At 71.2% G+C, this 56,122-nt stretch carries 48 protein-coding genes and 2 tRNA genes (1 of these 50 only partly in view); 33 read left to right on the top strand and 17 right to left on the bottom strand.

Annotated elements, in window-relative coordinates:
• From DFH01_RS19775 to DFH01_RS19790, 4 genes are all read left to right on the top strand, one after another.
• A protein-coding gene (locus tag DFH01_RS19775) for a 1-deoxy-D-xylulose-5-phosphate synthase N-terminal domain-containing protein (protein ID WP_199231300.1) crosses the window boundary here: on the top strand, positions 1 to 288 show its 3' end. The gene continues 2,103 nt to the left of window position 1, outside the view; only the last 288 of its 2,391 coding nucleotides appear in the window; its start codon lies off the left edge, out of view; its stop codon occupies positions 286 to 288.
• On the top strand, positions 285 to 1,283 hold the full coding sequence (locus DFH01_RS19780) for a class I SAM-dependent methyltransferase (RefSeq protein ID WP_109872184.1): 999 nt from the start codon (positions 285 to 287) through the stop codon (positions 1,281 to 1,283). The genes DFH01_RS19775 and DFH01_RS19780 overlap by 4 nt, the downstream gene beginning before the upstream one ends.
• A 46-nt stretch (positions 1,284 to 1,329) precedes the next feature.
• Positions 1,330 to 2,421: a class I SAM-dependent methyltransferase gene (locus DFH01_RS19785; protein ID WP_109872185.1), complete on the top strand. Its 1,092-nt coding sequence runs from the start codon at positions 1,330 to 1,332 to the stop codon at positions 2,419 to 2,421.
• 38 nt (positions 2,422 to 2,459) lie between these two features.
• Positions 2,460 to 2,540 (top strand) — tRNA-Leu (locus DFH01_RS19790).
• 12 nt (positions 2,541 to 2,552) lie between these two features.
• Here the strand turns inward: DFH01_RS19790 and DFH01_RS19795 are convergent.
• Both DFH01_RS19795 and DFH01_RS19800 read right to left on the bottom strand, forming a co-directional pair.
• Positions 2,553 to 4,190 (bottom strand): hydantoinase B/oxoprolinase family protein, encoded by a 1,638-nt coding sequence (locus DFH01_RS19795; protein WP_109872186.1) that lies wholly within the window; start codon positions 4,188 to 4,190, stop codon positions 2,553 to 2,555.
• Entirely contained in the window at positions 4,187 to 6,223 is a 2,037-nt protein-coding gene (locus DFH01_RS19800) for a hydantoinase/oxoprolinase family protein (protein WP_109872187.1), read from the bottom strand. The genes DFH01_RS19795 and DFH01_RS19800 overlap by 4 nt, the downstream gene beginning before the upstream one ends.
• A 106-nt stretch (positions 6,224 to 6,329) precedes the next feature.
• Between DFH01_RS19800 and DFH01_RS19805 the strand changes: the two genes are divergently transcribed.
• From DFH01_RS19805 to DFH01_RS19820, 4 genes are all read left to right on the top strand, one after another.
• Positions 6,330 to 7,823, top strand: a complete 1,494-nt coding sequence (locus tag DFH01_RS19805; RefSeq protein WP_109872188.1) for a M81 family metallopeptidase — start codon at positions 6,330 to 6,332, stop codon at positions 7,821 to 7,823.
• Between the two features lie 104 nt (positions 7,824 to 7,927).
• A complete protein-coding gene (locus tag DFH01_RS19810) occupies positions 7,928 to 8,905 on the top strand; it encodes a Bug family tripartite tricarboxylate transporter substrate binding protein (RefSeq protein ID WP_109872189.1) in 978 nt (325 codons plus the stop codon).
• A gap of 67 nt (positions 8,906 to 8,972) precedes the next feature.
• Positions 8,973 to 11,303, top strand: coding sequence for a DUF3604 domain-containing protein (locus DFH01_RS19815; protein WP_199231301.1), 2,331 nt, complete (start codon positions 8,973 to 8,975; stop codon positions 11,301 to 11,303).
• Between the two features lie 2 nt (positions 11,304 to 11,305).
• Positions 11,306 to 12,280 carry a Bug family tripartite tricarboxylate transporter substrate binding protein gene (locus DFH01_RS19820; protein WP_158287833.1) on the top strand — a complete coding sequence of 325 codons (975 nt, stop codon included), beginning with the start codon at positions 11,306 to 11,308 and terminating at the stop codon, positions 12,278 to 12,280.
• 45 nt (positions 12,281 to 12,325) lie between these two features.
• Here the strand turns inward: DFH01_RS19820 and DFH01_RS19825 are convergent.
• Positions 12,326 to 12,399: transfer RNA gene (locus tag DFH01_RS19825), tRNA-Gln, on the bottom strand.
• 280 nt (positions 12,400 to 12,679) lie between these two features.
• Between DFH01_RS19825 and DFH01_RS19830 the strand changes: the two genes are divergently transcribed.
• The 7 genes from DFH01_RS19830 to guaA all read left to right on the top strand — a co-directional run bounded on the left by DFH01_RS19830 (position 12,680) and on the right by guaA (position 20,370).
• Positions 12,680 to 13,690 (top strand): Ppx/GppA phosphatase family protein, encoded by a 1,011-nt coding sequence (locus DFH01_RS19830; protein ID WP_233256192.1) that lies wholly within the window; start codon positions 12,680 to 12,682, stop codon positions 13,688 to 13,690.
• Positions 13,691 to 13,707: 17 nt separating this feature from the next.
• Positions 13,708 to 14,388, top strand: a complete 681-nt coding sequence (locus tag DFH01_RS19835) for an RlmE family RNA methyltransferase (RefSeq protein WP_109872192.1) — start codon at positions 13,708 to 13,710, stop codon at positions 14,386 to 14,388.
• Between the two features lie 105 nt (positions 14,389 to 14,493).
• Complete coding sequence (guaB, locus tag DFH01_RS19840; protein WP_109872193.1) at positions 14,494 to 15,996, top strand: IMP dehydrogenase; 1,503 nt, start codon at positions 14,494 to 14,496, stop codon at positions 15,994 to 15,996.
• Between the two features lie 167 nt (positions 15,997 to 16,163).
• Complete coding sequence (locus DFH01_RS19845; RefSeq protein WP_199231302.1) at positions 16,164 to 16,850, top strand: haloacid dehalogenase type II; 687 nt, start codon at positions 16,164 to 16,166, stop codon at positions 16,848 to 16,850.
• Positions 16,847 to 18,154 carry an RsmB/NOP family class I SAM-dependent RNA methyltransferase gene (locus DFH01_RS19850; RefSeq protein ID WP_109872194.1) on the top strand — a complete coding sequence of 436 codons (1,308 nt, stop codon included), beginning with the start codon at positions 16,847 to 16,849 and terminating at the stop codon, positions 18,152 to 18,154. Before DFH01_RS19845 ends, DFH01_RS19850 begins: the two co-directional genes overlap by 4 nt.
• On the top strand, positions 18,151 to 18,729 hold the full coding sequence (locus tag DFH01_RS19855) for a GNAT family N-acetyltransferase (RefSeq protein ID WP_109872195.1): 579 nt from the start codon (positions 18,151 to 18,153) through the stop codon (positions 18,727 to 18,729). The genes DFH01_RS19850 and DFH01_RS19855 overlap by 4 nt, the downstream gene beginning before the upstream one ends.
• Positions 18,730 to 18,780: 51 nt before the next feature.
• Positions 18,781 to 20,370, top strand: coding sequence for a glutamine-hydrolyzing GMP synthase (guaA, locus tag DFH01_RS19860; RefSeq protein WP_109872196.1), 1,590 nt, complete (start codon positions 18,781 to 18,783; stop codon positions 20,368 to 20,370).
• Positions 20,371 to 20,380: 10 nt separating this feature from the next.
• On the opposite strand, the gene DFH01_RS19865 is transcribed toward guaA, so the two are convergent.
• Positions 20,381 to 21,373, bottom strand: coding sequence for a calcium/sodium antiporter (locus DFH01_RS19865; protein ID WP_109872197.1), 993 nt, complete (start codon positions 21,371 to 21,373; stop codon positions 20,381 to 20,383).
• Between the two features lie 255 nt (positions 21,374 to 21,628).
• Between DFH01_RS19865 and DFH01_RS19870 the strand changes: the two genes are divergently transcribed.
• Positions 21,629 to 21,985 (top strand): ArsC family reductase, encoded by a 357-nt coding sequence (locus tag DFH01_RS19870; protein ID WP_109872198.1) that lies wholly within the window; start codon positions 21,629 to 21,631, stop codon positions 21,983 to 21,985.
• Positions 21,986 to 22,167: 182 nt separating this feature from the next.
• Entirely contained in the window at positions 22,168 to 23,196 is a 1,029-nt protein-coding gene (locus DFH01_RS19875; RefSeq protein ID WP_109872412.1) for an amino acid ABC transporter substrate-binding protein, read from the top strand.
• A gap of 91 nt (positions 23,197 to 23,287) precedes the next feature.
• Here the strand turns inward: DFH01_RS19875 and DFH01_RS19880 are convergent, their stop codons facing one another.
• Positions 23,288 to 23,677 carry a hypothetical protein gene (locus DFH01_RS19880; RefSeq protein ID WP_109872199.1) on the bottom strand — a complete coding sequence of 130 codons (390 nt, stop codon included), beginning with the start codon at positions 23,675 to 23,677 and terminating at the stop codon, positions 23,288 to 23,290.
• Between the two features lie 450 nt (positions 23,678 to 24,127).
• Between DFH01_RS19880 and DFH01_RS19885 the strand changes: the two genes are divergently transcribed.
• The 7 genes from DFH01_RS19885 (at position 24,128) to DFH01_RS19915 (ending at position 31,296) form a co-directional block, all read left to right on the top strand.
• Positions 24,128 to 25,999, top strand: coding sequence for a ribonucleoside-diphosphate reductase subunit alpha (locus DFH01_RS19885; protein ID WP_109872200.1), 1,872 nt, complete (start codon positions 24,128 to 24,130; stop codon positions 25,997 to 25,999).
• Positions 25,990 to 26,190 (top strand): hypothetical protein, encoded by a 201-nt coding sequence (locus tag DFH01_RS19890; protein ID WP_146217099.1) that lies wholly within the window; start codon positions 25,990 to 25,992, stop codon positions 26,188 to 26,190. The genes DFH01_RS19885 and DFH01_RS19890 overlap by 10 nt, the downstream gene beginning before the upstream one ends.
• Before the next feature lie 54 nt (positions 26,191 to 26,244).
• On the top strand, positions 26,245 to 27,240 hold the full coding sequence (locus tag DFH01_RS19895; protein WP_146217100.1) for a BstA C-terminal domain-containing protein: 996 nt from the start codon (positions 26,245 to 26,247) through the stop codon (positions 27,238 to 27,240).
• Between the two features lie 283 nt (positions 27,241 to 27,523).
• Positions 27,524 to 28,591 carry a ribonucleotide-diphosphate reductase subunit beta gene (locus tag DFH01_RS19900; protein WP_109872203.1) on the top strand — a complete coding sequence of 356 codons (1,068 nt, stop codon included), beginning with the start codon at positions 27,524 to 27,526 and terminating at the stop codon, positions 28,589 to 28,591.
• A gap of 116 nt (positions 28,592 to 28,707) precedes the next feature.
• Positions 28,708 to 30,138 carry a cardiolipin synthase gene (gene cls / locus DFH01_RS19905; protein WP_109872204.1) on the top strand — a complete coding sequence of 477 codons (1,431 nt, stop codon included), beginning with the start codon at positions 28,708 to 28,710 and terminating at the stop codon, positions 30,136 to 30,138.
• 72 nt (positions 30,139 to 30,210) lie between these two features.
• Positions 30,211 to 30,885 (top strand): SCO family protein, encoded by a 675-nt coding sequence (locus tag DFH01_RS19910; protein WP_109872413.1) that lies wholly within the window; start codon positions 30,211 to 30,213, stop codon positions 30,883 to 30,885.
• 126 nt (positions 30,886 to 31,011) lie between these two features.
• Positions 31,012 to 31,296, top strand: coding sequence for a hypothetical protein (locus DFH01_RS19915; RefSeq protein ID WP_109872205.1), 285 nt, complete (start codon positions 31,012 to 31,014; stop codon positions 31,294 to 31,296).
• Position 31,297: 1 nt separating this feature from the next.
• Here DFH01_RS19915 and DFH01_RS19920 read toward each other — a convergent pair whose 3' ends face one another.
• Together DFH01_RS19920 and DFH01_RS28505 are read right to left on the bottom strand one after the other, a co-directional pair.
• The gene (locus DFH01_RS19920; protein WP_109872206.1) at positions 31,298 to 32,029 is read right to left on the bottom strand and encodes a tRNA1(Val) (adenine(37)-N6)-methyltransferase; all 732 of its coding nucleotides are present in this window, start codon (positions 32,027 to 32,029) and stop codon (positions 31,298 to 31,300) included.
• On the bottom strand, positions 32,026 to 32,244 hold the full coding sequence (locus DFH01_RS28505) for a putative signal transducing protein (RefSeq protein ID WP_109872207.1): 219 nt from the start codon (positions 32,242 to 32,244) through the stop codon (positions 32,026 to 32,028). Before DFH01_RS28505 ends, DFH01_RS19920 begins: the two co-directional genes overlap by 4 nt.
• A 112-nt stretch (positions 32,245 to 32,356) precedes the next feature.
• On the opposite strand from DFH01_RS28505, the gene DFH01_RS19930 reads away from it, so the two are divergent.
• Positions 32,357 to 33,373 carry a polyprenyl synthetase family protein gene (locus tag DFH01_RS19930; protein ID WP_109872414.1) on the top strand — a complete coding sequence of 339 codons (1,017 nt, stop codon included), beginning with the start codon at positions 32,357 to 32,359 and terminating at the stop codon, positions 33,371 to 33,373.
• Between the two features lie 47 nt (positions 33,374 to 33,420).
• Here the strand turns inward: DFH01_RS19930 and DFH01_RS19935 are convergent, their stop codons facing one another.
• Positions 33,421 to 34,818 carry an aspartate aminotransferase family protein gene (locus DFH01_RS19935; protein ID WP_109872208.1) on the bottom strand — a complete coding sequence of 466 codons (1,398 nt, stop codon included), beginning with the start codon at positions 34,816 to 34,818 and terminating at the stop codon, positions 33,421 to 33,423.
• A gap of 122 nt (positions 34,819 to 34,940) precedes the next feature.
• Between DFH01_RS19935 and DFH01_RS19940 the strand changes: the two genes are divergently transcribed.
• Positions 34,941 to 37,247: a molybdopterin-dependent oxidoreductase gene (locus DFH01_RS19940; RefSeq protein WP_109872209.1), complete on the top strand. Its 2,307-nt coding sequence runs from the start codon at positions 34,941 to 34,943 to the stop codon at positions 37,245 to 37,247.
• A complete protein-coding gene (locus DFH01_RS19945) occupies positions 37,244 to 38,812 on the top strand; it encodes a PhoX family protein (RefSeq protein WP_109872210.1) in 1,569 nt (522 codons plus the stop codon). Before DFH01_RS19940 ends, DFH01_RS19945 begins: the two co-directional genes overlap by 4 nt.
• A gap of 63 nt (positions 38,813 to 38,875) precedes the next feature.
• On the opposite strand, the gene DFH01_RS19950 is transcribed toward DFH01_RS19945, so the two are convergent.
• On the bottom strand, positions 38,876 to 40,933 hold the full coding sequence (locus tag DFH01_RS19950; protein WP_109872211.1) for a PhoX family protein: 2,058 nt from the start codon (positions 40,931 to 40,933) through the stop codon (positions 38,876 to 38,878).
• Positions 40,934 to 41,113: 180 nt separating this feature from the next.
• Between DFH01_RS19950 and DFH01_RS19955 the strand changes: the two genes are divergently transcribed.
• Positions 41,114 to 43,087, top strand: coding sequence for a PhoX family protein (locus tag DFH01_RS19955; RefSeq protein ID WP_109872212.1), 1,974 nt, complete (start codon positions 41,114 to 41,116; stop codon positions 43,085 to 43,087).
• A 57-nt stretch (positions 43,088 to 43,144) separates the two neighbouring features.
• On the opposite strand, the gene DFH01_RS19960 is transcribed toward DFH01_RS19955, so the two are convergent.
• The 7 genes from DFH01_RS19960 to DFH01_RS19990 are packed head-to-tail and all read right to left on the bottom strand — an operon-like array spanning position 43,145 to position 48,530.
• Positions 43,145 to 43,960, bottom strand: a complete 816-nt coding sequence (locus DFH01_RS19960; protein WP_332903290.1) for an ABC transporter permease — start codon at positions 43,958 to 43,960, stop codon at positions 43,145 to 43,147.
• On the bottom strand, positions 43,960 to 44,898 hold the full coding sequence (locus DFH01_RS19965) for an ABC transporter permease (RefSeq protein WP_233256193.1): 939 nt from the start codon (positions 44,896 to 44,898) through the stop codon (positions 43,960 to 43,962). Before DFH01_RS19965 ends, DFH01_RS19960 begins: the two co-directional genes overlap by 1 nt.
• Positions 44,895 to 46,553, bottom strand: a complete 1,659-nt coding sequence (locus DFH01_RS19970) for a peptide ABC transporter substrate-binding protein (RefSeq protein WP_109872214.1) — start codon at positions 46,551 to 46,553, stop codon at positions 44,895 to 44,897. The genes DFH01_RS19965 and DFH01_RS19970 overlap by 4 nt, the downstream gene beginning before the upstream one ends.
• Positions 46,550 to 47,194, bottom strand: a complete 645-nt coding sequence (locus tag DFH01_RS19975) for a hypothetical protein (RefSeq protein ID WP_146217101.1) — start codon at positions 47,192 to 47,194, stop codon at positions 46,550 to 46,552. The genes DFH01_RS19970 and DFH01_RS19975 overlap by 4 nt, the downstream gene beginning before the upstream one ends.
• A gap of 32 nt (positions 47,195 to 47,226) precedes the next feature.
• The gene (locus DFH01_RS19980) at positions 47,227 to 47,517 is read right to left on the bottom strand and encodes a type II toxin-antitoxin system RelE/ParE family toxin (RefSeq protein ID WP_109872216.1); all 291 of its coding nucleotides are present in this window, start codon (positions 47,515 to 47,517) and stop codon (positions 47,227 to 47,229) included.
• Positions 47,514 to 47,798, bottom strand: coding sequence for a ribbon-helix-helix protein, CopG family (locus DFH01_RS19985; protein WP_109872217.1), 285 nt, complete (start codon positions 47,796 to 47,798; stop codon positions 47,514 to 47,516). Before DFH01_RS19985 ends, DFH01_RS19980 begins: the two co-directional genes overlap by 4 nt.
• Positions 47,799 to 47,807: 9 nt before the next feature.
• Positions 47,808 to 48,530: an orotate phosphoribosyltransferase gene (locus DFH01_RS19990; RefSeq protein ID WP_109872218.1), complete on the bottom strand. Its 723-nt coding sequence runs from the start codon at positions 48,528 to 48,530 to the stop codon at positions 47,808 to 47,810.
• A 70-nt stretch (positions 48,531 to 48,600) separates the two neighbouring features.
• Between DFH01_RS19990 and DFH01_RS19995 the strand changes: the two genes are divergently transcribed.
• The 5 genes from DFH01_RS19995 (at position 48,601) to DFH01_RS20015 (ending at position 52,449) form a co-directional block, all read left to right on the top strand.
• Positions 48,601 to 49,539 carry a mitochondrial fission ELM1 family protein gene (locus DFH01_RS19995; protein ID WP_109872219.1) on the top strand — a complete coding sequence of 313 codons (939 nt, stop codon included), beginning with the start codon at positions 48,601 to 48,603 and terminating at the stop codon, positions 49,537 to 49,539.
• The gene (locus tag DFH01_RS20000) at positions 49,536 to 50,408 is read left to right on the top strand and encodes a ferric reductase-like transmembrane domain-containing protein (protein ID WP_109872220.1); all 873 of its coding nucleotides are present in this window, start codon (positions 49,536 to 49,538) and stop codon (positions 50,406 to 50,408) included. Before DFH01_RS19995 ends, DFH01_RS20000 begins: the two co-directional genes overlap by 4 nt.
• Positions 50,405 to 50,917, top strand: coding sequence for a thermonuclease family protein (locus tag DFH01_RS20005; protein ID WP_109872221.1), 513 nt, complete (start codon positions 50,405 to 50,407; stop codon positions 50,915 to 50,917). Before DFH01_RS20000 ends, DFH01_RS20005 begins: the two co-directional genes overlap by 4 nt.
• Positions 50,918 to 50,977: 60 nt before the next feature.
• Positions 50,978 to 52,048, top strand: coding sequence for a tartrate dehydrogenase (locus DFH01_RS20010; protein WP_109872222.1), 1,071 nt, complete (start codon positions 50,978 to 50,980; stop codon positions 52,046 to 52,048).
• Positions 52,049 to 52,209: 161 nt separating this feature from the next.
• The gene (locus DFH01_RS20015; RefSeq protein WP_109872223.1) at positions 52,210 to 52,449 is read left to right on the top strand and encodes a hypothetical protein; all 240 of its coding nucleotides are present in this window, start codon (positions 52,210 to 52,212) and stop codon (positions 52,447 to 52,449) included.
• Between the two features lie 23 nt (positions 52,450 to 52,472).
• Here DFH01_RS20015 and DFH01_RS20020 read toward each other — a convergent pair whose 3' ends face one another.
• Positions 52,473 to 56,012 carry a PAS domain-containing hybrid sensor histidine kinase/response regulator gene (locus DFH01_RS20020; protein ID WP_158287834.1) on the bottom strand — a complete coding sequence of 1,180 codons (3,540 nt, stop codon included), beginning with the start codon at positions 56,010 to 56,012 and terminating at the stop codon, positions 52,473 to 52,475.
• Positions 56,013 to 56,122: the final 110 nt, after the last annotated feature.

The raw sequence follows: 56,122 nt of genomic DNA on the forward strand, positions 1-56,122 counted from the left end.
GCCGACTGGATCGCGGCGCGCCGCGCGCGGCGCAACGGCCAGGCGCGGCGCCCGTCGCACATCGAGACGCTGCTCGCGCCGCTCGCGGCGGAAGCTGCGATCGTCGGCGTGCTGGACGGCCACCCGGCCGCCCATGCCTGGCTCGGCGCGGTGCGCGGGCAGCGCGTGGTCCCCCTCGGCGTGGACCGCTTCGGCCAGGCGGGCGACATCCCCGACCTCTATCGCGAGTACGGGCTCGATGCCGCCGCGATCCTGGATGCCTGCGCCGAGGCGCTGCTGCCGGCATGAGCGACCGGCCGCGCCGCCCGCGCTGGCTGGATCGCAAGCCGGAACCGCAGAATGTCATCGCCGCCTACCGCTGGCTGCTCGGGCGCGATGTCGAGAGCCCGCAGACGGCGGAACGCATGGCCGCCGCCTCGCTCACCATCGCGGAGCTGCGCCAGCGCGTGATGGACTCGGCCGAGTGCCGCGCGCAATTCGACCCGATGCGCTGGCGCCCGATGCCGCTCGACATCCCGCCGCTGGAGATCGAGAGCGCGGCGGAACCGGCGCAGCTCGCCGCGCTGCTCGATCGCATCGGCCGCGCCTGGAGCACGCTGGGCGAGACCGAGCCGCACTGGTCGGTGCTCACCGACGACCGCTTCCGCGGCGAGCGCCTGGCGGACAACCTGGCGAGCTTCATGGCCTCGGGCGAGGGGAGCGCGAAGGGCGTCGCCGCCATGCTCGCGCGGCACGGGGTGACGCCCGGCAGCCATCCGCGCCTGGTGGAATTCGGCTGCGGCGTGGGGCGCGTGACGCTGCCTCTGGCGCAGCGCTTCGCGCAGGTGACCGGCTGCGACGTCTCGCCCGGCCATCTGGCCGCCGCAAAGGACGCGGCGGCGCGCGCCGGGGTGGAAGGCATTGCCTGGTGGCAGGTGCGGACCGAGGCGCTGCTGCCACCCGGGCCGTGGGACATCTGGTACAGCCACCTCGTCCTGCAGCACAATCCGCCGCCGCTGGTGCGCCACATCCTGCGCCAGGCCTTCGCCGGCCTCGCGCCGGGGGGCGTCGCGCTGTTCCAGGTGCCGACCTACATCCGCGGCTACCGCTTCGTGCTGGCCGAGTACCTGGCGCGGCCGGCGGAGGGCGGGATGGAGATGCACGCCCTGCCGCAGCCCGAGATCTTCGCGCTGGCCGCCGAGGCCGGCCTGCAGGTGCTGGAAGTGCGCGACGACAGCCACCTGACCACGCGCGAGGCAGGACGCTTCCTCTCCCACAGCTACCTGTTCCGCCGGTCGGGGTGACCGCACCGGGCTTCTTCGCACCGGCCGGCCCGCCTATACCGTCCGCATGAGCGAGGACGCCGCCCCGCCCGCGATCGAGACCGCGACGCAACGGCGCCAGGCCCGCATGGCGCAGCGCCTGGCGGCGCGGCTGGCCGCACGGCCGATGGGCGAGGCGGCCGAAGCCGATCCCTTGCAGGCCGCACCGACATCGGCCGACGTGCTCGAAGCCTATCTCTGGCTCCTCGGCCGCGCGCCGGAGGATGCGGGCGTCGTCACGCGGCTGCTCGCCCGGATGGACAGCCGCGCCGCGCTGCGCACCGAGTTGTTGCGGTCGAGCGAGTTCCGCCTGCGCGTCGGCGCAGAGGCGCTGCCCGGGCTGCCCGCGGACGCCCCGGCCCTGCGCGTGGAGACGAAAGCCGCGCCGGCCGAGCTGGAGGCGATCCTGCTGGCGCTGCGTCGGGACTGGGGGCGCCTCGGGGAGACGGCGCCGCATTGGTCCTGCTGCCCGGAGGCAGCCTTCCGGCCGGATCGCATGGCGACCCACAAGCGGGCCTTCTTCGCCTCGGGCATGGCGGACCGGCGGCTGGTCGAGGGCGTGCTGGCGCGTCACGAGGTCGCGCCGGAGCGGCTCGGCCGGCTTGTGGATTTCGGCTGCGGCCTTGGCCGCGCCACGCTGCACCTTGCGGCGATCTGCCCGGAGGTGACGGGGATCGACATCTCCGCGCCGCATCTGGCGCTGGCGCGGGCCGAGGCGCGCGCGCGGGGCCTCGATCACATCGCCTGGCTGCGCGCCCGGCCGGACCGGCCGATGCCGGCGGAGGGCTACGATCTGTGGTACAGCCGCTTCGTGCTGCAGCACATCCCGCCGCCGCTGGCTCGCCACCTGCTGGACCTGGCCTTCGCGGGCCTCGCGCCGGGGGGGCTCGCGGTGTTCCAGGCGCTGACCTACGGCGCCGGCTATGCCTATACGGCCGGCACGCCGCCGCCGGCGGTCGGCAGCGCGCCCGAGGAGCTCCATGTGCTGCCGCAGGCGGTGATATTCGCCACGGCGGCCGCGGCGGGGCTTCGAGTGCTGGAGGTTCAGGAAGATCCGGCGCCGGGACTCGACCGCGGGCGCTGGCTGTCGCATCTCTTCGTGCTGCAGCGTCCCGCGTGACCGCCGCGCCGATTACGGGCGCGGTGCGAGGGGCCTGAGCGGGCGTGGTGGAACGGTAGACACGCTGGATTTAGGTTCCAGTGGCGCAAGCCATGGGGGTTCAAGTCCCTCCGCCCGCATTCCCATGCCCATCACCGCATCGGGACATAGCCCCGCAGCCGGTCCTGCTCCTGCGCATCGGCGCTGCGCGCGGCCGGCGACCCGAAGCCGCCGCCGCCGGAGGTCTCCAGCCGAACGATGTCGCCGCGCTGCAGGGGCAGGTTGTCGGTCTTGGGGGGGATCGGCGTCTCCCTGCCGTCGCGGGTCAGCGCCAGCACGCCCTTCGCCGCCGGCCCGCCGCCCGCAAGGCCATAGGGTGCGTGATCGAAGCGGTCCATGTTGGCCGTGAAGAAGCAGCGCGGGCTGTCCACGCGCCATTCCCGCACGAGGCCGAGGCCGCCGCGACGTTCGCCGGCACCGCCGCTGCCGTTCCGCAAGGCGTAGCGCAGCACGGTCAGCGGCAACTGCGCCTCGATCATCTCGACGGGGATATTGGCGTTGTTGTGCATGCCAGAGGCGAAGGCGTTGACGCCGTCCTTCGCGGGATGCGCGCCGGAACCGCCGATCTCGATCTCCACCAGCACCTCGCGTGCGCCGGATTCCGCGACGGTCTGGAAGGTGGTGACGTAGCTGTTGCCGTAATAGGCGGCCGGGATCATGGCCGGCACGGCCTGGTGCAGCGCGCCCATCATGGCGTTGAGCAGCCGGTGCGTCGCCGCGATGCGGTGCGCGACGGGGGCGGGGTGGCGGGCGTTCACCACCAGGCCTTCCGGCGCGATCACGCGGATCGGGCGGTAGCAGCCGGCGGACATGTGCAGCGAGGGATCGGCGCAGCACATCAGCGCGAACATCACCGCGGCGTTGGTGCTGGCCAGCGTCGCGTTCACCGGCCCCGCCACCTGCGGCGAGCAGCCGGAGACGTCCACCACCGCTTCCTCGCCCGCGATGGTCAGCTTCACATGCAGCCGGATCGGCTTTCCCAGCTCGATGCCGTCGTCGTCCAGAAAGTCCTCGAACTCGTAGGTGCCGTCGGGCATGCGGGCGATGGCGGCGCGCATGCCGGCCTCGCTCATCGCGAGGATTCGCTGTCCTGCCTCGATCACTGCCTCGGCGCCGAAGCGCCGCGCCAGGCGCGCGATGGCCGCCGCGCCGACTTCCAGGCTGGCAAGCTGCGATGCCAGGTCGCCCATCAGCAGGTCCGGCTTCCGCACGTTCTGGCGGATCATCGCGAAGACCGCCTCGTTGCGGACGCCGCGCGCGATCAGCTTCACCGGCGGGATGCGCAGCCCTTCCTGGAAGATTTCCAGCGCCTTCGCGGCATAGCTGCCGGCGGCGAGGCCGCCGACGTCGATGTGGTGGCAGAGCGTGCCGACGAAGGCGATGCGGCGGCCTTCATGAAAGACGGGGCGGAAGGCCAGGATGTCCGGCAGGTGCTGGCCGCCGCAATAAGGGTCGTTGAAGATGACGACGTCGCCTTCCTCCCACGCATCCGGCCGCACGTACTCCGCCAGCAGCGTGCGCAGCGCATGCGTCATGGAGTTCAGGTGGCTCGGGATGCGCGCGGATTGCGCGAGATTGTCGCCATCCGCATCGAAGACGGCGGTGGAGTAGTCCAGCAACTCGCGCACGATGGTGCTGCGGCTGGTGCGCCAGATGGTGACGTCCATCTCGGCCGCGGCGGCGGTCAGCGCGTTGCGGATGACTTCGATCTCGATGGGGCCGAGCGTCATGCGATCCTCCGCGCGATCAGGGCACCTTCGGGATGCGCCTCGGCCCGCCAGCCGGCGGGCAGGACATGGGTGGCGAAGGCTTCCTCGATGATGGCGGGGCCGGAGACCGGCGCACCGGGGCGCATCGCCTCCCGCCGCCACACGGGCCAGGCCGCGACGGCGCCCGCGCTCCAGACCTGCCGCGTGCTGGCGGGTGCAGTTGCATCGGGCCAGGGCGGCGCCGCTTCCTCGGGCTTGTCCAGGCGGCCGATGGCGATGGCGCGCAGCGTCACGATCTCCACCTTCTCGCCTTCCGCTGCGTACGAGAAACGCGCGCGGTGCTGCGCGTGGAAGCGCGCGAGCAGGGCAGGGAGGTCGGGAGCTTCCGGCCAGGGCACCAGCAGCTCGAAGGCCTGACCGCGATAGCGCAGGTCGGCGGCGATCTCGACCACGCGCTGTGCTTCCGGCACGCCATCCTCCTCCAGCCGTTGCAGCGCCTCGGTACGCAGCCCGTCCAGCGTGGCCGTGATCTCCGGCAGCGCCGCATCGCCCGCGAGGAACAGGCGCGACCGCGCGAGGTCCTGCGCCAGGTCGGAGAACAGGATGCCGTAGGCGGAGAGCGTGCCGGGTTCGCGCGGGAAGACAACCTCCGTCATGCCGAGTTCCTCCGCGACCTCGATGGCGTGCAGCCCGCCCGCACCGCCGAAGGACAGCAGCGCGAACTCGCGGGGATCGAGGCCCTTCTCGAACAACGAAAGCCGCACGGCGGCCGCGAGCTGCACATTCGTCACGCGCAGGATGCCATCCGCCGCGTCCGGCTGCGTCAGGCCGAGCGGCGCGCCGATGCGGTTCGCGATCGCTTCGCGCGCGCCCTTGGCATCCAGTTGCATCGCGCCGCCGAGGAAGAAATCCGGGTCGATGCGGCCGAGCGCGACATGCGCGTCCGTCACCGTCGGCTCCGTGCCGCCGCGACGGTAGCACACCGGGCCGGGCCGCGCGCCGGCGCTGCGCGGGCCTGCCGTCAGCCGACCCGACGGATCCACGCTGGCGATGGAGCCGCCGCCGGCGCCGATGGTGCGCATCTCCACCATCGGCAGGCGCACCGGCAGCCGGTCCACCTCGCCCTGCGTCACCAAGCCGATGCGGTTCTCCTGCACGACGGAGACGTCGAAGCTGGTGCCCCCCATGTCCACCGCGACCAGGTTCGGCCGCTCCAGCCGGCGGGAGATGCGCTCGGCGGCCAGCGCGCCGCCGGAGGGGCCGGAGAGCAGCAGCCGCGCCGGCTGTTCCGCCGCGCGGCGCAGGCTGCACATGCCGCCATTGGACTGCACGAGGAAGATGCGCGGCGCGAAGCCGCCCTCGCCGAGGCGCGATTCCAGCCGGTCGAGGTAGCGCTTCACCACCGGCATCAGCAGTGCGTTCAGCACGGTGGTGGAGAGGCGTTCGTATTCGCGGATCTCGGGGCTGACCTCGGAGGACAGGGAGACCGGCACGCCGGGCAGGGCACGCACGACGGCATGCCGCAGCGCCCGCTCATGCGCGGGGTTCGCATAGGCATGCAGCAGGCCGATGGCGACCGCTTCCGGCTGCGCCGCGCGCAGGCGGTCCAGCACGGGGGTGAGATCGCCGAGCGCCTGTTCCACGCTGCCATCGGCGCGCAGCCGTTCCGGCACGCCGAAGCGCAGCTCGCGCGGGATCAGGCAGGGGAAAGGATCGGGTGCGAGCGCGTAGATCTCGCGCCGCGCGTGACGCGTGATTTCCAGCACATCCTCGAAGCCCGCCGTGGTCAGCAGCGCGCCGCGCGCCAGCTTCCGCTCCAGCACGGCATTCGTCGCGATGGTCGTCCCATGCAGCAGCAGGCCGACATCGGACAGCGCGAAGCCGAAGCGCTCCGCCGCTTCGCGCACGCCGGTCAGCAGCCCTTCCGAGGGATCGGCCGGCGTGGTCGGCGTCTTCCAGGCGAAGACGCGGCCTTGCCGTGCGTCCAGGATCTGCAGGTCCGTGAAGGTGCCGCCGATATCCACGGCGATGCGCACCGGGCGCGCCTCGCTCATCCCGTCATCCCGCCTCGTGCCATGCATCGCACTTGCCAGCATCGGCCCGGCTTGGCCAGGGGGGCGCCGCCTGGGCTAGGCTGCGCCGTCACGCCAGAGGAAAGCCATGCGCATCGCGGTCCTGCAGTTCACCCATGAGACGGTGACCTTCCTGCCCAACGACACGACGGAGGCCGATTTCCGCTACCCCGGCTCGCCGGCCGCGGGCGAGGCGCTTCTGGCGACCGACCCCAAGGGCTACATGGGCGGCTTCGTGCAGGTCGCGCGCGAATGGCAGGATGTGGAGCTGGTGGGCATAGAATCCCCGCTCTGGCCCAAGACCGGCACGGGGTCTGGCTGGATCACCAACGAGGCCTTCGAGGTCTTCGTCGGCAGGCAGATCGCGGAGCTCCAGCGCCTCGGTCCGTTCGACGGCGCCTTCCTGGCGCTGCATGGCGCCGCGGGCGTGCGCGGCGTGCCGCGGCCGGAGGCCGAGGTGGCGCGGCGCGTGCGTGCGGTGCTCGGGCCCAAGGCGCGCATCGCCGCCACCTTCGACCCGCATGGCAACGAGGATGCGGAGTTCCTGCGCCATGCCGACATGGCATTCTGCGTGAAGTATTTTCCGCACTACGACATGCATCTGCAGGGCGAGCGCGCCGCGCGCATGCTGGTGCGCGCGATCCGCGGCGACTACCGGCCGGAGACGGTGACCGTGAAGGTGCCGATCATCGCGCCAACGGTGGTGATGTGGACCGGCGCCTCGCCCTGGTCCGACCTGGTGCAGCGCGCCCTGGTGTGGGAGGCGCGCGAGCCCGACACCTACGTCAACGTCTTCTTCGGCTTCCCGTGGTGCGACGTGCCGGATGCCGGCATGTGCATCCAGGTCACGACGAACGGCAATCCCGCGCTGGCGCGCAAGGTCGCGCAGGACATGGCCGACTGGACCTGGCGCCGCCGCGCGGACCTGATCCGCGGCACGAAGCTCTACCGCATGGAGGAGGGCGTGGCGCTGGCGAAGCAGGCGGTGGCGGAGAAGCGCGCGCCGGTGGTGCTGGCCGACTACAGCGACCGTTCCGGCGCCGCCACCTGGCTGCTGCAAGCGATCATCGCCGGCGGTCTCTCGCGCACGCTGGTCGCGACCATCGCGGACGCCGCGGCGGTTCAGGCGCTGGCGCAGGCGAAGCCCGGCGCTCCGGTGGACCTGCAAGTCGGCGGCCGCCTGGCGGAATCCGACGGTGATCCCGTCCGCATCACCGGCACGGTCCTCGGCATCGGCACGCCGACCACGCCGCGCGCGATGGGCGGCGGCGACCATTGGGTGATGGTCGGCTTCGGCGAGGGCAATGTGCTGATCCTCAGCCCCTTCCTGGTGCAGATCACGGAGCCGCACGAGCTGTGGAATCTCGGGCTGAAGCCCACGGATTTCGACGTGATCGCGATCAAGTCCCGCGCGCATTTCCGCCGCGGCTTCGACGACAGCGGCTTCGCGCCGACCATCCTGCTGGTGGAGCCGGACCAGCCCTTCCTCGGCACCGCCCGGCTGGAGGCGCTGCCCTTCAAGCACTTGCGGCTGGAGGAGTTCTACCCCTACGGCGACCCGCCCGCGCCCGTCATCGGATGACACTGCGGGTCTGACCGCTGGCGGCACCCGTGAATGGCCGGCCGGCTTGCCGCGGGGCGTCATTGCAATGCTAGGCTCCCTCTCGGAAACGGGAGGAGGCGGGCATGCAGGGCAGGGCGTTCGGGCGGCGCATCGTGCTGGCGGGGCTGGCCGCGCCGCTGTTGCCAGGTGTCGCGGCGGCGCAGGAGTTTCCCTCGCGCCCCGTCCGCGCCGTTGTCGGCTTCGCGCCGGGCGGCGGCGTGGATCTCGCCGCGCGCGTCGTCACGCGCCGCATGGGCGAGGCGCTGCGCCAGTCCGTAGTGGTGGAGAACCGCCCCGGCGCCGGCAGCACCCTCGCCGCCGCAGCGGTCGCGCGCGCCGATGCCGATGGCTACACGCTGATGGTTGGCGAGACCGGGATGCTCATTGCGCCCGCGCTGTATCGCGAGGTCCGCTACGACCCCGTCGCCTCCTTCGCGCCGGTCGGGCGGATCGCCATCGCCCCGCTCGGCCTCGCCGTGCCGGCCGGGCTCGGCGTGACGGATCTGCGCGCCGCCATCGCGCGGGCGCAGGCCGCGCCACGGCCCTGGCGCTACGCCACGCCAGGCGTCGGCACGGTGCAGCATCTGGTCGGCGAGATGCTGCGCGGCACCGCGCCAATGCCGCTGGAGCACGTGCCCTATCGCGGCGGCGCGCCCGCCGTCACGGCCGCGATCGCCGGCGAGATCGAGCTGGTCATCGCGAGCCTTCCCTCTCTGCTTCCCGCGGTAGCCGCCGGCGCGCTGCGCCTGCTCGCGGTCACCACCGCGACGCGGCTGGAGAGCGTGCCCGAGGTGCCCGCGGTGGCCGAGGTGCTGCCCGGCTTCGACGCCGCGCCGGGCATCTTCCTTGTCGCGCCCGCCGGCACGCCGGCGCCTGTGCTCGGCACGCTGAACGCGGCGCTCGGCGCGGCGACCACCGATGCCGAGGTGAAGCGCGCGCTGCTGGCAGCGGGGCTGATCGCGGCCACGCCGGTGGATGCCGCGGCGATGGCACGCGAGATCGCCGCGGAGACGGCGAAGTGGACCGCGGTCGCGCGCGCTTCCGGGGCGCGTCTGGAATGAGCACGCCGATGGTTTGCGGCAGCGCGCGAACCATGCCCAGAATGCGAGCGCATTCGTGAGTGGACCCATGCCCGACGACAGCGCCCCGCTTCCCTGCGCGCAACTCGCCATCCCCGGCGCCGCGCCGGGCCACACCGCGCATCACACCGATTACATGGCGAGAGAGATCGGGCATGTGACGCTCTCGCCCGCCGCGCCGGTCGTCGCGGGCAGCTTCGCCAGCCTCGAGATCGTCTTCACCGCCGGGCGCTTCGGCGTGGACGACACAGGCTCGCTACGCATCTGCACGCGCCAGGTCTCCGACCTCGCGCGCCCGCAATTCAATGACCCGAAGGCGCCGAACTACGTCACGGCGGAGGCCTCGAACGGCGCGGCGCTGCGGCTGAGCTTCGATCCCAAGCTCGCCATGCGCCCCTGGAGCCGAACCATCACCATCAGCGTGGAGCGCGGATTCCTCTCGCCGGGCGACACCATCACGGTGCGCCTGGGCGACCGGCGCGGCGGCTCGCCGGGGCTGCGCATGCAGACCTATTGCGAGGACGAGTTCCGCTTCCTCGTCCTTGCGGACGTGTTCGCCACCTGCAACTGGGCGCTGCTGCCGGACCAGCCGAAGATTGCGGTCGTTGCCGGCGATCCCGCCACCTTCCGTGCCGTGCTGCCCACGCGGCGCCGCGCCGGCGAGGCTTTCGCGCTTGGCCTGCGCGCCGACGATGCCTGGGGCAACCCGTCCGACCGCCTGCGCGGACGATTCTCGCTGCGTGCGCTCGGCGCCGGCATCGAGGGCCTGCCGGCCAGCTTCGACTGGCCTGAAGGCGCGCGCGCGCATCGCATCGAGGGGCTGCGCATCGCGCGCCCCGGCGAGGTGCGCGTGGAATGGCTGGACGAGACGGGCAAAGTGCTCGCCGTTTCCAACCCGCTCGACGTGGTGGCCGAGGCGGCGCTGGTGCCGTTCTGGGCGGATCTGCACGGGCAGTCCGGCGAGACGGTCGGCACCAACAGCGCGCGGCGCCTCGCGGAATACGCGCGCGACTGCGCCTTCGTGGACGCGATGTGCCACCAGGGCAACGACTTCCAGATAACGAAGGATTTCTGGCGCGACCTGAACCGGCTGACGGCCGAGTTCGACCGCCCCGGCTGCTTCGTCTTCTTCCCCGGCTATGAGTGGAGCGGCAACACCGCGCTCGGCGGCGACCGCAACGTGATCCTGCTGAATGAAGGCGCGACGATCCACCGCTCCTGCCACGCGCTGGTCGAGGATCTGTCGGACGCCGCGAACGACGCACTGGACGTGAAGGCGCTGCACGCAATGCTGCGCCGGGAAGGTGCGGTGCTGAGCCAACCGCATGTCGGCGGCCGCTACGCCAACCTGTTCTATGCGCATGACAAGGCGCTGGAGCGCACGGTGGAGGTGCATTCCGACTGGGGCACCTTCGACTGGCTGCTGGAGGACGCCTTCGCCGTCGGCGCGCGCGTGGGTGTCAGCGCCAATTCGGATGGGCACAAGGGACGGCAGGGCGCCTCGCATCCCGGCGCGTCGCAATTCGGCTCCTATGGCGGGCTCACCTGCATCCTGGCGGAGGAATTGTCCCGCCCCGCGCTGTTCCGCGCGCTGAAGCGCCGCCACCACTACGCCACCACCGCCGCGACGCGCGCGCTTGTGGATGTGACGGTCACGCTCGCCGCGCCGGCCGACCTGCATGAGGACGACCCCGCACTCGGCGGTTCACCGGTCGGCCGCGCGGCGACCGCGTTGATGGGCGACATCCTGACCGGCGTCATGGATGCGGAGGCGCTGTTCGAAGCCGAGCTCGCCGCCGCCGCGCCGATCGAGCGGGTGGAGTTGCGCAACCGCACGGAGCTGGTCCAGATCTGGCGCCCTTACGGCTCTGCCGATCTCGGCCGGCGCATCCGCGTGATCTGGGAAGGATCGGAGTATCGCGGCCGCGGGCGGGAGACGATCTGGAAGGGGCGCGTCGGCATCGAGGGCAACCGCTTCGGCGGAACGCGCCCCATCAACCGCTGGAACCTCGACAAGCCCTTGGTCGCCGGCACCGACGGCGTCGCCTTCGAGGCCGTCACCACCGGCGGCTTCGCCGGCATGGAGACGGTGCTTGAGGATGCAAGCGCCGGCACGCTGATCATCGACACCAACCTGGTCCAGGCGCGCATCCCCGTCGCGGAGATCGGGCTGGAGGACAAGGTCTTCGAGGCCGGCGGCCTCGGCCGGCGCATCCGCGTCTTCCGCCTGCCCGACGCCAACCCGCATCGCCGCGTGCGCCTCTCGCGCCGTATCGCGCTGCGCGGCGGCCAGGACAATGCGCTCTATCTGCGCGCCACCTTCGAGGATGGCGCGGTCGCCTGGTCGAGCCCGGTCTATCTGATCCGCGAAGGAGGCTGATGATGCGTCGCCGTTCCCTGCTGCTTGCCGCCGCCGGCACCGCCGCGCTGCCGGCTTCGCTGCGCGCGCAGCCCGCCTGGCCGACGCGCCCCATCACCATGGTCGCGCCGCTCGCGGCCGGCAGCTCCGTGGACATCGTCGCGCGCACCGTCGCGGATGGCTGGAGCAGCCGGCTCGGCCAGCCGGTGGTGACGGAGAACCGGCCGGCGGCGAATGGCACGGTGGCACTCGGACAGGTCGCGCGATCGGCGCCGGATGGCTACACGGTGACCATCACCGGGCAGACCTCCATCGCCTTCAACCCGGTATTGTACCCGCAATTGCCGTATGATCCGCTGCGCGACTTCCAGCCCATCACGCGCATCGTTGCGGTCAGCAACGCGCTGGTCGTGAAGCGGGGCTCGCCCTTCAACAGCGTCGCCGACATCGTCGCGGCGGGGAAGGCGAACCCCGGCAAGCTCACCTATTCCTCGGGCGGCGTCGGCACCACGCACCACGTCTCCTCGGCGATGATGGCGCAGATGACCGGCTTCGAGGCAACGCATGTGCCCTATCGCGGCGCGCCGCAGGGCATCCTGGCGGCGCAGACCGGCGAGGTGGATTTCGCCTTCTTCAACATCTCGACATTGCTGGGGCTGATCCGCTCGGGCGAGTTGCGGGCGCTGGCCGTCACCTCACGCGAGCGGTCTCCCTTCCTGCCGGAGGTGCCGACGATGCAGGAGGCCGGCGTGGCCGGCTATGAGATGAGCACCTGGATCGGCGTCTCCACCGTCGCACGCACGCCGGCCCCGATCGTGCAGCGCATGTACGACGTGACCAAGGCGATGATGGCCGAGGACGCGGTGCGCAAGCGCCTGACGGAGATCGGCTTCGACCTCATCCCGCAGCCGACGCCGGAGGAGATGGTGGCGATCCACCGCGCCGAGTTCGAGAAATGGGGCCCGATCCTGCGCGCGGCCGGCGTCAAGCGGGACTGACGGCGAGCGGCAAGGCGGGCCTGATGCGCTCGGATGCGGAGGCGCTGGCTGGGGGACCTGGATTCGAACCAAGGCTGCCGGAGTCAGAATCCGGAGTTCTACCGCTAAACTATCCCCCATCGCCGGCGGGCTCGCCCATCTAACGCGGCGAGGGCGCGGGGGTTACCACAGCGATCCGGGGCAGGCAACAGCATGCCGTTTCACTTGGCGGAAATGCCTTGCCCCGAACGCAGCGCCGCCGGATCATGGCGAAGGAAAGCCGCTGCGGGCCGATGCGAGATCATCGGGACGGGGCGGCATCCGGCAACCGCCATGCCTGACGACATCCCCTCCGCCCCCGCACCGGCACCTTCCCACGCACCAGCCGCCGCCCAGTTCGGGCCGCGGCGGGAGCCGGCGATGCCGACGGCCTATGCCGCGCTCGACCTCGGTACCAACAATTGCCGGCTGCTCGTCGCCTCGCCCGCCTCCGGCGGCTTCCGGGTCGTGGACAGCTTCAGCCGGATCGTCCGCCTGGGTGAGGGCCTGGTCAGTTCCGGCCGGCTTTCGGAGGCCGCGATGGATCGCGCCATGGCGGCGCTCGCCGCCTGCGCCGAGAAGCTGCGCCGCCGCCCGGTGCGGGCGCTGCAGGCCGTCGCGACCGAGGCCTGCCGGCGCGCCGTCAACGGCCCGGCCTTCCTTGCCCGGGTCGAGCGGGAAACCGGGCTCCGCCTGCGCACCATCTCGGCGCGGGAGGAGGCGGAACTCGCCATGGAATCCTGCGCCCCGCTGATCGAGCCGGGCGACCGCCGCGCGCTGCTGTTCGACATCGGCGGCGGCTCCACCGAGATCGCCTGGATCCGCATCCAGCCCCACCGCCCCACGCCGGAACTGATCGGCTATCTCTCCGTGCCGGTCGGCGTGGTCACGCTGTCGGAGCGCTGCGGACCGTCCTGCTTCACCGAGGCCGGGTTTCACGCCGTGGTGAACGAGGTGGCCGAGCGGCTCGCCGGCTTCGATTCGGTCCATCGCATCGCGCAGGAGATCCGCGCCGGCGGGGTTCGGCTGATGGGAACCTCCGGCACGGTCACGACGCTCGCCGGCGTCGCCATGGCGCTGCCGCGCTACCGCCGGCCGCTGGTGGATGGGCAGACGCTGGATGCCGACCTGGCCGACCAGGCGCTCGGCGACCTGTTCGCGCTCGGCCGGGAGGGGCTGGCCGCGCATCCCTGCGTCGGGCCGGACCGGGTGGAGTTCGTGCTGCCCGGCTGCGCGGTCTATGCGGCGATCCGCCGGGTCTGGCCGGTGCCGCGCCTGACGGTGGCCGACCGCGGCCTGCGGGAGGGGATGCTGCTGCGGCTGATGCGGGCGGACCGCATGGCCATGCGCGGCTACCCGCCGCGCCGCCAGGGCTGGCACGCGCAGGCCTGATCGCCGATATCGCGGCGATGACACGCAAGACGCCCGGCGGGCGATCGCTCTCGGCCAGGCTGCGCACCGCCAAGGGCCGCAGCCCGCAGAGCCAGCGCTGGCTCGAGCGCCAGCTCAACGACCCCTATGTGCAGGCCGCCAGGGCGCAGGGCTGGCGCTCCCGCGCGGCCTTCAAGCTGGTCGAGCTGGACGAGAAGTTCCATCTGCTGAAGCCCGGCGCCCGCGTGGTGGACCTCGGCTGCGCGCCCGGAGGCTGGACACAGGTGGCGATGCGCAAGGCCGGCGAGCAGGGACGGGTGGTCGGGCTCGACCTGCTGCCGGTCGACCCGGTGCCGGGGGCGACGATCCTGCAGGGCGATTTCCAGGACGCCGAGGCGGAACGCCAGGTGGAGGCGGCGCTGGGCGGCCAAGCGGACCTGGTGCTGTCCGACATGGCGCCGAACACCACCGGCCATGCCGCGACGGACCATCTGCGCATCATGGCCCTGGCCGAACTCGCGCTCGACTTTGCGCTGCGCGTGCTGGCGCCGGGCGGCGCCTTCGTCGCCAAGGTCTTCCAGGGCGGATCGGAGAAGGCTTTCCTCGACACGCTGAAGCAGCGCTTCGCCCAGGTCCGCCACGCCAAGCCGCCGGCCAGCCGGAAGGACAGCGCGGAGCTCTATGTCGTCGCCACGGGGTTCAAGGGCACGCAACCCTGACCCGACGAAGCGTCAGGCAAGCGTCACGCCGCATCCGCTGGACGCGGGGTCGCCAACGGGTGTAGGGCGGGGCGCCAAGGTCGCGTTCCCCGAGAGGTTTCCACCATGGCGCCCCCCGACAGCCCTGCCGACGTCGCTCCCCGCGGGCGGTTCGAGGAGGCCTATGCCTTCGACGACGTGCTGCTGGTGCCGGCCTACTCCACCGTGCTGCCGGCGGACACCGACACCCGTACCCGGCTGACGCGCGAGATCGCGCTGAACATCCCCCTCGTCGCCGCGGCGATGGACACGGTGACGGAAGCGCCGATGGCCATCGCGATGGCGCAGGCCGGCGGCATCGGCGTGGTGCACAAGAACCTCTCGCCCGAGGACCAGGCGGCGCAGGTGCGCCGGGTGAAGAAGTTCGAGAGCGGGATGGTCGTGAACCCGCTGACCATCCATCCCGACCAGACGCTGGCCGATGTGCGCGCCCTGCAGGATGCGCACCGCATCAGCGGCATCCCGGTGGTGGAGCGGGATTCGGGGCGCCTGGTCGGCATCATCACCAACCGCGACGTCCGCTTCGCCTCCGACCCCAACACCCGCGTCTACGAGTTGATGACGCGGGAGAACCTGGTGACCGCCAACACCGATGTCACGCCGGCGCAGGCGCGCGCCCTGCTGCACAAGCATCGCATCGAGAAGCTGCTGGTGGTGGACGACGCCTATCGCTGCGTCGGGCTGATCACCGTGAAGGACATGGAGAAGGCGCAGGCCAACCCGAACGCCGTGAAGGACGCGATGGGCCGGCTGCGCGTCGCCGCGGCCACCGGCGTCGGCGAGGACGGCTTCCGCCGCGCAAGCCTGCTGGTGGAGGCGGAGGTGGACGTGGTCGTGGTGGACACGGCGCATGGCCATTCCGCCGGCGTGCTGAAGGCGATCGAGCGGATCAAGCACCTGTCGAACTCGGTGCAGGTGGTCGCCGGCAATGTCGCGACGCCGGAAGCCGCCCTGGCGCTGATCGAGGCGGGCGCCGATGCGGTGAAGGTCGGCATCGGCCCAGGCAGCATCTGCACCACCCGCATCGTTGCCGGCGTCGGCGTGCCGCAGCTCACCGCGGTGATGGAAAGCGCGGCGGCCTGCCGCGAGAAGGGCGTGCCCTGCATCGCCGATGGCGGCATCCGCTCCTCCGGCGACATCGCCAAGGCGGTCGCGGCCGGCGCTGATTGCGTGATGATGGGCAGCGTCTTCGCCGGCACCGACGAAGCTCCCGGCGAGGTCTTTCTCTACCAGGGGCGTTCCTACAAGAGCTATCGCGGCATGGGGTCGCTCGGCGCGATGGCGCGGGGCAGCGCGGATCGCTACTTCCAGGCCGAGGTCGCGGACAAGCTCAAGCTGGTGCCGGAAGGCGTCGAGGGGCGCGTCGGCTACAAGGGCCCGGTCGGCGCGGTGATCCACCAGATGGTCGGCGGCCTGCGAGCCGCGATGGGCTACACGGGCAGCGCCACCATCGCCGACATGCAGCGCAGCGCCCGCTTCCGTCGCATCACCAATGCCGGCCTGCGCGAGAGCCACGTCCACGACGTCGCCGTGACGCGGGAGGCGCCGAACTACCGCATGGAAGGGTGATCCGTCCCGCCCGCGCCGCCGAGGCGCCTGCGCGGCAGAACCTGCCGGCGGCCGGGCCCGAGGCCGCCTTCGCCTGAGCACGCGTCCCGCGCCGGTCGGCTGCGGGGCTTGCCCTCCGCCGCCGGCGGGGCGCAGCATGGCCGGCGAAGGAAGGACGCCAAAGCCGCATGACCGCCCCGGTCGGCCGGATGGCCGCCGTCGTCTTCGACGCCTACGGAACCCTGCTCGACGTCCATGCCGCCGTGGCGCGCCATGCCGGCCGCCTCGGGCCGCAGGCCGCCGCCGTCTCGGCGCTGTGGCGGGCGAAGCAGCTGGAATATTCCTGGATCCTCTCGGCCTGCGGCGACTACGAGGATTTTTCCTCCGTCACCGCGCGCGCCCTGAACGTCGCCCTGGCGGCGCATGGCGTGGCCGACGGCGCGCTGCGCGAGGATCTTCTCGGCGCCTATCGCCGGCTCGACGCCTTTCCCGATGCGGCCCCCGCGCTTACCGCGCTGCGCCGGGCCGGCATGGCGACCGCCATCCTCTCCAACGGCGAGCCCGGCATGCTGCAGGAGGCGGTGGAGGCCGCCGGCCTCGCGCCGCTGCTCGATGCGGTGCTCTCGGTTCATCCGCTCCGCCGCTACAAGCCGGCGCGCGCGGTCTATGCGCTGGCGACCGAGCGCTTCGCCTGCCAGCCGCATGAGATCGCCTTCGTCTCGGGCAATGCCTGGGACGCCTATGGCGCGGCGCGCTTCGGCTTCCGGGTCCATTGGCTGAACCGGGCCGCGGTGCCGTCCGAATACTGGCTCGAGGACCTCGCCGCCGCGCGCATCGGCACGCTTGCCGAGCTGCCGGGCCTGCTCGCGCCGTGACCCCCGCCGGCCGCCTGCAGGCGGCGATCGACCTGCTCGCCGCGCTCGATGCCGCGCCGCGCCGCCCGGCCGACGCCATCGCGACCGACTTCTTCCGCGGCCGCCGCTACATCGGCAGCGGCGACCGGCGCGCCGTGTCGGAACTCGCCTGGGGCGCGATCCGCCAGAGGCTGCGGCTCGACTGGCACCTGGCGCGGATCGGCACGCCGCCCACGCCCCGGCTGGTGCTGGCCGCCCATCTGCTGCTGGCCGAGGGCTGGACCCTGCAGAAGCTCGGCGGCCACTTCACCGGCGACCGCTTCGCCCCGTCGCCGCTCTCGCCCGAGGAGGTTTCGGCGCTGCGCCGCCTGTCCGGCGCGAAGCTGGTCGATCCCGAGATGCCGGAGGGGCCGCGCCTGAACCTGCCGGACTGGGCGCTGCCCGGCTTGCGCGCCCGCTTCGGCGAAAAGCTTGCCGCCGAGGCCGCGGCGATGGAGGCGGAGGCGCCGCTCGACCTGCGCGCCAACCTGCTCCGCACCAGCCGGGAATCGGCCCGGCTCGCCCTGTCGGGGGAGGACATCGCCGCGACGCCGACCCCGCTCTCGCCCTGGGGCCTTCGCATCCCGGAGCGCAAGCCGGTCACCGGCACGGCCGCCTTCAAGGAGGGCCTCATCGAGGTGCAGGACGAGGGCAGCCAGCTCATCGCGCTGCTCACCGATGCGCGACCCGGCATGCGGGTGGCGGATTATTGCGCCGGCGCGGCCGGCAAGACCCTGGCGCTGGCCGCGGCGATGGACAATCGCGGTCACATCGTCGCCTGCGACGTCTCCGCCGCGCGGCTGGAGGGGGCCGGGCGCCGGCTGCGCCGGGCCGGCGTCAGCAATGCCGAGCGGCACCTGCTCGAGCCCGGCGACAAGTGGCGCAAGCGACGGGGCCGCAGCTTCGATCGCGTGCTGGTGGATGCGCCCTGCACCGGCAGCGGCACCTGGCGGCGCAATCCCGATGCGCGGCTGCGCACCAACGCGACCGATCTGGCCGAGCTTTCCGCCAAACAGGCCGTGATCCTCGAGGAGGCCTCAGAGTTGGTGCGTCCGGGCGGAAGACTGGTCTACGCTACCTGCTCGCTCCTTCCGGAGGAGGACGAAATGCAGATAGAGCGCTTCCTTGGGCGCCATCCTGATTTCGTCATGCGCCCCGTCCCGGCGCTGTGGGCGGAGCTTTGCCCGGCCGTCGTCTGTCCCGTGGAGGGCGAGGCGCTCGCCCTTTCGCCCGCGCGCCACGGCACAGACGGCTTCTTCGCCGCCGTGCTGGAGAGGCGGCCATGATCTGTGTCCGCCGCGCCCGCGCCGAGGACGCGCCCGGCATCGCCGCGGTGCATGTGGCGGCCTGGCGCAGCGCCTATGCCGGCATCCTCGACGACGCCTATCTGGCCGGGCTTTCGGAGACGCGGCTCGCGGCGTTCTACCAGCGCGCCATCCTCGACCGCCGGCAGGGCCATGCGGTGTTCGTGGCAACCGCCGGCGGCAACGACCAGCCGGGCGACCAGCCCGGGCCCGGCGCCGCCATCATCGGGTTCGCCTCCGGCGGCCGGGCGCGGCGCCAGGGCCTGGCGGAGGGCGAGGTCGAGACGCTCTACGTGCTGGACGACTTCCGGGAGCGCGGCGTGGGAAGGCGGCTGATGCGGGCGATGGCCGCGCATCTGCGCGCGATCGGCTGCAATTCGGCGCTGGTCTGGGTGCTGGCCGAGAACCAGGCACGCTGGTTCTACCGCCGCCTCGGCGGGCGGCCCGTGATGACCGAGACAATCGGCGTGGCTGGCCATCCGGTTCAGCAGACGGCGCTGACCTGGGACCCGATCGACGCGCTGCTGAGCGCCACCGCGCCGGTGAAGGAGAGTTAGGGCGCCGCCTTCCGGCTTGCCGCCGGCCCCCTGTTGTGGTCATAGCCCGCCATGACGCTCCCCCCCGACTCCACCGCGCCCGCCGCCGCCAGGCACGAGCGCATCCTGATCCTCGACTTCGGCAGCCAGGTGACGCAGCTCATCGCGCGGCGCCTGCGGGAGAGCGGGGTCTATTGCGAGATCTGGCCCTTCAACGCCGCGCCCGAGGCGCGCATCCGCGCCTTCAACCCCAAGGGGATCATCTTCTCCGGCGGGCCGGCCAGCGTGACGGAAGGCGAAAGCCCCCGCGCGCCGGACTACGCCTTCGCCTCCGGGCTGCCCATCCTCGGCATCTGCTACGGGCAGCAGACGCTGGCGCATCAGCTCGGCGGCACGGTGGAGGGCGGGCATGCGCGGGAATTCGGCCGCGCGCATGTGGACGTCACCGGCGACTGCGCCATCACCCAGGGGATCTGGGCGAAGGGCGCGCGCGAGCAGGTGTGGATGAGCCATGGCGACCGCATCACGGAACTGCCCCCCGGCTTCCGCGTGGTGGCAAGCTCCGAGGGCGCGCCCTTCGCACTGATCGCCGACGACAAGCGCCACTACTACGGCACCATGTTCCATCCGGAGGTGGTGCACACCCCGCATGGCGCGCAGCTCCTGAAGAACTTCACCCACCTGGTCTGCGGCTGCACCGGCGACTGGACGATGGGCGCCTTCCGCGCGGAGATGATCGAGAAGATTCGCGCGCAGGTCGGTTCGGGCCGCGTGGTCTGCGGCCTGTCGGGCGGCGTCGATTCCTCCGTCGCCGCCGTGCTGATCCATGAGGCCATCGGCGACCAGCTCACCTGCATCTATGTGGACCATGGCCTGATGCGCGCGGGGGAGAGTGAGCAGGTCGTCTCCACCTTCCGCGACCGCTTCAACATCAAGCTGATCCATCGCGACGCGAGCGACCTGTTCCTCGGCCAGCTCTCGGGCGTCACCGATCCCGAGCAGAAGCGCAAGATCATCGGGCGGCTGTTCATCGAGGTGTTCGAGGAGGAGCAGAACAAGCTCGGCGGCGCCGATTTCCTGGCGCAGGGCACGCTCTATCCCGACGTGATCGAGAGCGTGAGCGCGACCGGCGGCCCCTCCGTCACGATCAAGTCGCACCACAATGTCGGCGGCCTGCCCGAGGGGATGCGCATGAAGCTCGTGGAGCCGCTGCGCGAGCTGTTCAAGGACGAGGTCCGCGCGCTCGGCCGCGAACTGGCGATCCCGGAGGCGATCGTCGGCCGCCATCCCTTCCCGGGACCGGGCCTCGCGATCCGCATCCCCGGCGAGGTGACTCGGGAGAAGGCGGACCTGCTGCGCAAGGTGGACAGCATCTACCTGGAGGAAATCCGCACCGCCGGGCTGTACGACGCGATCTGGCAGGCCTTCGCCGTGCTGCTGCCGGTGCGCACCGTGGGCGTGATGGGCGACGGCCGCACCTATGACCAGGCCTGCGCGCTGCGCGCCGTGACGAGCACGGACGGCATGACGGCGGATGTGTATCCGTTCAGCATGGAATTCCTGAGCCGCGTCGCGAACCGCATCGTCAACGAGGTGCGCGGCATCAACCGCGTCACCTACGACATCACGAGCAAGCCGCCCGGCACGATCGAGTGGGAATGAGGTCGGCGCGTCAGGCCGGCCAGATCCACCACACATAGAGAAGGTAGCCGGCCAGCAGCGCGCCGCCCTCGCGGCGGCCGACGCGCAGACCCGTCCAGGCGAAGAGGAGCAGCGCGGCCGAGACGGCCACCATCACCAGGCTGTCGAACGAGGCGATCTGCGCCGGCACCTCGGTCGGTGCGATCAGCGCGGTCAGGCCCAGGATGCCCAGGATATTGTAGATGTTCGAGCCGAGGATGTTGCCCAGCGCGACATCCGACTGCCGCCGCGCGGCGGCGACCAGGGAGGTGACGAGCTCCGGCATCGAGGTGCCGACCGCGACGATGGTGAGCCCGATCACCGTCTCCTCGATGCCGAAGTCGCGGGCGATCGCGACCGCGCCATCCACCAGCAGCCTTCCGCCGAACACGACCAGCGCGAGCCCGCCGAGCGCCATGCCGAGGGCGAGCAGCAGCGCGCCGGCGCCCGCTCCGGGCGCGGCCGCGCCGGACGCGTGCAGCGTCGGGTGCGTCCCCTCATAGGCCTGCGCCTTCTCATAGGCGGCCGGATGGCCCACCGCGCCGCTGCGCTCGGTCCGCCATGCATAGACCAGATAGGCGACGAGCCCGGCGAAGAAGGCGAGGCCGACCAGGCGGTCGAGCGACAGCGTCCAGCCGACGAGAGTGAACGCCACGGCGGTCGCCAGCACCAGCACGCCGTCGCGCCTGAGCGCGGTGGAGCCGACACGCACGGGCGAGATCAGCGCGGCGAGGCCCAGGATCAGCAGGATGTTGGCGATGTTGCTGCCGACCACGTTGCCCACCGCGATGCCGGGCGAATCGATCAGCGCGGCCTGGATGCTGGTGACCAGTTCCGGGGTCGAGGTGCCGAAGCCGACCAGCGTCAGCCCGATGAGCAGGGGCGAGACGCCCATGCGCTCGGCCAGTTGCACCGCGCCGCGCACCAGCGCCTCGCCGCCCAGCGCGAGCAGCAGGAGGCCGCCGAGGAGAAGAAGGAAATCCATGTCGGCGCCCTCAGGTAAGCGCCGGGACGGCGCGTCGCGCCAAGCCCCGCTGCATCGGCGATGTCTCCGTCCGGCCCGCGCGCCGGGATGGCGCGAAGCGGAGTCCGACATCGCGCCGCATCGCGCCAGAGGGGCCCGGACCCGCGGCGCGAGGTGGTCCGTGCCAGCGGCGCCTTCAAGATGCGCCGTCGCCGTTTGGTGGATGCAGGCGCCCCGTCCTATCCTCCGGCCGGATCAATCCCTGGGGGCGCGCGCATGGCGGTCACCATCCATGGCATCCGCAACTGCGACACCATGAAGAAGGCGCGCGCCTGGCTGGAGGCGCATGGCGTGGCGCACCGCTTCCACGACTACAAGGTGGACGGGCTGGACCGCGCGACGCTGGAGGCCTGGGCGCGCGAACTCGGCTGGGAGGCGCTGCTGAACCGCGCGGGCACGACCTTCCGCAAGCTGCCCGACGCCGAGAAGGCCGGCCTCGACGAGGCCAAGGCCCTGCGCCTGATGCTGGCGCAGCCCTCCCTGGTGAAGCGGCCCGTACTGGAGGCGGATGGCAGGCTTTCCGTCGGATTCTCGCCGGAGGGCTATGCGCGGCTGTTCGGCAGGGCGCGCTAGCGTATACGCGTGACTTGCCGCAACATCCGTCTCGTCCCCTGCGTGGATTGCATTGCACCCTTGCGCTGCTGCGGGGGAAGCATTACGCGCCGGGGATGAGCCATCGCGGAAGGCGCCCCCGCCGCAAGGCAGGCGCCACGTCCCGCTGCGCTCGAACCGGTATGGAGGGAGAGCTTCTGAAGATGCGTCTGGCCAAGATCGGCGCCCTGTTCGGCGCAGCCCTGTTCGGTGCGGGCATCGCCGCGCCGGTCCTCGCGCAGCCCGCGGCTGACACCGTCGCGGCGATCCGCCAGCGCGGGCAGCTGACCTGCACCGTCTCGCCCTCCACCGTCGGCTTCTCGCTGCCGGACAGCCAGGGCGTCTGGCGCGGCATCGACGTGGATTACTGCCGCGCCGTGGCCGCCGCGCTGCTCGGCGACCCCAACAAGATCCGCATCGTCCCCTCCTCCACGCAGCAGCGCTTCACCATGCTGCAGTCGGGCGAGGTGGACATGATCGTGCGGACCACCACCTGGACGCTGGCGCGGGAGGCCTCGCTCGGCCTACTCTTCGCCGGCATCAATGTCTATGACGGCCAGGGCTTCATGGTGCACCGCGACAGCGGCGTGACCTCCGCCCGCCAGCTCGACGGCGCGACGGTGTGCGTGCAGCCCGGCACCACGACCGAGCTGAACCTGGCCGACTACTTCCGCGCCAACAACCTGCGCTACACGCCGGTGGTGATCGAGAATGTCGAGGAGGTGCGGAGCGCCTTCATCAACCGCCGCTGCGACGTCTACACCAACGACAGCTCCTCGCTCGCCTCCTTCGCCGCGAGCCAGGGTGCCAACGCCAACCGCTACCTGCTGCTGCCCGAGATCATCTCGAAGGAGCCGCTTGGCCCGGCGGTGCGCAAGGGCGATGCGCGCTTCTTCGACATCGTGCGCTGGACGCATTTCGCGCTGCTCACCGCCGAGGAGTTCGGCATCACCCAGGCGAACATCGACAGCTTCGCCACCAGCACCAACCCCGACATCCAGCGCTTCATGGGCCGCACCGGCGACCTCGGTCGCATGCTCGGGCTGGAGAACGACTGGGCCGTGCGCGTGATCAAGGCCGTCGGCAACTACGGCGAGGTCTGGGAGCGCAACATGACCCCGATCGGCTTCCCCCGCGGTGTGAACAACCTCTGGACCCGGGGCGGGCTGCAGTACGCGCCGCCGATCCGCTGAGCATCGCCTGAACGCGCCGCGGGGCCCGGCCCCGCCGCGCCGGCCGGGGGCGTGTGCGTCCCCGGCCTTTTTTTGTGCCCGCCGGCTGGCCCTATTCGGCGGGAGGAGGCGCGACCGGCAGGGCGGCGCGATAGGGCTCCACCACCAGCGAGTCCTGGCGCATCACCGCGACGCGCTCGCGCGCCGCGAGCCGCGTGCTGCCATCCGGCGCCCGCGTCACGACATATCGCCAGGCGGTGAGCTGGCCCTGCTCGGCGATGCGCCGGGCGATGCGCGAGACCTCCGGGCCGGTGCCGAGGCCGGTGAGCTCGGCGGGCGTCAGGCCGATCGTCACCTCCCCGCGGGCGAGCTGGATGCGGAAAAGCTGGACCGGGGCCTCCGCCTGCGCCGCGGCCGGGGCGGCGGCAAGCGCGCCGAGTGCGAGGCTGGGCAGCAGGGCGAGGACGGCGCGCCGGGCAGCGGCGTGGCGGGTGAGGGACATGGGAGGGTCTCCGCGTGGGATGTCCCGGCAGGGTGCCGCACCCGCATTGCACGCGCATGTCGCGGCCCCGCCATCTTGTTTCCGCCCGGCTTCTCCGGTGCCGGGGCGGCGAGGGAGAGGCGGGGCCTGTGGATCGCGAGGACATCGGGGATGGGTCGCAACGCGCTCTTTCGCGGGATGCGCGAAGCATGGTCCAAGGGCGGCGCGGGCGCGCGGGTATCGCGCCTGTCCCGGCCGTCTCGTCGCGTGAGGCAAGAGAGGGCTTGCGATTAACGAACGAAACGGGAACATAGACCCGTTAGGTCGGGCTCGCGGGAAAATGCAACGGGGAACCTTCGGGATAGCGGTAGTGTTCAGCGGACTGTGGCAACACTACATCTTGTTGCGGTGGGCCTGCCGGGGGCAATCTCCGCGGCATGGGGGAGTCGCCCCGGGGGACCGGGGCTGATCATGGGGGTAGTCGTGTTCGACGCAGTCCAGCTTGAAGGCCACGGCCAGGTCCGGATCGACCGCTCGCGCGACGCGCTGCTGACCGATTTCGGCAAGGCGACGCTCGACGACCGCTACCTGCTGCCCGGCGAATCCTATCAGGACCTCTTCGCGCGGGTGGCCAGCGCCTATGGCGACGACGCGGCGCATGCGCAGCGGATCTACGACTACATCTCGCGGCTCTGGTTCATGCCGGCGACGCCCGTGCTGTCCAACGGCGGGACGACGCGCGGGCTGCCGATCTCCTGCTTCCTGAACGAGGCGTCCGACAGCCTGGAGGGCATCGTCGGCCTCTGGAACGAGAATGTCTGGCTGGCGGCCAAGGGCGGCGGCATCGGCAGCTACTGGGGCAATCTGCGCGGCATCGGCGAGAAGGTCGGGCGCAACGGCAAGACCTCCGGCGTCATTCCCTTCATCCGCGTGATGGACAGCCTCACGCTGGCGATCAGCCAGGGGTCGCTCCGCCGCGGCTCGGCCGCCTGCTACCTGCCGGTGAACCACCCGGAGATCGAGGAATTTTTGGAGATGCGCCGCCCGACCGGCGGCGACCCGAACCGTAAGGCGCTGAACCTGCACCACGGCATCCTCATCCCCGATGCCTTTATGCGCGCGGTCGAGAACGACGAGGAATGGGCGCTGGTCTCGCCGAAGGACGGCGCGCTGGTCAGGAAGGTCTCCGCCCGTAGCATCTGGATCCGCATCCTGACCGCGCGGATCGAGACCGGCGAGCCGTACATCATCTATTCCGACCATGTGAGCCGCGCGCAGCCCGCGCATCACAAGCTGGCCGGGCTGGCGGTGAAGACCTCCAACCTCTGCTCCGAGATCACGCTGCCGACGGGCATCGACCAGCACGGGATGGAGCGCACCGCGGTGTGCTGCCTGTCCTCGCTCAACTGCGAGACCTGGTTCGAGTGGCACAAGGACCCGCAGTTCATCCCGGACGTGATGCGCTTCCTGGACAACGTGCTGCAGAGCTTCATCGACACCGCGCCGGATTCGATGGCACGCGCCCGCTACAGCGCGATGCGCGAGCGTAGCGTCGGGCTCGGCGTGATGGGCTTCCACAGCTTCCTGCAGTCGCTGAACGTGCCCTTCGAGAGCGTGGTCGCGAAGAGCTGGAACAAGCGGATGTTCAAGCACATCCGCGAAGCCGCCGACCGCGCCTCCCGCGAGCTGGCGCTGGAGCGCGGGCCGTGCCCCGACGCCGCCGAATACGACATCATGGAGCGCTTCTCCCACAAGATCGCGATCGCGCCGACGGCGTCCATCTCGATCATCTGCGGCGGCGCGAGCCCGGGCATCGAGCCGATCGCGGCCAATGTCTACAATCACAAGACGCTGTCCGGCAGCTACATCGTGCGCAACCCGTACCTGAAGAAGGTGCTGGCGAAGCACGGGCGCGACGACGAGGAGACCTGGACGACGATCACGGTGCGCAAGGGCAGCGTGCAGCACCTCGACTTCCTGGACGAGCAGGAGAAGGCCACCTTCAAGACCGCCTTCGAGCTCGACCAGCGCTGGGTGGTGGAGCACGCGGCGGACCGCACGCCCTTCATCTGCCAGTCGCAGTCGGTGAACCTCTTCCTGCCGGCCAATGTCCACAAGCGGGACCTGCACCAGATCCATGTCATGGCGTGGAAGAAGGGCGTGAAGTCGCTCTACTACTGCCGCTCGCTCTCGATCCAGCGCGCGGACGCGATCAGCGAGAAGGTGGTCGGCCAGTCCGACGTGATGGCGGCGCACAAGGAGGATGGCGGGCAGCCCTCGCTCAACCTCGTCACGCCGGCGACGAACACCACGAACTACGAGGAGTGCCTCGCGTGCCAGTGACCCAGACCGCGGCGCATCCCGATGCGATGCGCCTGGCCGTGCGGCGCGCGCATGTCTCGCGCCAGCTCGACCTGATGATCGACGAGCGCGGGCCGGTGGAGCAGGTGAAGCGCCTGATCGCCGACCTCGACTCCATCTCCGCCGATTTGTCCCGAGTGCTGCGCGAGGGCGATATCGAAAGCTCACGTTAAGGGCCTTCTAGTTTCTCGGACAAGTCACCTAGCAGGCGTAAGGAGTGCCAAGCCGTGGCGACGACGACGCCCAAGGGCGGTCCAGTTTCCGCAAAGACGATCAAGGCGCTGCCGCCGAAGCTCTCGGTGAGGGGAAGCCAGCCGACTGCCCAGCAGGGAATGCTCATTCCGCTGGCCGAAGTGGAATTCCAGGGCATCGGAATGGGCGTCCTCTCTGACGGGACGCCCTATTTGAACCAGCGTGGCTTGGCAGCCCTTTGCGGCGTGCAGAACGCCCATATCGGCACGATCAGCAGCCAGTGGGATGAACCTGAGCAGAAGCCCCGCATCAAGGCCATCAGGGACATCTTCACTAACGGGGGACACGTGCTCCCGCAGTCGCCGCACGTTGAGATAACGCATGCGGGTCGAACTCACTACTGTTATCCAGCCGAAGTTTGCTTGGCGATTTTGGAGTACTACGCATTCGACGCTGGCTCGAACACTCAGAAGGAGGCGCTGGACAATTTCCGGCGGCTGGCCGGTTCCAAGCTCCGCGAACTGATCTATCGGGAGGTTGGGTACAATCCGAGTGGCGGGGCGTCCGAGCGCTTCAAAAGGTGGCACGATCGAATCGCGCTCAACTATCAATCCGCGCCAAAGGGATATTTCCACGTATTCAATGAGGCGCACACGATTATCTACGAGTTGATACTCGCTGGGGCTCAGATCGGCGAGAAGATCGTAGTTGATATCTCGATTGGCCAGCACTGGTCAAAATATTGGTGCGACCACGACCTCGATGCCGAGTACGGCGAGCGGCGCACTTACCCTCACCGCTACCCGGATGATCACCCGCAGGCTAAATCCAACCCGCAAGAGAGTTGGTGCTATCCCCTCGCAGCGCTTGGACGATTCCGGGAGTGGTTGAGCGATACTTACATCGATGGCGGCAAGTTCACTGGGTACCTCAAGCGCAAGGTTGCACAGGGCGAGATGCCGGCCGCCGTCGCGCAGTTGGCGATCAACACGCTCGTTCCGCCGCAGATTAGAGGACCAACGCCAAGCTGAATTCAAACGGGGCGAATTACCCAGCTGGGTTGTAGGACCGCCCGCTTGGGGGATTAGCAAGGGGCAAGTCGTCGGAAATTGTATCTAGGTCCGCAATCGCGGTATCTAGCGATTACGTTTGTCTTGATCCACGTTTGCCCGGGTCTTCGCATCGCAAGCTTTTTTTCGCTTGATGCTGCATTCGATGGTTCACGTTCTGCGTTGAATCGCTACTTTCCCCGCGTCGCGAGCCTAGGTCAGACTCGGCCCGCAAAGCGATGCGAAGCGAAAGGGAGCGCACTCAATGCCGGATGATCATATCGCGTTGCAGGGGACTGCGGACGAGCTGCCCGTGAAGTTCGACTTGCTGACCGCAAACCCGGTGTACAAGCCCTTCCGCTATCCCTGGGCCTATGAGGCGTGGCTGCAGCAACAGCGCATCCACTGGCTGCCGGAGGAAGTGCCGCTGGCGGACGACGTGAAGGACTGGCAGAAGAACCTGACGCCGGCCGAGAAGAACCTGCTGACGCAGATCTTCCGCTTCTTCACCCAGGCCGATGTCGAGGTGAACAACTGCTACATGAAGCACTACAGCCAGGTCTTCAAGCCGACTGAAGTGCTGATGATGATGTCGTCCTTCTCCAACACCGAGACGATCCACGTCGCGGCCTATTCGCATCTCCTCGACACCATCGGAATGCCGGAAATCGAGTACACGGCCTTCCTGAAGTACAAGGAGATGAAGGACAAGTACGACTACATGCAGTCCTTCTCGGTCGAGAACAAGACCGAGATCGCCAAGACGCTGGCCGCCTTCGGCGCCTTCACGGAAGGCCTCCAGCTCTTCGCCTCCTTCGCGATCCTCATGAACTTCCCGCGGTTCAACAAGATGAAGGGCATGGGGCAGATCGTGTCCTGGAGCGTGCGCGACGAGACGCTGCACTGCCTCAGCGTGATCCGCCTGTTCCGCACCTTCGTGCAGGAAAACCCGGAGATCTGGACCGAGGAGCTGAAGCGCGACCTCTATCTCATCTGCTCCACCATCGTGGATCACGAGGACGCCTTCATCGACCTCGCCTTCGAGCTCGGCGGCGTGCAGGGCCTCGATGGCGCGCAGACCAAGCAGTACATCCGCTTCATCGCCGATCGCCGCCTGCAGCAGCTCGGGCTCGAGCCGCTCTACAAGATCGAGAAGAACCCGCTGCCCTGGCTCGACGAGATGCTGAACGCGGTGGAGCACACCAACTTCTTCGAGAACCGCGCCACCGAATACTCCCGCGCCTCCACGGCGGGGTCTTGGGAAGACGCCTTCGCCGACGCCACCTTCACCAGCGCGCAGCCCGAAGGCGACATCACCCTGGCGCGTCACTAGCCGCCTTTACCCTCCCCCGCCGCGCGGGGGAGGGTTTTTGGGGGCGCGCCGCCTAGGCGGCGCCGATCCCGCGGCGCGACGTGCGCCCGCCCAGAATTCCTGCCACGCTGCCGCCCATGTCGCTCTGGCTGAACATCGGGCTTCACCTGGCGCTGCAGGGTGCGCTGATCACGCGCGTGCTGCTGCGCCCGCATCGCGATCCTGCCTCGCGCATCGCCTGGATCGTGGTGATCCTGGCCCTGCCGGTGCTCGGCATGGTCGCCTATCTGCTGCTCGGCGAGACCAATATCGGCCGCGCCCGCACGACGCGGCTGCGCGCCGTGCTCGCCGCCCTGCCGGATCCCGCCCGCCCGCCGGGCGAGGTGCCGGCGCCCGCGATCCCGCCGGCGCATGAGCCGCTGTTCCGGGTCGGCCAGTCCATCAGCGGCTACGCGGCCTGCGGCGGCAACCGTGCCGTCGTGCTGCCGGATTCGGCGGCCGCGGTCGCCGCCCTCGTCGCGGATATCGAGGCCGCGCAGGACCATGTCCACCTGCTGTTCTACATCTGGCTGCCGGACGAGAGCGGCACGGCCGTCGCCGAGGCGCTGTGCCGCGCGGCGCGGCGCGGCGTCACCTGCCGCGCCATGGTGGACGACCTCGGCAGCCGGCTGCTGATCGCGAGCCCGCTCTGGCCGCGCATGCGGGAGGCCGGGGTGCGGCTCGGCCGGGCGCTGCCGGTGGGGAACCCGCTGCTCCGCCCCTTCCATGGCCGCATCGACCTGCGCAACCACCGCAAGATCGCGGTGCTCGACGGGCGCGTCACCTATTGCGGCAGCCAGAACTGCGCCGACGCCGCCTTCCGCATCAAGGCCGCCTTCGCGCCCTGGGTCGATGTGATGCTGCGCTTCGAGGGGCCGGTCGCCTGGCAGAACCAGCACCTCTTCGCCAGCGACTGGATGACCTATGAGGGCGAGGACCTGACCGGCCTGCTGCGCCGCCCGGTCCATGCGACCGATGGCGGGATCGCGGCGCAGGTCGTGGCCAGCGGGCCGACCGCCCGGCATTCGGCGATGCCCGAGATGTTCCAGAGCCTGATGTACGCCGCACGCCGGGAGTTGGTGATCACCACGCCCTACTACGTGCCGGATGAGGCGATGCAGGCCGCGCTCTGCGCCGCCGCCTTCCGCGGAGTCACGACCAGCATCGTGTTCCCCGCGCGCAACGACAACCTCGCCGTTGCCGCGGCCAGCCGCAGCTACTATCACGGCCTGCTCGGCGCCGGGGTGCGGATCTTCGAATTCGGCGGCGGCCTGCTGCATGCCAAGACGCTCTGCGTGGATGGCGAGGTGGCGCTCGTCGGCTCGGCCAACATGGACCGCCGCAGCTTCGACCTGAACTACGAGAACAACATCCTGCTGGCCGACCGCGCGACGACAGCGGCGCTGCGTGCCCGGCAGGACGCATGGATCGCCGCCTCCCGCCCGGTGTCGGAGGAGGATGTCGCGCTATGGCCGTGGCAGCGGCGGCTCTGGAATAACGCGGTCGCGGTGCTGGGGCCCGTTCTGTAACCGGGCCGCTGCCGCGATCGAGCGCCGCCCGGGCAGGTGGACGGCCGCCCGGTGCCGGCCTATGTCCGGCCCATGCTGCAAGCCGTTCGCATCCTGGCGATGGTCGTGCTCCTGCTGCTGGGCGGGCTCTGGGCTGCGGCCTGGCTTGGCCGGGGCGAGGGCGAGAGCATCGGCAATTCCTTCGCGCGGCTCGCCGCGACGCTGCTCGGCGGGGACGCCGCGGCGCCCTCGGCCGGCGGCGTCCAGCTGCCGCAGGGCATGGTGCTCGGCGGGCCGTTCCGCCTGACCGACCATACCGGCCGGACGGTGACGGAGGCCGATTTCGCCGGGCGCTTCCTGCTGGTCTATTTCGGCTTCACCTATTGCCCGGACGTCTGCCCGACGGAGCTCGGCATCGTCGCCGCCGCGATGGACGAACTGGGGGAGCAGGCGGCGCGGGTCACGCCGGTGCTGATCACCATCGACCCCGAGCGGGACACGCCCGCGGCGCTGGCCGACTATGTCTCGCGCTTCCATCCGGCGATGGTGGGCCTGACCGGCTCGCCCGAGCAGATCGCAGCCGCCGCCCGCGCCTATCGGGTCTTCTATGCCAAGGTGCAGCGGCCCGACATGACCGAATACACGATGGATCACTCCTCCTTCATCTACCTGGTGGGGCCGGATGGGCGAGTGCGGGCCTTGTTCCGGCCGCAGACCGCGCCGGAGGCGATCGCGGAGGCGGTGCGTGGCCAGCTTCGCGGCGCGTGAGCCGGGCCCTTCGCGCCGGGCAGCCTCTTCCCGTCGGAGGGTTTCTGTGGGCGATCTCCACGACTATGATGTAAACTTGAAAGCCACGGCATCTGCAGGCCGGGGCCCAAGGGAGCAGCTTCGTTGATGTCCGAAGAGGATCGGGACCCGCCGGGACGGGAAGCGGGGCGTTCCGCCGCAGGGCCGCCGCGGCATACGCGTCGCCTGTCCGACAAGATCCTGATCGCGTTCCATCACGCATGCGACCAGGGCGACTACGAGGTGGCCGAGGAGCTGCTGCGCATCCTCGAGATGATGCTGACCCGTCGCCCCGTGGCGCCTGACGTCAACCGGCGCAAGAACATGGAAAGCCTCGTCGCCGCGCATGAGCGGCTGTGGCTGCTGCGCCACCCGGACGCGAACGAGAAGTAGCTCAGCCGAGCTCCAGCGCCGCGCCGTCACGCAGGATGGCGGCGGTGGCCGGGCCATGCGCCGTGCCGTCATGCAGGGCGAGCCCGGCCAGCACGCGGTCTGGTCCCTTGCCGCCGCGCCGCGCCGCCAGGATCACGCGCTTCGCCGGCATGCCGGCCCGTGGCCAGAGCGGCATCAGCGCCGGGCTGCCGAATCCGGCATCCCCCATCGCGCGCAGGCCATCCGACAGGCGGGCGGCAGGCAGGATCAGCGTCGCGCTGCCGCGGTGCTGCACCGCCGCCGCCAGGCAGTCGGCCCAGGCGCCGAGCGGCGCCTCCGCATGGGTCGCAGCTCGCCGCAACGCGACCGGAGGCGGCGAGCCGGAGGGCCAGAAGGGCGGGTTGGCGAAGCCATGCGCCACGCGCGGCAGGACGCGCCGCAGCCTGGGGTCCGCGATGTCGCCCTCGATCACCGTGACCCGGTCCGCGAGACCGTTCAGCGCGGCATTCTCGCGGGCCAGCGCAACGAGTTCGGGCTCGCGCTCCACCGCCGTCACGACGATCCCCGGCACCCGCGCGGCCAGGCAGAGGAAGGCGGCACCGCTGCCGCAGCCAAGCTCCAGCACCTGATCGCCGGATGCGGCCGGGACCGCCGCGGCGAGCAGCACCGCGTCATGCCCGGCGCGCAGCCCCTCGCGCGGCTGGCGCAGCAGCACCCGTCCGCCGAGCAGGCGGTCCTCGGTGACGCCCGTCACGCCATGCCCTCGGTCTCGCCGGCCTCGCGCAGCACGCGCATGGCCTGCGCCGCTTCCTCCTCCGGCACGGCGAGGCGGCGGGGGAAAGCGCCGATGCCGCCCTCGATGGCGCTGATCGCGGCATCGAACACCACGGGGTTGCAGCCGGCGTCGCGCAGCAGCGCGACCAGGAAGGACAGCCGCACCGGATCGGTCGTGGCGAGCAGCACGCGCATCGTCGCCCTCCCGGCGCATGGTTGCCACGGCGGCGGCGATGCTTGCCGCTTGCAGGGGCGGCGGCTAGGTTGCCGGCACCTGGAACGAGGTCAAGTGAGCGTGGATCTTCCGATGCCGGTGAGTGCCGAAGCCGCAGCGCCCGCCGCGGGCGAGGATGCGCTCGCGGCGTTGACGGCACTCGTCCGCGACGATCTCGAGGCCTGCAACCGCCTGATCGTCGAGCGGATGCAGAGCCAGGTGGCGCTGATCCCGCAGCTCGCCGCGCATATCGTGGCCGCCGGCGGCAAGCGCCTGCGTCCGCTGCTGACGCTCGCCGCCGCGCGCATGGCAGGCTATCGCGGCACGCGCCACGTCGCGCTCGCCGCCTGCGTCGAGTTCATCCACACCGCGACGCTGCTGCATGACGACGTGGTGGACGAAAGCGCGCTGCGCCGCGGCCAGGCCAGCGCGAACGCGCTGTTCGGCAACAAGCCCTCCGTGCTGGTCGGAGACTTCCTGTTTGCCCGCGCCTTCCAGCTGATGGTCACCGACGGCTCGCTCGAGGTGCTGCGCATCCTCTCGGAAGCCTCCGCCACCATCTCGGAAGGCGAGGTTCTGCAGCTGGTGATCCAGAACGACACGAGCAGCACCGAGGCACAATATCTCGCGGTGATCGAGGGAAAGACCGCCGCACTGTTCGCCGCGGCGACCGAGGTCGGCGCAGTGGTCGCAGACTGCGGCGCCGAGGCGCAGGCCGCGCTCCGCGCCTATGGCCATAATCTCGGCGTGGCCTTCCAGCTGGTGGATGACGCGCTGGACTACTCGGCGGAGCAGGAACGGCTCGGCAAGACGGTCGGCGACGACTTCCGGGAGGGCAAGATCACCCTGCCCGTGCTGCTCGCCTTCGCCCGCGGCACCGAGGAGGAGCGCGGCTTCTGGCGCCGCACGGTGGAGCAGCGCGAGCAGTCGGACGAAGATCTCTCCATGGCGATCGCGCTGATGCAGAAGCACCGCGCCTTCGCCGACACGCTGGGGCGCGCGCGCGACTACGGCGCGAAGGCGCTCGCCGCGCTCGATCGCTTTGACGACGGGGCGGAGAAGCGCGCCCTCGCCGACATCGTGGAATTCTGCATCAGCCGCGCACGGTAGGTACGCGGGAACGGGGGAGGGACGGTGCGTCCCTCCCGCCTGCGCCGCTACACCAGGGCGATGCTTTCCCGGCGCAGCTGCACCGTCAGCGCGTCCAGCGCGCGCCCGACGCGGGCAATCATCTCGTCCACCTCGGCCTCGGTGATGATCAGCGGCGGCGAGAAGCCCATCGAATCGTTCACCATGGCGCGCATGATCACGCCCTCGCCTTCGGCCAGCTTGGCCAGGCGCGGGCCGACCTTCGCGCCCGGGTCGAAGTTGCGATGCGTCGCCTTGTCCGCCACCAGTTCCATCGCCGCGACGAGGCCGATGCCGCGGATCTCGCCCACCAGCGGATGGTCGGCGAAGCGCGCGCGCAGCGTCTTCTGCATGTGCCCGCCGACGCGCTTCGCATGCCCGACGATGTCCATCTCGTCATAGATCTTCAGCGTCTCCACCGCGACTGCGGCGGGCACCGGGTGGCCCGAATAGGTGAAGCCGTGGCCCCAGGTGCCGATGGTGGCGGAGCCGTCGGCCAGCGCCTGGAAGACGCGGTCGTTCACCATCACGGCGCTGATCGGCAGGAAGCTGGCGGATAGCGCCTTGGCGCAGACCAGGATGTCCGGCGTGATGCCGAAGGTCTGGCTGCCCCAGTAGCTGCCGGTGCGCCCGAAGCCGCAGATCACCTCGTCCGCCACGAACAGGACGTCGTGCTTCTTCAGCACCGCCTGCACCTTCTCGAAATAGGTCGCCGGCGGCACGATCACGCCGCCCGCGCCCATCGCCGGCTCCGCGAAGAAGGCGGCGACGGTCTCGGGGCCCTCGCGCTGGATCACCTGGTCCAGCTCCTCCGCCAGGCGCGTCGCGAAATCCTCCTCGGACTCGCCGGGGTTGGCGCCGTGGTAGTGGTGCGGCGTCGAGACATGGATGAAGCGGTCGGAGACGGGCAGGTCGAACATCTTGTGGTTCGCCGGCAGCCCGGTGATGGAGCCGGAGGCGATCGTGATTCCGTGATAGCCCTTCAGCCGCCCGATGATCTTCTTCTTGTCCGGCCGCCCCATCGCATTGTTGGCGTACCAGATCATCTTCACCGCGGTGTCGTTCGCCTCCGACCCCGAATTCGCGAAGAACACCTTGGACATCGGAACCGGCGCGCGCTCGATCAGCATCTCGGCCAGGTCGATCATCGGCTCGTGCGACTTGGCGGTGAAGCCGTGGTAGAAGGGCAGCTTCTGCATCTGCCGGTAGGCGGCATCCACCAGCCGCTTGTTGTCGAAGCCGAGCGAGGCGCACCAGAGGCCGGCCATCGCCTCGATGTATTCCTTGCCCTGGTCATCGAAGACGCGCACGCCCTCGCCGCGGCTGATCACCAGCGGGCCGTTCACCGCATGGGCGCGGTGGTCGGTGTAGGGATGCAGGACATTGGCGATGTCCCGAACGGCATTGGAATTGCGGGGCGGGGTCATGCGGGCGCTTCCTCGGCAGATACCGGGCGGATGCTAGAACGGCCCGGGGCCGGCGTCATCCGTGGAAGGCGGTTGCGGCGGACCCGGCCGGACGGCAGATTGCCGCCGCCAAGGGGGTCCGCATGACCGAGATCAAGCCGCATGGGTCGCATTTCGGCTCCTTCGACGCCGTGGTCGAAGGTGGCCGCCTGGTCGCCGCCCGGCCCTTCGGCCGTGATCCCTCGCCCTCCACCCTGCTGCAATCCATCCCCGATGCGGTGCATAGCGCCGCGCGGATCGACCGGCCCCATGTCCGCGCCGGCTGGCTGAAGGGCGAGCGCCGCGGCAGCGCGCGCGGCGGCGACGCCTTTGTGCCGGTCCCGTGGGACCAGGCGATCCGGCTGGTCGCCGAGGAATCCGCCCGCATCCGGGCGGAGCACGGCCATCCCTCGGTGCTCGGCGGCAGCTATGGCTGGTCCTCGGCCGGGCGCTACCACCATGCGCGCACGCAGCTGCATCGCTTCCTCGGCCTGGCCGGCGGCTTCACGGCGCAGGTGACGAACTACTCCTACGGCGCCGGCATGACGCTGATGCCGCACATCCTCGGCACCAACGAGGTCATCCAGGGCCCGGTCACCGACTGGAAGGCGATCCGCGAGAATGCGAAGCTGATGCTCTGCTTCGGCGGGCTGCCGCTGAAGAACGGGCTGATCACCTCCGGCGGCAGCGGCGCGCATGAATATGTGCCGCTGATGAAGGCGGCGGCCGATGCCGGGGTGCGCTTCGTCAACATCTCGCCCTTCCGCGGCGATGCGGCGGAGTTCCTCGGCGCCGAATGGGTGCCGATCCGGCCGGGCGGCGACGCGGCGATGATCCTCGCCATGGCGCAGGTGATCCTGGAGGCAGGCAAGGAGGATCGCGACTTCCTCGCCCGCTGCGCCGTCGGCTTCGCGCCCTTCGCCGCTTATCTGCGCGGCGAGGCGGATGGCGTGGTGAAGACGCCGGAATGGGCGGCGCCCCTCTGCGACGTGCCGGCCGCGACGATCCGGCGCCTCGCGCTGGAGGCCGCCGGCGCGCCGACCATGCTGACCGCCACCTGGTCCATCCAGCGCGCCGAGCATGGCGAACAACCCTGGTGGGCGCTGGTGGCGCTGGCGGCGATGCTGGGGACCATCGGCAAGCCGGGGCAGGGCGTGGCCTTCGGCTATGGCTCGATGAACGGCATCGGCACGCCGCGCCACGAGGTGCCGAGTGTCGGCGGCGTGCCGGTGAAGAACCCGGTCGGCGCCTATATCCCTGTCGCGCGCGTGACGGAGCTGCTGGAGCGGCCGGGGCAGGTGCTGCAATACAACGGCCGCGACCTGCTGCTGCCCGACATCCGCATGATCTGGTGGGCCGGCGGCAACCCGTTCCATCACCACCAGGATCTCGGCCGCCTGCTGCGCGGCTGGAACCGCGCCGACACGGTGGTGGTGCAGGAGCCCTGGTGGACGCCGCTCGCCCGCCATGCCGACATCGTGCTGCCCGCGACGACGACGCTGGAGCGCAACGACATCGGCAGCGCGTCCCGCGATCGCTTCGTGCGCGCCATGCACCAGGCGATCGCGCCGGTTGGCCAGGCGCGCAACGACGCGGACATGCTGGCCGACATCGCCGATGCGCTCGGCTTCCGCGCCGCCTTCACCGAGCAGCGCGACGAGATGGCCTGGCTCGACCACCTCTATGGCCGCTGGCGCCAGGCCTGCGCGGCGGAAGGCATCGCGGTGCCGGACTTCGCCGAGTTCTGGGACCGCGGCTTCGTGGAAATCGCGCCGCCTGCGGAAAGCTACACCCAGTTCGCCGCCTTCCGCGCGGACCCGGAGGCGAACCCGCTGAACACGCCCTCGGGCAAGGTCGAGATCTTCTCGGAGACCATCGCGCGCTTCGGCTACGAGGAGACGCCCGGCCATCCGGTCTGGCGCGAGCCGCGCGAGTGGCTGGGCGGCGAGATGGCGGAGCGCTTCCCGCTGCACATGCTCTCCTTCCAGCCCTTCACGCGGCTGCATGGCCAGCTCGACACCGGGCGCGTGGCGGAGGCCAACCGCGTGCAGGGGCGCGAGCCGATCCTGATGCACCCGGATGACGCCGCCGCGCGCGGCCTGAACGACGGGGAGGTCGTGCGCGTCTTCAACGAACGCGGCGCCATCGCCGCCGGGCTGCGCCTCACCGAGGAGATCCGCCCCGGCGTCGTCGCCATGGCGACCGGCGCCTGGTGGAACCCCGCGCGCCCCGGCGCGACGGATGCGCCCTGTGTGCATGGCAACGCGAATGTGCTGACGCAGGATGTCGGCACCTCGCGCCTCGGCCAGGGCTCCGCGGCGCAATCCTGCCTGGTGGAGATCGCGCGCTGGGACGGCGACCTGCCGCCGGTGACGGTGCACGCGCCGCCGGAGGGCGCGACCGCGCCATGATCGGCCGCCGCGCCCTGCTCGGCGCGGCCGCCCTCGGGCTCGCCGGGCCGGCGCGGGCCTATATCTCCACGCTCGACCTGGCGGCGTCGGCCGTGCCCGTCCGGCAGGATGACTGGGTGGCGCCCGGTCTCGACCGGCAGGTGCTGATCCGCTGGGGGGACCGCGTCACCTTCGATGCGCCCGCCTGGGACCCGCGCAACCCGACGCCCGAGGGCGCGGCCGCGCAGTTCGGGTGGGACGCGCGGATCGCCGGCCTCGTCCAGCCGGCGCTGGCGACCGATGGCGTGCCGCGCGTGGTGCTCGCCGTCGCGCATCGCGAGGTCCTCGCCGCGATGGCCTGGCCAGGCCTGCGCGACCGGCCCGAGCTTGCCGCCGCCATGCAGGGCGCGTCGCTGCTGAACCTGGAGAAGGCAGGCGACCGCTGGCTGGTCGTGGATGGCGGCTTCCAGAGCCGGCGGCTGGGCGCGGAGACGCTCTGTCGCTGGACCGGCCCCGTCGCCGCGACGCCCGGCGTGCAGGGGCTGCTGGCGCCCGAGGCCGGCTGCGCCACGCCCTGGGGCAGCCTGCTGCTGGCCGAGGGCGATCCGCGCCCCTGGCTCGCGCGCCTGTTTCCGCTCGCGCTCCGCTGGGGGGAGGCGGCGCGCTATGGCTGGGTGGTGGAGCTCGATCCGCTCGATCCGCAATCGGTGCCGGCGAAGCGCAGCGCTCTCGGGCGCATCGGCGCGGCGGCGGTCGCGGCCGCGCTGGCGGCGGATGGGCGCGCGGTGGTGTTCCTGGCCGATGGTCAGCCGCTCGGCTTCCTCTACCGCTTCGTCTCGGCCGGGCCGGCGGCGGAGCCGGATGCGCTGGACGCGGGCAGGCTGCAGGTGGCCCAGGCCGAGGGCGAATCGCTCCGCTGGCGCGACCTGCCGGCCGGCGCCGAAAGCGATCCCGCCGCCGCCGCTGCGGCCGCCGGTGCCACCCGGTTCGACACGCCGGCCGCGCTCGCGCTCGATCCGCGCGGCGGGCGGCTGCTGCTGGCCTGCCGGGCCGGGAGCGGGCGCAGCCCCTCGCGGGTGGATGCGCTCAACCCGCGCCCGGGCGCGCATCCGGGACACGTGCTGGAATTCACCGGCGCGCCGGAGGCCGAACGGATGGCCGGGCGCATCCTGTTCCTCGCGGGCGATGCGGCCGAGGGCGGGCGGTATGGCCGCGACCAGCCGATGGCCGCGCTGCCGCGCTATCCGGCGACGCTGGCGGTGGATGCGCGCGGCCGGCTCTGGGTGGGCACCGACCGGTTCGGCGCGCCGGGGGCAGCCGCCGATGCCGTCTTCGCCTGCGACCTGGACGGGCCGGGGCGCGCGGTGCTGCTGCCGGCCTATGGGGCGCCGCTCGCAGGCGGACTCGGCGGCGCGATGCCGACGCCGCAGGGCGATGCGCTGCTGGTCACGGTCCGCCATCCCGGCGCCGCGCCGGGTGCGAGCTTCGATCAGCCCGCCACACGCTGGCCCGCCTTCGATTCGCGCCTGCCGCCACGCGCCGCGCTGCTGGGCCTTGCCCGCCCTGGCGGCCGGCCCGGCGGGTAGCGGAAACGAGAAGGGGCGGCAGGCCGAAGCCCGCCGCCCCCGTTCAGCCCGACGCTTAACGCGTCAGGTGCCGATGATGCCGCCGTCGTTCTTCGTGATGACCAGCGTCGCCGAAAGTGGCGCCCCCTCGCCGTTCGGGAAGCGGCTGTTCGGACGCCCCGCGGCCCAATCGGCCGCCGAGGTCGTCGCGCCGGGGTGCTGCAGGTTCACGAACATCGTGCGGCGATCGGGCGTGGTGATCACGCCGGTCACTTCCTGGCCGTTCGGGCCGGTCAGGAAGCGGCGCGTTTCGCCCGTGACCGGGTTCGCGCAGAGCATCGCGTTGTTGCCGAAGGGCGCGAGCGCGCCGCGCAGCTGCTCGCTCTCGCCGATGTCCGTCTGGATCCACATGCGGCCGTCGGCGTCGAACCAGAGGCCGTCCGGGCAGGCCAGCATGTTGTCGGCGTTCACCGGGGCATTGCCCGCGATGCGGCTGTTGCCCTCGGGGCCCGCGATCAGGAACAGGTCCCAGGTGAAGCGCGTCGCCGCATGGTCGTCATTCGCCTCGCGCCAGCGGATGATCTGGCCGAACTGGTTCTGCGCGCGCGGGTTCGCCGCGTCGCGCTGCGCCTCGGTGCGGCGGCTGTTGTTGGTCAGCGTGAAGTAGACGCGGCCGTCGCGCGGATCCACCGCGCCCCATTCCGGGCGGTCCATCTTCGTCGCGCCGACCGCATCGGCGGCGAGGCGCGTGTTGACCAGCACCTCGCCCTGGTCGGCGAAGCCGTTCGCCGCGGTGAGCGGGCCGACGCCATGCTGCAGCGGAAGCCACTCGCCCGTGCCGTCGGCGTTGAACTTCGCGACGTAGAGGACGCCCTCGTCCAGCAGCGATCCGTTCGCGGTCGCGCGGGCGAAGGGGCGGGCGGAGACGAACTTGTAGATGTACTCGAAGGTGCTGTCGTCGCCGGAATAGGCGACGACCGGGCGGCCCTCGCGGGCAGGGCCGAACACGATGCCCTCATGCGCGAAGCGGCCGAGCGCGGTGCGCTTCACCGGCATGGCGTTCGGGTTGAAGGGGTCGATCTCGACCAGCCAGCCGAAGGCGTTCACCTCGTTGCGGTAGTCCTGCGTCGCGTCGGCGCCGGTGGAGGAGACGTTGAAGCGCTCGAACTCGTCGCCGCCGCCCTGCACCTGGTCCCAGTTGTAGCGCGTCTGGCCGGTGGGGACGCCGTAGCGGGCATGCTCGCGCGGCAGGTTCGGCTTCTGGTCCTGCTGGTCGAGGTTGCGGAAGTAGCCCGCCCAGTTCTCCTCGGCCGTCATGTAGGTGTTCCAGGGCGTCACGCCGTGGGCGCAGTTGTTCACCGTGCCGCGCACGCGCGTGCCGTCCGGGCTGTACTTCGTGCGCACCAGCGCGTGGCCGCGCACGGGGCCGGAGATCTCCATCGGCGTCGCCGCGGTGACGCGGCGGCTGCGCGGGTCGGCCTTCACGGCCCACTGGCCGTCCGCCCCCTTGGCGATGCGCACGATGGAGACGCCATGCGCGTTGATCTCCTTGCGCACCTCCTCCGGGTCGCGGGCGCCGCCGGTCAGCGGCATGCGGCCGTTGCCGACCGACATGCCGACCGCGCGCGCGTGCATGAAGCGCGGCTCGATGTATTCGTGGTTCACCACGAGGAAGCCGTCGGTGCTGCTGCCCTGGTCGGGCTCGCGGCCCTCGATCGGGAAGAAGTGCATGCCGTCATGATGCGCGCCGACGGCGGCGCCCTGCTCGGCGGCGGTCATCGCGCCGAGGCTCTTGCCCGCCGGCTCGCCGCTCAGCGGCGTGCCCTGCGGGATGAGCACCTGCACCGAGTAGCCTTCCGGCACGACGACCGTGTCGTTCGGGCTGATCGGCACGGCCTTGAAGCCGATCGCGGGGCCGCTTGCCGCCGGCGCGGCGCCCTGGGCGGCGCCCTGGGCTGCGGCGGGGCGAGTCTCGGCGCCGATGAAGCCGGCGATGGCGGTGGCGAGGCCGCCCATCAGCATGCCGCGGCGGCCGAGGCGGGCCTCGGCGATCTCGGCGAAGCTCGGGTTCGGAGAGGTGTTGGAGGGGATCTCGTCGCCTGCCTCGAGGTCGTAGGGCAGGTGGCGCAGGTCATCCGGCATCGTGGTGTCTCCCGGGCGTTGTCTGAATGAGCGCGTCTTAGCGGCGTGCCGCGACGGTTCCGCGACAGGATGGTTGCGTCCCTGTGACAACGACGCGCGCATCTGGCCCGGTCATCCGGTTGACCGCGATGGCCGCGTGCGCATTGTGACACTTCAGTGACAACAAGGAGGAAACGTCCCATGCGACCGGATGAGTCCGAAACGGACCTCCCCGAGATCGAGGATATCGGCAGCAATCCCGCGCCGGGCACGCCGATCGGCACGCTGATCGAGGCACGCCTCGGACGCCGCGCGGCGCTGCGCGGCCTGGCCGGCGCCGGCGCGGCGGTGGCGCTGAGCGAAGCGCTGGTGCGGGAAGCGGCGGCGCAGCCCGCCGCCATCCCGGCGCGCGGCGGTCCCTCGACCCTCACCTTCCAGGAACTGCGGCAGGGCCTCAGCCAGAACCACCAGGTGGCCGAGGGCTACGAGGTGCAGATGGTGATCCGCTGGGGCGACCCGGTGCTGGAGGGCGCGCCGCCCTACGATCCCCGCAACCTGACCGCCGAAGGGCAGGCGAAGCAGTTCGGCTACAATTGCGACTACCTGGACTACTTCCCGCTGCCGGCCGGGTCGCGCAATTCCGAGCACGGCCTGATCTGCGTGAACCACGAATACACCAACACGAACCTGATGTTCGCCGGCATCGGCGAGGGTCGCGCCGCGCGCGGGCGCACCACGAGGGAACAGGCGGCGGTCGAGATCGCCGCGCACGGCATGTCCGTGGTGGAGGTGCGGAAGGAGAACGGCACCTGGCGCAGCGTGCCCGCCGGGCGGCTGAACCGGCGCATCACCATGGAGACGCCGATGCGCATCGGCGGGCCCGCGGCGGGCCATGAGCGGATGCGCACCAACGCCGATCCCACCGGCACGCGCGTGCTGGGCACGCTCAACAACTGCGCCGGCGGAAACACGCCCTGGGGCACCGTCATCACGGCGGAGGAGAACTTCAACCAGTATTTCGGTGGAGATGCCGCCGAGAGCGGGCCGCAGGCCGCCGCCTATCGCCGCTACGGCATCGCGAAGGACGCGACCTATGCCTGGGGCCGCCACTTCGACCGCTTCAACCTGGACAAGGAGCCGAACGAGCCGAACCGCTTCGGCTGGATCGTCGAATACGATCCCTACGACCCGGAGAGCGTGCCGGTGAAGCGCACCGCGCTCGGCCGCTTCAAGCATGAGGGCGCGACGCACGCGATCAGCGCCGACGGGCGCGTTGCCTTCTATTCGGGCGACGACGAGCGCTTCGACTACCTCTACAAGTTCGTCACCGCGCGTCCCTGGAATCCGAACGACCGCGCCGCCAATCGCGACCTGCTGGATGACGGCACGCTCTATGTCGCGAAGTTCGAGGAGCGCGGCGTGATGCGCTGGCTGCCGCTGGTGCATGGCCAGGGGCCCCTCACCGAGGCGAACGGCTTCCGCAGCCAGGCCGATGTGCTGATCGAGACGCGCCGCGCGGCGGATCTTGTGGGCGCCACGCCGATGGACCGGCCGGAGGATGTCGAGACGAACCCGGTGAACGGGCGCGTCTATGTCATGCTCACCAACAACAGCCGCCGCACGGCGCAGCAGGTGGGCCCCGCGAATCCCCGCGCCAACAACGTGCACGGCCATGTGGTGGAAGTGATTCCGCCCGGCGCCGGCACGGATCGCGTGGACCATGCCGCGACGGAAGCGCGGTGGGAGATCTTCCTCATGGCGGGCAAGCCCGGCGTGGATTCGGGCGCGCGCTATCATCGCGCGACGAGCGACAATGGCTGGCTCTCCTGCCCGGACAATTGCGCCTTCGACAGCAAGGGCCGGATCTGGATCTCCACCGACGGCGCGCCGGAGAACGCCGGCATCGCGGATGGGCTGTGGGGTGCGGACACCAGTGGCTATGGCCGCGCGCTGACGCGCCTGTTCTTCCAGGCCCCGAGCGGGGCGGAGGTGTGCGGCCCGCGCTTCACGCCGGACGACCGCACGGTGTTCCTCGCGATCCAGCACCCCGGCGAGGATCCGGGCAGCACTTTCGAGCGCCCCTCGACACGCTGGCCCGACTTCAAGGATGGCGAGCCGCCGCGGCCCTCGGTGATCGCGGTGGTGAAGCGCGACGGCGGCGAGATCGGTTCCTGATCCGACCGCCGCGGCGGTGAGGGAGGGGCGTCGCGGCGATGCGGCGCCCCTTTTCGTTCAGCGCCGCAGCCCGTCCGCGACCAGCGTGCAGCCGGCGACTGCCAGCAGGATGGCGAGCCCTGGCCAAACCGCCGCCCAGGGCGCGCTGAACACGAGGTCCTGCGCGTTGGACAGCATGTTGCCCCAGCTCGCCGCCGGCGGCGCGATGCCGAGGCCGAGGAAGGACAGCGTACTCTCCGCCAGGATGGCGCCGGCAACCGCGAGCGCGGTCGCGACCGCGATGGGCCCCGCGATGTTCGGCACGACATGGCGCAGCAGGATGCGGCCCTCTCCGGCGCCGAGCGCCCGCGCCGCGCGGACATAGTCGCGCGCCAGCACCGACAGCGCCGCGGCGCGCGCCAGCCGCGCGACGCCGACCCAGCCGAAGATCGTCAGGATCGCGACGATGCGGATGATGTCGGAGAGCGGCTCGCCGCGCGGCAGGCCGATGCGGCCGGTATCCGCGGCGGCGAGCACGACGAGCACGGGCAGCGCCGGCAGCGCCAGCATCCCGTCCGCCAGTCGCATCAGCACGGCATCCAGCGCCCCGCCGCGCCAGGCCGCGAGCAGCCCGATCGCGGTGCCGAGCACCGCCGCGGCCAACGCCGTCGCGAGCCCGACCGCCAGCGAGACGCGCGCGCCGTAGAGCAGGCGCAGCAGCAGGTCGCGGCCGAGCTCGTCGGTGCCGAGCGGATGCTCCGGCGAGGCAGGGCCGTGGCGCAGGAAAAGGTCGGGCGCGAAGGGGTCATGGCCGAGCGCCTCCTGCACCAGCGGCGCGCCGAGCGCGCCGAGGGCGAGCAGCAGAAGCAGCGCGAGGCCGAGGATCAGCCGCATCACGCGTCGCGCAGCCTGGGGTCGAGGGCGCGCTGCGCGAGATCGGCCGCCAGCGTCGCCAGCATCGTCACCAGCGCCACCAGCAGCAGCGCGACCAGCGCCAGGTTGGTGTCGTTGCCCATCACCGCGTCGTAGATCAGCTTGCCCATGCCGGGGCGGGCGAAGAGCGTCTCGGTGATCAGCGCGCCGCCGACCAGCGCGCCGGCATCGAGCGCGGCCACCTGCAGGACCGGCACGGCCGCGTTGGGAAAGGCATGGCGCAGCAGCACGCGCGCCTCGCCATTGCCGCGCGCGCGCGCGGCGGTGATCCAGGGCTCGCGCAGCGTCAGGCCGACCGCGGCGGCAGAATGGCGCGCATAGGCGGCGAGGTTGGCAATGGCGAGGGTGGCCACCGGCAGCACAAGGAAGCGCAGCGAGTCCAGGCCGCCGGTCTCGCTCATGCCGCCGGCTGGCAGCCAGCCGAGCGTCACCGCGAACAGGATGATCAGCAGGATGCCGAGCCAGAAGGACGGCGCCGACTGGCCGAGGATCGCGATGGCATCCACCGCCGGCGCCAGCCGCGGCCGCGCCGCCGCGAGCAGGCCAAGCGCGATGCCGATGCCGCCCGCCAGCAGCAGCGCCCCGCCGAGCAGGACGAGCGTGGAGACCAGCGCGGGTGCGATGATGTCGGCGACTGGCTGCGCGAAGAGCCGCGAATGGCCGAAGCGCCCCTCCAGGAGCCCCCCCGCCCAGGCCGCGTAGCGCGCGAGCAGCGGCTGGTCCAAGCCATGCAACGCGCGCAGCCGTGCCGCGTCCTCCGCCGTCAGCCGCGGATCGCCGGCGATGGCGAGGTCGATGGGATCGCCCGGCATCAGACCGATCAGCAGGAACATGGCGAAGGAGAGGATCGCCATGGTCACCGCGATCTGCACCAGCCGCGCCGCAAGCAGGCGGATCACCGCACCGCCCAGTCCGTCACCCAGAGGGAGGACGGCGCGAGATGTCCGGTGGGCCGCACGCCGTCCAGCCAGCGCGGCCAGACATGCGCGTCCGCGCGGAACCAGAGGGGGATCGCCGGCAGTTCCTCGGCATAGATCGCTTGCAGCCGCTGCCACAGCGCGCGGCGCTTCTCGCGGTCGAGCTCGATCGGGATCGCCTCGAGCAGCGCGTCCATCTCGGCGTTGCGGAAGCCGGTGTAGTTCTGGCCGGACCAGTTGCGCTCGGCCGTCGGGATCTCGTCGGAATGCAGCGTGGTGCGCGGCACGCTTTCCGGCGCGCTGATCCAGGCGAACATCACCGCGCCGGTGAAGCGGCGCTTCGACAGCGTCTCGCCGAACAGCACGCGCGGCGGCTCGTTGCGGATCCGCGCCTCGATCCCCGCCTGGCGCCACATGCCCTGGATCACCTGCTGCACCGCCTCGCGCGAGCGGTTGCCGGCGGTGGTCATCAGCTCGATGGTCAGCCGCTCCCCGGCCTGGTTGCGGCGGATGCCGTCGGGGCCGGGCCGCCAGCCGGCTTCCTCCAGCAACGCGCGGGCGCGCGCCGGGTCGTGCGGCCACTGGCGGATGGACTGGTCGTACACCCAGTCGAGCGGATTGACGTTGCCATGCGCCAGCACCTGGCGTCCATCGAACAGGCGGCTCACGATCTGCGCGCGGTCGATCGCCATCACCAGCGCCTGGCGCACGCGCCGGTCGGCCAGCAGCGGCGTGTCGTGGTTCACGTCCAGATGCTCGTAGATCAGGCCGGGCTTGTAGCCGATGCGGAAGCGGGCGCCGACGCGGCGTTCCAGCGCCGTCGCCTGGTCGAGCGGCAGTCCGAGCTCGCCCGCGATCATGTCGAGCTGCCCGGCGAGAAGCTGCGCTTCCAGCGCCGTGGTGCTCTCCACCGTGCGGATCGCGATGCGGCGGAAGGCGGGCGCGGGGCCTGCCCAGGTGTCGTTGCGCTCCAGCGTGATGCCCGCGCCTGGTTGCACCTGGATCACACGGTAGGGGCCGTTCCACAGCGCCGGGTTGGTCGGCTCCGTCTCGTACGCGCTCCGGCTGCGGTAGCTGCGCGGCTCCTGTTCCCAGCGCGCACGCTCGACATGCGCGGGGAGGGGCTGCCAGTCGCCGGCGGAGGCGTATTCGAAGGTGACGCGGTCGAAGCGCAGCGTGATGCTGCGCGGGTCAACCACGATGGCCTCATAGGCCGAGCGATAGAACTCGCTGCCGCCGAAGCCCGTGGAGAAGTCGCGCCCGGCCTGCCACGCGAAGAGCAGGTCCTCGGCCGAGACCGGCCGGCCATCGCCCCAGCGCAGATCCTCGCGCAGCCGCCAGGTGACGCGGATGCCGGGCCGTCCATCCGGCGTGGTCTCGCGCTGCGCCATGCCGTTGTCGAGCGAGGGGAGCGTGTCGCAGCCCATGCAGGTCAGCGCCCAGTCCTGGTCGTACACCGTCAGCGGCCGCCGCGCGAAGCCGAGCACATAGGACTTCGCCGCCATGCTCTCGATGTTGGGGTGCAGCGTCGCGGGATACTGCGTGATGCCGATGGTGAGCTGGTCGCGCGGGGGGGATTGCGCCAGGGCGGGTGTCAGGCTCGCGATGGCGAGCAACGCGACGAGTCGGGGCTTCATGGCCTTGGCTCCTCGGCAGGCACGAATGCGAGGCCCATGACGGCCTCTCCATTCACCTCGCGGCTGAACAGCAGCAGGGCGGCGTCGATGCTCGCGCCTGCTGCGCGCAGCGCCGCCAAGGCAGCGGCGAGCGCGCAAGGGGCGACGGTGACATCGACGACAAAGCGGCTGTGTGCGTAGACCAGCACGCAGCGCAGCGCACCGGCAGGAGCGCGCCGGAAACTGTCCTTGGCGACCTTGGCGCCAATGGCGCGCCCGACTTCGCGCGCAAACAGAGCATCAGCCGCGTCACCTTCCTTGAGCGTGCTGCCGCGATCGGGAATTGCGCAGGGAGCGATGCTTAGCTCGCTGTCCCGAAGCCACTTTTGAAGATCTTCTTCCCCTGCGTCCGTGTGCTCGATCGCCCAGGCCTTACCGTTCCCAAAAGGTTCAAGGACGGAGTCGGGCGCTTCCTGACGGATGAGTGTCGCAGGAAAAAGGTGGGGGTGCGCCGTGCCGAACCAACGAAGCGTGCGCATGATGCAGTGACCTTCCCGATGTTCTTTCATGCGACCGTTAGTCCGCTCGGGAACCACAAAATCCACGCGGTCGAGGAACGTGGGAAGGTCAGCCTCTCCTGGCAGCGCCGTGCGCGCTTCCATGGGCCAGAAGGTCGCTGCTGGCGGTCCTGCCGTCACGCCTGATCGGCCGAGCCGCCTTCCTGTCGCGCGCCATGCCACACGCGAAGGATGACGATCATCTCGTCCTGCTGACGATACATCAGCACGAACGGTGTCCGGGGCACGTGCAGGCGCCGCCTTCCATCTTCGTCCTCGCGGCCAAGGCCAGGGAAGTCCAGAAGGCGCTGCGCGGCTCGTTCAACCAGCCGTCGCTGCCGCATCGCCGCATCCGGGTTGTCGGCACTGATATGGGCCACGGCCTCTGCCAGATCGCGGCGCGCAGCCAGGGCGAAGACAAGCCTCACCCGTCGCGCCGCTGCCGAGCCCGCGCGATGACCACATCAAGCTCCGCAAAGACCTCTTCGGCCGGCACCACGCGCCCGGCGGCGGCATCCGCTTCGCCCTCGGCAATCCAAGTCTGGTAGGCGTCGCGGTCGGCACGGAATGTTTCGAAGTCCAAGTCGGCAGCAATGAAGGCGCGAGCAGCCTCGACCAGCATGGCCTCCCGCGTGGATTGCCGATCCGCTGCCGCGCGGGTCAGAGCCTGCGCCACCTCCTCAGGCAACTCGACGCTGATCCGTACCATCGCCGCCTCCTACTCCCCGGAATCCTTCGGCTTCGCCTCCGCCAGCGATCCGATGCCGCCATGCGCCTTGGACCAGCCGACGGGGTCCTCCAGGAACTTGCGCACGGCGGCCAGCGCGCTTTCGGAGAAATAGGGGCGCTCCCGGCACACCTCCAGCACGTCCCACCAAGTGCAGAGATGGTGCAGGTTCAGCCCCATCGCCTTCATCTGCTCGAAGCTGCCCGGGAAGACGCCGTAATAGAACACGACGAAGGTGTGGTCGCAGATCGCGCCCGCCTCGCGCAGCGCATTGGCGAAGCGGATCTTGCTGGCGCCGTCGGTGGTCAGGTCCTCCACCAGCAGCGTCTGCTTGCCGACCGGCACCTCGCCCTCGATCTGCGCGTTGCGCCCGAACCCCTTCGGCTTCTTCCGCACATAGGCCATGGGCGCGAGCATGCGGTCGGCGATCCAGGCGCCGAAGGGGATGCCGGCGGTTTCGCCGCCCACCACCGCCTCGATCGTCTCGTAGCCGACATGGCGGTGGATCTTCTCGACGCCCAGGTCGCAGATGCGGTTGCGCGCGCGGGGGAAGGAGATGATCTTGCGGCAGTCGATGTAGACCGGGCTCTTCCAGCCGGAGGTGAAGGTATAGGGCTCCTCCGGCCGGAAATTCACCGCCTTGATCTCCAGCAGGATGCGCGCGGTGGTCAGGGCGGCGTCGCGGTCCCAGTCGGAGGCGTGGGTGGCGGCCATCGGGCAAGGTTCCTGTCGGTGAAGGGCGGCGATTGAGCGCTTGTGGTAACGCCGCCCGCGTGGCGCGTCCATGACGGCGGAGCCCGCCCCGGTGTGGGTGCTGGCCGATCCCCGCGCGGGCACGGCGGCGCAGGCGCTCGGCATCGCCGAACGGCTTGGCCGGCCCTTCCGCGAGATCCCGCTCGCCTGGGGCGCGCTGGCACGGCTGCCGCTGCCCTTCGGAAGCCTGGCCGGCCTGACGCCGGCTGCCCGCGCTGCCTTCGCGCCGCCCTGGCCGGCCCTTGCCGTCTCCGCCGGGCGACGATCCGGGCCGGTCGCGCTCTGGCTCGGGCGGCGAGGGGTGCGGACGGTGCATTGCATGCGGGCCGCCGGGGCGGCCGGCTTCGACCTGCATGTCGTCGGCCGGCATGACGCGCCCGCGCCGGCGCCGAACCTGCTGACGATCCTCGGCGCCGCGCACCGTGTCTCGCCGGCCCGGCTGGCTGCGGCGCGGGCCGAATGGGCGGCGTTGCAGGCCCTGCCGGCGCCGCGCGTGGCCCTGCTGGTGGGCGGCCCTGTTCGAGGGGTGGGGATGGCCCCCGCTGCCGCTGCAACGCTCGGCGCCCGGGTCGCGGGCTTCGCCGGCAGCGTGCTGGCCACGGCCAGCCGGCGCACCGGCGCCGCCGCGACCGAGGCGCTGGCCGGCGCGCTTTCCACCGTGCCGCACCGACTGCATCGCTGGGGCGGGAAGGGGGCCAACCCGCTGCTCGGCTTCATGGCCTGGGCCGATGCGCTGGTCGTCACCGGCGATTCCGTCTCGATGCTGTCCGAGTCGCTGATGACCGCCGCGCCGATCTTCATCGCGCCCCAGGGCGACGAGGGGCGGCGCCACCTCGCCCTGCATGAAAGCCTCTATGCCGCCGGCCAGGCGCGGCCGCTCTCCGCGGCGCCGGCGCCCTTCGCGCGGGCCCCGCTGGACGAGATGGGGCGCGTGGCGGCCGAGATCCTGCGTCGCGGATTGCTCCCATGAGCGACACCGTCCGTCCGGCGCGGCGCGGGGCGGGCAGGCCCGCGGGCGTCCCCTGGCCCTGGCTGGACCGCGCCGGCCGGATCTCCGCCCTGCGCATCGCCCTGCTGGTCGCGCTGGCCGCGCCGGCCGCGGTGCTGCTCTGGCTGCTCGCCGCGGGCGCGCTCGGCGCCGATCCCTGGAAGCAGGCGACGCGGGAGGCCGGGAACCATGCCGCGCATATCCTGCTGATCAGCCTCGCGGTGACGCCGCTGCGCTGGATCGCGGACTGGCCGAAGGCGGCGACGCTGCGGCGCATGGTGGGGCTGGCCGCGCTCGCCTATGCGCTGCTGCACTTGGTTCTCTATGCCGGGCATCTCGGCTGGAACCTGCTGGCGGTGGGCGCCGAGATCGCCACGCGCATCTACCTGACGCTCGGCTTCGCGGTGCTGCTCGGCCTCTGCGTGCTCGGCTGGACCTCGACGGATGGGTGGCAGACGCGGCTCGGGCGCGGCTGGAAGCGGCTGCATCGCTGGGTGTACCTGCTCGCCGCGGCCGCGGTGCTGCACGCCTTCCTGCAATCCAAGGCGCGGGCCGACGGGGCGGTGGTGATGGCGGGGTGCTGGCTCTGGCTGATGCTGTGGCGGCTGCTGCCGGGGCCATGGCGCGCAAGGCCGCTGGCGCTGCTCGCCCTGGCGCTGGTGGCGGCGCTGGCGACCGCGCTGGTCGAATATGCCTGGTATGGCGCGGCCACCAACCTGCCCGCCGCGCGCATCCTGGCGGCAAATCTCGACCTGGCGGCGGGGCTTCGGCCGGCGCAGGGCATCCTGCTGGCCGGCGTCGCAGCGGCCCTGCTGCCGCTGCTGCGCCGGCTGACGCCCGCGGGCGCATGAGGCGCAGGCGCCGCCTCATCCTGGGGCTGGTCCTTGCTCTGCTGGCCGGCGCGGCGGGGCTGGCCGGGCTCGATGGTCCGCAGGGCAGCGCCCGACACGACCTGGTCGGCCCGGCGACGGTGGTGGATGCCGATACGCTGGTGGTCTCCGGCCAGCGCGTGCGGCTCGACGCCGCGGATGCCCCGGAGCTTCGCCAGTCCTGTGAACGGGGCGGCGTCTCCTGGCCCTGTGGCCGCGACGCCGCGCAGGCGCTGCGCCAGTTCATCGGCACCCGGGATCTTCGGTGCGAGACGCACGGCCGGGATCGCTTCGACCGCGTGCTCGCGCTCTGCCGCGCCGGCGGGGAGGACATCGCCGCCTGGCTGGTCAGCGAGGGGCTGGCCGTCGCGTACACCCGCTATTCCTGGCGCTACCTGCCGCAGGAAGCGGCCGCGCGCTGGCATGGGCGCGGCATGTGGGGCGGCGATTTCGACCGGCCCGAGGACTGGCGCCGCGCTCATCCGCGCTGACCCCCCTCCCCAAGCCGCCCTGTCCATGCGAGGCAGCGGCCGGTGAGGAAGGAGCAGCCCATGGCGCGCAGGCACAGGATCGCGGTCATCCCCGGCGACGGGATCGGCAAGGAGACGGTGCCGGAGGGCCTGCGCGTGCTGGACGCCGCCGCGCGCCGCTTCGGCTTCGAACTCGACCTCGCCCATTACGACTGGTCCTGCGAGACCTACGCCCAGACCGGCAGGATGATGCCGGAGGACGGGCTGGACCGGCTGCGTGAAAGCGATTCGATCTTCCTGGGCGCGGTCGGCTGGCCCGGCGTGCCGGACCATGTCTCGCTCTGGGGCTTGCTGATCCCGATCCGGCGGGTCTTCGACCAATATGTGAACCTTCGCCCCTGCCGGCTGCTGCCCGGCGCGCGCACGCCGCTGGCGGACCGGACCCCGGCCGAGATCGACTTCTACGTGGTGCGCGAGAACACGGAGGGCGAATACAGCTCCTCCGGCGGTCGAATGTTCGCGGGGACGGAGCGGGAATTCGTCACCCAGGACGCGGTCTTCACCCGCGTCGGCGTGGACCGCGTGCTGAAATACGCCTTCGACCTGGCGATGACCCGGCCGCGCAAGAAGCTGACCTCCGCCACCAAGTCCAACGGCATCACCTTCACCATGCCCTACTGGGACGAGCGCTTCGCGGAGATGGCGAAGCGCTACCCGGAGGTGAAGACGGACCAGTTCCACATCGACATCCTCTGCGCGCATTTCGTGCAGCATCCGGACTGGTTCGATGTGGTGGTGGGCTCGAACCTGTTCGGGGACATCCTCTCCGACCTCGGCCCGGCGGTGGCAGGCTCCATCGGCATCGCGCCCAGCGCGAACATCAACCCCGAGAAGAAGCATCCCTCCATGTTCGAGCCGGTGCATGGCTCGGCGCCGGACATCGCGGGCAAGTGGATCTGCAACCCGATCGGGCAGATCTGGTCGGGCGCGATGATGCTGGAGCATCTCGGCGAGAAGGACGCGGCCGACGCCATCCTCAAGGCCATCGAGGACCTGCTGGCCGAAGGCGGCCCCCGCACCCGCGACATGGGCGGGAATGCCGGCACGGTGGATGTCGGCAAGGCGTTGGCGGAAGCGGTCGCGCGCGGCTGAAGGCGACCCTCATCCCGGCCGATGCGTTACGGCCGGGATGAGCCACTCGTCACTTGAACCGGGGCGGCCCCGCATCGTATAAACGCCCATTCAATTGAGAACGGTTCTCAATTGAGGCGGGGCGACCCGCCAAGGGTTCGGGAAGGCATTGGGGAGAGCCGATGGGCCGAGACTTCAGCCACATCGCCCGCCGCTGCGAGCGCGCCGTGGTCACCGCCTATCGCGAGCTGCGCGAGGGCGGCAGCGGCGACATGGCCGCCTTCACCAGCTGCACCACGCTGTATCGGATCCACCATCCGGAAGCCTCGGTGACCGAGGCGCGGCGGCTGGTCGCCGAATGGATCGACCACCACGTGATCCGCGGCGAGATGACGCCGACGGACGGGTGCCCCTGCGACTGACCGGCAGCGGCTGAACCGGCAGGTCAGCCAGTCGCCCCGGCCGCCACCAGGGTCCGTTCCGAGAGGGACGGCAAGGCCTCTGCCGCCCGGGCCGCGGCCGCCGCGTCGCCGCCCTTCGCCGCGGCCTCCACTTCCGCCATCAGCTCCGCCAGGCGTCGCGCGCCGGCCATGCGCGCGGCGCCCTTCAGCCGGTGCGCGGCGTCGCCGGCCGTCTTGAGGTCGCCCGCTGCCAGCGCCGCCAGCACCGCCTCCGAATCGCGGCGGACGCCGTCGCGGAAGCTGCCGAGCAGGCGCGCGAGCCGCGCCTCGTCCTCGCCGAAGAGCTGGCGCAGCGCCTCCGGGTCCCAGAGCGTGGCGAGGCCCGGCTCGTTTGCCGCGGCACCCTCGGCTGCGTCCGCGCCCGACAGGTGCTGGACCAGCGCGCGCGAAAGCTGTTCCAGCGCCAGCGGCTTCGGCAGGAAGCCGTCCATGCCCGCAGCATAGCAGCGCTCGTCCTCGCCCTTCAGCGCGTTCGCGGTGACGGCGATGATGGCGGTCCGCGGGCCGTCGGGCCGTGCCGCCTCCTCCCGTCGGATGGCGCGGGCGAGGTCGAGCCCGTCCATCACCGGCATGTGGAGATCCACCAGCGCCAGGCGGTGCCGCGCGTCGCGCCAGAGCGCGAGCGCCTGCGCGCCGTCCTCCGCCATGTCGGCCTCGAAGCCGAGGATCTCGAGCTGGCGGGCCAGCACTTCCCGGTTCACCGGGTGGTCGTCCACCACCAGCAGGCGCGGCGCGCTGCCCGGGGCGGGGAGGCCGTGCTGCGCGGGCGCCGCGGCGCCAGCAGGGCTGTCCGCGGCGGCGCCGAGCCGCAGCGTGACGGTGAAGCGGCTGCCGCGGCCCGGCGTGCTGGCGACCGTCACATCGCCGCCCATCAGCCGCGCCAGGCGCCGCACGATGGAGAGGCCGAGGCCGGTGCCGCCGAAGCGCCGGGTGGTAGAACTGTCGGCCTGGGCGAAGGGCTGGAACAGCCGCGCCATTTGCGCTTCCGTCATGCCGACGCCGCTGTCTTCCACCACCAGCGTCACGTCCACCGCGCCATCCGCCGCATGGCGCGTCTCCGCGCCGAGCCGCACGAAGCCCTTGTCGGTGAACTTGATGGCGTTGCCGATCAGGTTGAACAGGATCTGCCGCACGCGCACGGGGTCGCCGGAGACCATGTCCGGCCCCGGCCCCGGCGGGTCCGCGACCAGCACCAGGCCCTTGCCGCGTGCCTGCACGCCGAGCGTGTCCACCGCGCCTTCCACGAGGCCGCCGAGGGAGAAGGGCAGGGCCTCCAGCTCCATCCGCCCGGCCTCGATCTTCGAGAAGTCGAGCAGGTCGTCGATGATGCGCAGCAACTGCCCGGCGCTGTCGCGCATCACGGCGATGCAGCGCGCCTGGGCCGGGCCGGGCGGCGTGCGCTCCAGCACCTCGATCATGCCGAGCACGCCGTTCATCGGCGTGCGGATCTCGTGGCTCATCGCGGCGAGGAAGGCGGATTTCGCGCGGTTCGCCGCTTCCGCCGCGTCGCGCGCCTCGCTCAGCTCCTCCTCCCGCATCTTCAGGCGGGTGATGTTGCGGTAGCTGGTCAGCACGCTGCCATCGGCCAGTGCGTGCCGGCTGATCTCCATCCAGTAGCCGGCCGGCGAAAGGCGGATCTCGGCCTCGCCACCGGCGTCCAGGATCTGCCGCGCCTTGGCCGCGACCGCGGCGTCCAGCGCGGAACCTTCCTCCGGCGGCGGGCCGTAGTCGCCGCGGCGGAACATCAGGCGCAGGATCTCGCGCCCGTCCGCGCCGGCGCGCGCCAGCGCATCCGGGATGGCGTAGAACTGAGCAAGCTGGCGGTTCACGAGCCGGACGCGGAAATCCGGGCCCCAGAGCACCAGCCCGTCGTTCATCGTCTCCAGCACCAGCTCATGCGTCGCGCGCGCTTCCTGAAGCTGCTGCTCGCGTTCCTTCAGCGCGGTGATGTCGCGGTAGATCACCAGCACGCCGCCATCCTGCGTCGCGACGGCGGAGGCCTCGATCCAGGCGCCGTTCGCTGCCCTGCGCAGCTCCGGCGGGCCGCCGGGGTTGCGCGCCAGGCGGAGCTGGCTCTCGACCAGCGCCTCGATCGCGGCCGGATCCTCCGGCGGCGGGCCGTAGTCGCCGCGCCGGATGCGATGGAGCAGCGCGTCGCGCGCCGGGGTGCCGGGGCGGCCGAACTCCTCCGGCACGTCGTGCAGCCGCGCTGCCGCGCGGTTGGCCAGCTTGAAGCGAAGATCCTGGTCCATCAGCACGACGCCGTCGGTCATGTGGTCCAGGATGAGCTGCTGCGTCTCCCGCGCTTCCTGCAGCTCCTGCTCGCGTTCCTTCAGCGCGGTGATGTCGCGGTACATCAGCACCGCGCCGCCGGTGGCGATGGGGATGGACTTCACCTCGAGCCACTTGCCCGAAGGCGTGCGGCGGACATAGCTGACGCCGCCGGGGCGGGAGAGCAGGGCTGCGCGCTGCTTCACGCGCAGGTCCAGCTCCGCCTCGTCCTGCGGCGGCGGGCCGAACTCGCCGCGCTGGTCCTGCAGTCGCATGATGTCGAGCACGTTGACGCCCCGATAGGCCATCTCGGGCGGGAACTCGCCGACGCGCAGCGTCTCCTTGTTGAAGAACAGCACGCGGAACTCGGCATCCCACATGACGACGCCGTCGGTCATGTGATCGAGCACGGTCTGCAGTTGCCCGCGCGCCGCGTTCAGCTCCTCCTCCCGCTGCTTCAGCTCCGTCACGTCCCGGTACATCAGCACCGTGCCGCCGCTGGCCATCGGGATGGACTTCTCCTCCACCCAGGCGCCGGAGGGCGTGCGGCGGATGGCGGAGGCGCCGCCCGGCCGCGTCAGCAGCGCCGCGCGCTGCGCGACGCGTTCCGCCAGCTCCGCCTCGGTCGCGGGCGGCGTGCCGAAATCGCCGCGGCTCTCCTGCAGCCGGATCAGGTCCAGCACGCTGACGCCCGGATGCAGCATGGCGGTGGGCAAGCCGGCGACGCTCGCCGTGCCGTTGCTGGCGACGACGAGGCGGAATTCGTCGTCCCACATCAGGACGCCATCCGTCATATGGTCCAGCGCCGTCTGCAGGCGCTGCCGCGCCTCGGCCAGGTCCTTCTCGTGGCGCTTGAAGTCGGTGACCTCGGCTGCGTTCAACAGCCAGCCGCCCTCGAGCCGGCGGAGGTGGACGCGGAACCAGCGGCCCTCCGGCGTGCACCAGTCGCGGCTTCGCTCCTCCTGGCCGTCGGGCGGCAGCCACCAGGCCGGATCCTCCGGGCTCTCGACGTAGCCGAAGGCGGAGACGCCGCCGCCGCGCTGGCCGATGGCTGCAAGCAGGCCGTGCAGAGTCGCCGCGGGACCCCGCGCGGCATCGGAGGGTGGCAGCAGCGAATCGAGGCGTGCATTCGCCGAGACCATCCGGCCATCGGCGGCGAACAGCGCGAAGGGGCCGGCGAGGGAAGCCAGCGCCTGCGCCTGCAGGTCGGCCGCGGTAGCGCCGGGCGGCTCGGGGCCGGAAGCGGGGAGCATGGCTCCATCCTGCCCCATCCTGCGCGGTGCTGTGTTTCGTGCCGGCGGCGCGCGTGTTTCGTCTGTTTCGCGGCCCGCGTTTGACGCTGGGCGGCGCGCCTGCGATTTTC

It is taken from the genome of Falsiroseomonas bella, from assembly GCF_003173615.1.
Lineage (GTDB): Bacteria > Pseudomonadota > Alphaproteobacteria > Acetobacterales > Acetobacteraceae > Falsiroseomonas > Falsiroseomonas bella.

Bases quoted from the DNA above. Each gene is read 5' to 3' on its own strand.
- DFH01_RS19780 (WP_109872184.1), top strand. From the start codon at position 285: ATGAGCGACCGGCCGCGCCGCCCGCGCTGGCTGGATCGCAAGCCGGAA.
- DFH01_RS19785 (WP_109872185.1), top strand. From the start codon at position 1,330: ATGAGCGAGGACGCCGCCCCGCCCGCGATCGAGACCGCGACGCAACGG.
- DFH01_RS19795 (WP_109872186.1), bottom strand. From the start codon at position 4,190: ATGACGCTCGGCCCCATCGAGATCGAAGTCATCCGCAACGCGCTGACC.
- DFH01_RS19800 (WP_109872187.1), bottom strand. From the start codon at position 6,223: ATGAGCGAGGCGCGCCCGGTGCGCATCGCCGTGGATATCGGCGGCACC.
- DFH01_RS19805 (WP_109872188.1), top strand. From the start codon at position 6,330: ATGCGCATCGCGGTCCTGCAGTTCACCCATGAGACGGTGACCTTCCTG.
- DFH01_RS19810 (WP_109872189.1), top strand. From the start codon at position 7,928: ATGCAGGGCAGGGCGTTCGGGCGGCGCATCGTGCTGGCGGGGCTGGCC.
- DFH01_RS19815 (WP_199231301.1), top strand. From the start codon at position 8,973: ATGCCCGACGACAGCGCCCCGCTTCCCTGCGCGCAACTCGCCATCCCC.
- DFH01_RS19820 (WP_158287833.1), top strand. From the start codon at position 11,306: ATGCGTCGCCGTTCCCTGCTGCTTGCCGCCGCCGGCACCGCCGCGCTG.
- DFH01_RS19830 (WP_233256192.1), top strand. From the start codon at position 12,680: ATGCCGACGGCCTATGCCGCGCTCGACCTCGGTACCAACAATTGCCGG.
- DFH01_RS19835 (WP_109872192.1), top strand. From the start codon at position 13,708: ATGACACGCAAGACGCCCGGCGGGCGATCGCTCTCGGCCAGGCTGCGC.
- guaB (WP_109872193.1), top strand. From the start codon at position 14,494: ATGGCGCCCCCCGACAGCCCTGCCGACGTCGCTCCCCGCGGGCGGTTC.
- DFH01_RS19845 (WP_199231302.1), top strand. From the start codon at position 16,164: ATGACCGCCCCGGTCGGCCGGATGGCCGCCGTCGTCTTCGACGCCTAC.
- DFH01_RS19855 (WP_109872195.1), top strand. From the start codon at position 18,151: ATGATCTGTGTCCGCCGCGCCCGCGCCGAGGACGCGCCCGGCATCGCC.
- guaA (WP_109872196.1), top strand. From the start codon at position 18,781: ATGACGCTCCCCCCCGACTCCACCGCGCCCGCCGCCGCCAGGCACGAG.
- DFH01_RS19865 (WP_109872197.1), bottom strand. From the start codon at position 21,373: ATGGATTTCCTTCTTCTCCTCGGCGGCCTCCTGCTGCTCGCGCTGGGC.
- DFH01_RS19870 (WP_109872198.1), top strand. From the start codon at position 21,629: ATGGCGGTCACCATCCATGGCATCCGCAACTGCGACACCATGAAGAAG.
- DFH01_RS19875 (WP_109872412.1), top strand. From the start codon at position 22,168: ATGCGTCTGGCCAAGATCGGCGCCCTGTTCGGCGCAGCCCTGTTCGGT.
- DFH01_RS19880 (WP_109872199.1), bottom strand. From the start codon at position 23,677: ATGTCCCTCACCCGCCACGCCGCTGCCCGGCGCGCCGTCCTCGCCCTG.
- DFH01_RS19885 (WP_109872200.1), top strand. From the start codon at position 24,128: ATGGGGGTAGTCGTGTTCGACGCAGTCCAGCTTGAAGGCCACGGCCAG.
- DFH01_RS19900 (WP_109872203.1), top strand. From the start codon at position 27,524: ATGCCGGATGATCATATCGCGTTGCAGGGGACTGCGGACGAGCTGCCC.
- cls (WP_109872204.1), top strand. From the start codon at position 28,708: ATGTCGCTCTGGCTGAACATCGGGCTTCACCTGGCGCTGCAGGGTGCG.
- DFH01_RS19910 (WP_109872413.1), top strand. From the start codon at position 30,211: ATGCTGCAAGCCGTTCGCATCCTGGCGATGGTCGTGCTCCTGCTGCTG.
- DFH01_RS19915 (WP_109872205.1), top strand. From the start codon at position 31,012: ATGTCCGAAGAGGATCGGGACCCGCCGGGACGGGAAGCGGGGCGTTCC.
- DFH01_RS28505 (WP_109872207.1), bottom strand. From the start codon at position 32,244: ATGCGCGTGCTGCTCGCCACGACCGATCCGGTGCGGCTGTCCTTCCTG.
- DFH01_RS19930 (WP_109872414.1), top strand. From the start codon at position 32,357: ATGCCGGTGAGTGCCGAAGCCGCAGCGCCCGCCGCGGGCGAGGATGCG.
- DFH01_RS19935 (WP_109872208.1), bottom strand. From the start codon at position 34,818: ATGACCCCGCCCCGCAATTCCAATGCCGTTCGGGACATCGCCAATGTC.
- DFH01_RS19940 (WP_109872209.1), top strand. From the start codon at position 34,941: ATGACCGAGATCAAGCCGCATGGGTCGCATTTCGGCTCCTTCGACGCC.
- DFH01_RS19945 (WP_109872210.1), top strand. From the start codon at position 37,244: ATGATCGGCCGCCGCGCCCTGCTCGGCGCGGCCGCCCTCGGGCTCGCC.
- DFH01_RS19950 (WP_109872211.1), bottom strand. From the start codon at position 40,933: ATGCCGGATGACCTGCGCCACCTGCCCTACGACCTCGAGGCAGGCGAC.
- DFH01_RS19955 (WP_109872212.1), top strand. From the start codon at position 41,114: ATGCGACCGGATGAGTCCGAAACGGACCTCCCCGAGATCGAGGATATC.
- DFH01_RS19960 (WP_332903290.1), bottom strand. From the start codon at position 43,960: ATGCGGCTGATCCTCGGCCTCGCGCTGCTTCTGCTGCTCGCCCTCGGC.
- DFH01_RS19970 (WP_109872214.1), bottom strand. From the start codon at position 46,553: ATGAAGCCCCGACTCGTCGCGTTGCTCGCCATCGCGAGCCTGACACCC.
- DFH01_RS19975 (WP_146217101.1), bottom strand. From the start codon at position 47,194: ATGGAAGCGCGCACGGCGCTGCCAGGAGAGGCTGACCTTCCCACGTTC.
- DFH01_RS19985 (WP_109872217.1), bottom strand. From the start codon at position 47,798: ATGGTACGGATCAGCGTCGAGTTGCCTGAGGAGGTGGCGCAGGCTCTG.
- DFH01_RS19990 (WP_109872218.1), bottom strand. From the start codon at position 48,530: ATGGCCGCCACCCACGCCTCCGACTGGGACCGCGACGCCGCCCTGACC.
- DFH01_RS19995 (WP_109872219.1), top strand. From the start codon at position 48,601: ATGACGGCGGAGCCCGCCCCGGTGTGGGTGCTGGCCGATCCCCGCGCG.
- DFH01_RS20000 (WP_109872220.1), top strand. From the start codon at position 49,536: ATGAGCGACACCGTCCGTCCGGCGCGGCGCGGGGCGGGCAGGCCCGCG.
- DFH01_RS20005 (WP_109872221.1), top strand. From the start codon at position 50,405: ATGAGGCGCAGGCGCCGCCTCATCCTGGGGCTGGTCCTTGCTCTGCTG.
- DFH01_RS20010 (WP_109872222.1), top strand. From the start codon at position 50,978: ATGGCGCGCAGGCACAGGATCGCGGTCATCCCCGGCGACGGGATCGGC.
- DFH01_RS20015 (WP_109872223.1), top strand. From the start codon at position 52,210: ATGGGCCGAGACTTCAGCCACATCGCCCGCCGCTGCGAGCGCGCCGTG.
- DFH01_RS20020 (WP_158287834.1), bottom strand. From the start codon at position 56,012: ATGCTCCCCGCTTCCGGCCCCGAGCCGCCCGGCGCTACCGCGGCCGAC.